Source organism: Streptomyces sp. NPDC101132 (assembly GCF_044759225.1).
In the GTDB taxonomy this organism is placed as follows: Bacteria; Actinomycetota; Actinomycetes; order Streptomycetales; family Streptomycetaceae; genus Streptomyces.
In genome coordinates this window covers 110,314-167,984 of sequence record NZ_JBIVYX010000017.1, presented here as the reverse complement: position 1 = coordinate 167,984, position 57,671 = coordinate 110,314, and the positions used below count along the sequence as shown (strand labels likewise).

At 75.2% G+C, this 57,671-nt stretch carries 43 protein-coding genes and 1 pseudogene (1 of these 44 running past the window's edge); 25 read left to right on the top strand and 19 right to left on the bottom strand.

Going from position 1 to position 57,671, the window contains the following annotated elements; all coding sequences use genetic code 11:
• Positions 1-743 carry the final stretch of a serine/threonine-protein kinase gene (locus ACIQUR_RS31110; protein WP_403671500.1) on the top strand. The gene continues 913 nt to the left of window position 1, outside the view, so only the last 743 of its 1,656 coding nucleotides appear in the window; its start codon lies off the left edge, out of view; the stop codon is at positions 741-743.
• Positions 744-825: 82 nt separating this feature from the next.
• On the opposite strand, the gene ACIQUR_RS31105 is transcribed toward ACIQUR_RS31110, so the two are convergent.
• The gene (locus ACIQUR_RS31105; RefSeq protein ID WP_403671497.1) at positions 826-1,500 is read right to left on the bottom strand and encodes an HAD family hydrolase; all 675 of its coding nucleotides are present in this window, start codon (positions 1,498-1,500) and stop codon (positions 826-828) included.
• A 69-nt stretch (positions 1,501-1,569) separates the two neighbouring features.
• Here ACIQUR_RS31105 and ACIQUR_RS31100 point away from each other — a divergent pair, with 69 nt between their 5' ends.
• Positions 1,570-2,829 carry an MFS transporter gene (locus tag ACIQUR_RS31100; RefSeq protein WP_403671494.1) on the top strand — a complete coding sequence of 420 codons (1,260 nt, stop codon included), beginning with the start codon at positions 1,570-1,572 and terminating at the stop codon, positions 2,827-2,829.
• A gap of 19 nt (positions 2,830-2,848) precedes the next feature.
• On the opposite strand, the gene ACIQUR_RS31095 is transcribed toward ACIQUR_RS31100, so the two are convergent.
• The 3 genes from ACIQUR_RS31095 to ACIQUR_RS31085 form a co-directional block, all read right to left on the bottom strand.
• A complete protein-coding gene (locus ACIQUR_RS31095) occupies positions 2,849-3,379 on the bottom strand; it encodes a DinB family protein (RefSeq protein WP_403671521.1) in 531 nt (176 codons plus the stop codon).
• 178 nt (positions 3,380-3,557) lie between these two features.
• On the bottom strand, positions 3,558-4,388 hold the full coding sequence (locus ACIQUR_RS31090; protein ID WP_403671491.1) for a hypothetical protein: 831 nt from the start codon (positions 4,386-4,388) through the stop codon (positions 3,558-3,560).
• A 152-nt stretch (positions 4,389-4,540) separates the two neighbouring features.
• A complete protein-coding gene (locus ACIQUR_RS31085; protein WP_403671488.1) occupies positions 4,541-8,449 on the bottom strand; it encodes an NB-ARC domain-containing protein in 3,909 nt (1,302 codons plus the stop codon).
• 379 nt (positions 8,450-8,828) lie between these two features.
• On the opposite strand from ACIQUR_RS31085, the gene ACIQUR_RS31080 reads away from it, so the two are divergent.
• A complete protein-coding gene (locus ACIQUR_RS31080; RefSeq protein ID WP_403671485.1) occupies positions 8,829-10,388 on the top strand; it encodes an alpha/beta hydrolase in 1,560 nt (519 codons plus the stop codon).
• A gap of 91 nt (positions 10,389-10,479) precedes the next feature.
• On the opposite strand, the gene ACIQUR_RS31075 is transcribed toward ACIQUR_RS31080, so the two are convergent.
• Positions 10,480-10,989: a cupin domain-containing protein gene (locus ACIQUR_RS31075; RefSeq protein WP_403671483.1), complete on the bottom strand. Its 510-nt coding sequence runs from the start codon at positions 10,987-10,989 to the stop codon at positions 10,480-10,482.
• A gap of 89 nt (positions 10,990-11,078) precedes the next feature.
• On the opposite strand from ACIQUR_RS31075, the gene ACIQUR_RS31070 reads away from it, so the two are divergent.
• Both ACIQUR_RS31070 and ACIQUR_RS31065 read left to right on the top strand, forming a co-directional pair.
• Positions 11,079-11,597 (top strand): MarR family winged helix-turn-helix transcriptional regulator, encoded by a 519-nt coding sequence (locus tag ACIQUR_RS31070; protein WP_403671480.1) that lies wholly within the window; start codon positions 11,079-11,081, stop codon positions 11,595-11,597.
• Positions 11,598-11,812: 215 nt separating this feature from the next.
• The gene (locus tag ACIQUR_RS31065; protein ID WP_403671477.1) at positions 11,813-15,079 is read left to right on the top strand and encodes a TIM-barrel domain-containing protein; all 3,267 of its coding nucleotides are present in this window, start codon (positions 11,813-11,815) and stop codon (positions 15,077-15,079) included.
• 86 nt (positions 15,080-15,165) lie between these two features.
• Here ACIQUR_RS31065 and ACIQUR_RS31060 read toward each other — a convergent pair whose 3' ends face one another.
• Both ACIQUR_RS31060 and ACIQUR_RS31055 read right to left on the bottom strand, forming a co-directional pair.
• Positions 15,166-15,360, bottom strand: a complete 195-nt coding sequence (locus tag ACIQUR_RS31060; protein ID WP_403671474.1) for a ferredoxin — start codon at positions 15,358-15,360, stop codon at positions 15,166-15,168.
• Positions 15,361-15,367: 7 nt separating this feature from the next.
• Entirely contained in the window at positions 15,368-16,585 is a 1,218-nt protein-coding gene (locus tag ACIQUR_RS31055; RefSeq protein WP_403671471.1) for a cytochrome P450, read from the bottom strand.
• A gap of 390 nt (positions 16,586-16,975) precedes the next feature.
• On the opposite strand from ACIQUR_RS31055, the gene helR reads away from it, so the two are divergent.
• The 4 genes and pseudogenes from helR to ACIQUR_RS31035 all read left to right on the top strand — a co-directional run bounded on the left by helR (position 16,976) and on the right by ACIQUR_RS31035 (position 22,574).
• Complete coding sequence (gene helR, locus ACIQUR_RS31050; RefSeq protein WP_403671468.1) at positions 16,976-19,150, top strand: RNA polymerase recycling motor ATPase HelR; 2,175 nt, start codon at positions 16,976-16,978, stop codon at positions 19,148-19,150.
• Positions 19,151-19,623: 473 nt separating this feature from the next.
• Positions 19,624-20,202 carry an RNA polymerase sigma factor gene (locus ACIQUR_RS31045; protein WP_403671465.1) on the top strand — a complete coding sequence of 193 codons (579 nt, stop codon included), beginning with the start codon at positions 19,624-19,626 and terminating at the stop codon, positions 20,200-20,202.
• 908 nt (positions 20,203-21,110) lie between these two features.
• Positions 21,111-21,857: pseudogene (locus ACIQUR_RS31040) on the top strand (IclR family transcriptional regulator C-terminal domain-containing protein); the annotation flags it as partial.
• A gap of 183 nt (positions 21,858-22,040) precedes the next feature.
• A complete protein-coding gene (locus ACIQUR_RS31035; protein ID WP_403671462.1) occupies positions 22,041-22,574 on the top strand; it encodes a hypothetical protein in 534 nt (177 codons plus the stop codon).
• 33 nt (positions 22,575-22,607) lie between these two features.
• Here the strand turns inward: ACIQUR_RS31035 and ACIQUR_RS31030 are convergent, their stop codons facing one another.
• Positions 22,608-23,555, bottom strand: coding sequence for a nucleoside hydrolase (locus tag ACIQUR_RS31030; RefSeq protein WP_403671460.1), 948 nt, complete (start codon positions 23,553-23,555; stop codon positions 22,608-22,610).
• A gap of 131 nt (positions 23,556-23,686) precedes the next feature.
• On the bottom strand, positions 23,687-25,111 hold the full coding sequence (locus ACIQUR_RS31025; RefSeq protein ID WP_403671457.1) for an MFS transporter: 1,425 nt from the start codon (positions 25,109-25,111) through the stop codon (positions 23,687-23,689).
• 105 nt (positions 25,112-25,216) lie between these two features.
• On the opposite strand from ACIQUR_RS31025, the gene ACIQUR_RS31020 reads away from it, so the two are divergent.
• Positions 25,217-26,152 carry a LysR family transcriptional regulator gene (locus ACIQUR_RS31020; RefSeq protein ID WP_403671455.1) on the top strand — a complete coding sequence of 312 codons (936 nt, stop codon included), beginning with the start codon at positions 25,217-25,219 and terminating at the stop codon, positions 26,150-26,152.
• A 77-nt stretch (positions 26,153-26,229) separates the two neighbouring features.
• Here ACIQUR_RS31020 and ACIQUR_RS31015 read toward each other — a convergent pair whose 3' ends face one another.
• Positions 26,230-27,222: an ion transporter gene (locus tag ACIQUR_RS31015; protein ID WP_403671452.1), complete on the bottom strand. Its 993-nt coding sequence runs from the start codon at positions 27,220-27,222 to the stop codon at positions 26,230-26,232.
• Between the two features lie 209 nt (positions 27,223-27,431).
• A complete protein-coding gene (locus ACIQUR_RS31010) occupies positions 27,432-28,478 on the bottom strand; it encodes a M4 family metallopeptidase (RefSeq protein ID WP_403671450.1) in 1,047 nt (348 codons plus the stop codon).
• Positions 28,479-28,668: 190 nt separating this feature from the next.
• Between ACIQUR_RS31010 and ACIQUR_RS31005 the strand changes: the two genes are divergently transcribed.
• Positions 28,669-29,748 carry a dihydrodipicolinate reductase gene (locus ACIQUR_RS31005; RefSeq protein ID WP_403671447.1) on the top strand — a complete coding sequence of 360 codons (1,080 nt, stop codon included), beginning with the start codon at positions 28,669-28,671 and terminating at the stop codon, positions 29,746-29,748.
• Entirely contained in the window at positions 29,745-30,224 is a 480-nt protein-coding gene (locus ACIQUR_RS31000; RefSeq protein WP_403671445.1) for a carboxymuconolactone decarboxylase family protein, read from the top strand. The genes ACIQUR_RS31005 and ACIQUR_RS31000 overlap by 4 nt, the downstream gene beginning before the upstream one ends.
• A 119-nt stretch (positions 30,225-30,343) precedes the next feature.
• On the opposite strand, the gene ACIQUR_RS30995 is transcribed toward ACIQUR_RS31000, so the two are convergent.
• The gene (locus ACIQUR_RS30995; protein WP_403671442.1) at positions 30,344-31,996 is read right to left on the bottom strand and encodes a GMC oxidoreductase; all 1,653 of its coding nucleotides are present in this window, start codon (positions 31,994-31,996) and stop codon (positions 30,344-30,346) included.
• A 582-nt stretch (positions 31,997-32,578) separates the two neighbouring features.
• Here ACIQUR_RS30995 and ACIQUR_RS30990 point away from each other — a divergent pair.
• From ACIQUR_RS30990 to ACIQUR_RS30980, 3 genes are all read left to right on the top strand, one after another.
• Positions 32,579-34,516, top strand: a complete 1,938-nt coding sequence (locus ACIQUR_RS30990) for an RICIN domain-containing protein (protein ID WP_403671440.1) — start codon at positions 32,579-32,581, stop codon at positions 34,514-34,516.
• An 86-nt stretch (positions 34,517-34,602) separates the two neighbouring features.
• Positions 34,603-35,256 (top strand): hypothetical protein, encoded by a 654-nt coding sequence (locus ACIQUR_RS30985; protein ID WP_403671437.1) that lies wholly within the window; start codon positions 34,603-34,605, stop codon positions 35,254-35,256.
• A 270-nt stretch (positions 35,257-35,526) separates the two neighbouring features.
• The gene (locus ACIQUR_RS30980) at positions 35,527-36,207 is read left to right on the top strand and encodes a 1,4-alpha-glucan branching protein (protein WP_403671435.1); all 681 of its coding nucleotides are present in this window, start codon (positions 35,527-35,529) and stop codon (positions 36,205-36,207) included.
• Here ACIQUR_RS30980 and ACIQUR_RS30975 read toward each other — a convergent pair.
• The 3 genes from ACIQUR_RS30975 to ACIQUR_RS30965 form a co-directional block, all read right to left on the bottom strand.
• The gene (locus ACIQUR_RS30975; protein WP_403671432.1) at positions 36,185-37,480 is read right to left on the bottom strand and encodes an MFS transporter; all 1,296 of its coding nucleotides are present in this window, start codon (positions 37,478-37,480) and stop codon (positions 36,185-36,187) included. The two genes, ACIQUR_RS30980 and ACIQUR_RS30975, sit on opposite strands and share 23 nt — an antisense overlap.
• A 249-nt stretch (positions 37,481-37,729) precedes the next feature.
• Positions 37,730-38,554, bottom strand: a complete 825-nt coding sequence (locus ACIQUR_RS30970) for a dienelactone hydrolase family protein (RefSeq protein ID WP_403671429.1) — start codon at positions 38,552-38,554, stop codon at positions 37,730-37,732.
• A gap of 80 nt (positions 38,555-38,634) precedes the next feature.
• The gene (locus ACIQUR_RS30965) at positions 38,635-40,200 is read right to left on the bottom strand and encodes a PQQ-binding-like beta-propeller repeat protein (protein WP_403671426.1); all 1,566 of its coding nucleotides are present in this window, start codon (positions 40,198-40,200) and stop codon (positions 38,635-38,637) included.
• A 228-nt stretch (positions 40,201-40,428) separates the two neighbouring features.
• Between ACIQUR_RS30965 and ACIQUR_RS30960 the strand changes: the two genes are divergently transcribed.
• The 7 genes from ACIQUR_RS30960 (at position 40,429) to ACIQUR_RS30930 (ending at position 46,961) form a co-directional block, all read left to right on the top strand.
• Positions 40,429-40,770: a hypothetical protein gene (locus ACIQUR_RS30960; protein ID WP_403671423.1), complete on the top strand. Its 342-nt coding sequence runs from the start codon at positions 40,429-40,431 to the stop codon at positions 40,768-40,770.
• A gap of 142 nt (positions 40,771-40,912) precedes the next feature.
• Positions 40,913-41,278: an SCO0607 family lipoprotein gene (locus ACIQUR_RS30955; RefSeq protein WP_403671420.1), complete on the top strand. Its 366-nt coding sequence runs from the start codon at positions 40,913-40,915 to the stop codon at positions 41,276-41,278.
• Positions 41,279-41,426: 148 nt separating this feature from the next.
• On the top strand, positions 41,427-42,095 hold the full coding sequence (locus tag ACIQUR_RS30950; protein WP_403671417.1) for a hypothetical protein: 669 nt from the start codon (positions 41,427-41,429) through the stop codon (positions 42,093-42,095).
• Between the two features lie 210 nt (positions 42,096-42,305).
• Entirely contained in the window at positions 42,306-43,280 is a 975-nt protein-coding gene (locus tag ACIQUR_RS30945) for a hypothetical protein (protein ID WP_403671414.1), read from the top strand.
• Between the two features lie 135 nt (positions 43,281-43,415).
• Positions 43,416-43,979, top strand: coding sequence for a toxin-antitoxin system, toxin component (locus ACIQUR_RS30940; protein ID WP_403671411.1), 564 nt, complete (start codon positions 43,416-43,418; stop codon positions 43,977-43,979).
• 97 nt (positions 43,980-44,076) lie between these two features.
• Positions 44,077-45,531, top strand: coding sequence for an NAD(P)/FAD-dependent oxidoreductase (locus tag ACIQUR_RS30935; RefSeq protein ID WP_403671408.1), 1,455 nt, complete (start codon positions 44,077-44,079; stop codon positions 45,529-45,531).
• 11 nt (positions 45,532-45,542) lie between these two features.
• A complete protein-coding gene (locus ACIQUR_RS30930) occupies positions 45,543-46,961 on the top strand; it encodes an MAB_1171c family putative transporter (protein WP_403671405.1) in 1,419 nt (472 codons plus the stop codon).
• Positions 46,962-47,137: 176 nt separating this feature from the next.
• Here ACIQUR_RS30930 and ACIQUR_RS30925 read toward each other — a convergent pair whose 3' ends face one another.
• The gene (locus tag ACIQUR_RS30925; protein ID WP_403671402.1) at positions 47,138-48,403 is read right to left on the bottom strand and encodes a 2,4-dienoyl-CoA reductase; all 1,266 of its coding nucleotides are present in this window, start codon (positions 48,401-48,403) and stop codon (positions 47,138-47,140) included.
• A 458-nt stretch (positions 48,404-48,861) separates the two neighbouring features.
• On the bottom strand, positions 48,862-50,451 hold the full coding sequence (locus ACIQUR_RS30920; RefSeq protein WP_403671399.1) for an IucA/IucC family protein: 1,590 nt from the start codon (positions 50,449-50,451) through the stop codon (positions 48,862-48,864).
• Between the two features lie 11 nt (positions 50,452-50,462).
• On the opposite strand from ACIQUR_RS30920, the gene ACIQUR_RS30915 reads away from it, so the two are divergent.
• Both ACIQUR_RS30915 and ACIQUR_RS30910 read left to right on the top strand, forming a co-directional pair.
• Positions 50,463-52,121, top strand: coding sequence for an IucA/IucC family protein (locus ACIQUR_RS30915; protein ID WP_403671396.1), 1,659 nt, complete (start codon positions 50,463-50,465; stop codon positions 52,119-52,121).
• A gap of 303 nt (positions 52,122-52,424) precedes the next feature.
• Positions 52,425-53,930: a cellulose binding domain-containing protein gene (locus ACIQUR_RS30910; protein WP_403671393.1), complete on the top strand. Its 1,506-nt coding sequence runs from the start codon at positions 52,425-52,427 to the stop codon at positions 53,928-53,930.
• A gap of 186 nt (positions 53,931-54,116) precedes the next feature.
• On the opposite strand, the gene ACIQUR_RS30905 is transcribed toward ACIQUR_RS30910, so the two are convergent.
• Together ACIQUR_RS30905 and ACIQUR_RS30900 are read right to left on the bottom strand one after the other, a co-directional pair.
• Positions 54,117-56,150, bottom strand: a complete 2,034-nt coding sequence (locus ACIQUR_RS30905) for a glycoside hydrolase family 5 protein (protein WP_403671390.1) — start codon at positions 56,148-56,150, stop codon at positions 54,117-54,119.
• A 75-nt stretch (positions 56,151-56,225) separates the two neighbouring features.
• Positions 56,226-57,071 (bottom strand): LysR substrate-binding domain-containing protein, encoded by an 846-nt coding sequence (locus ACIQUR_RS30900; protein WP_403671386.1) that lies wholly within the window; start codon positions 57,069-57,071, stop codon positions 56,226-56,228.
• 58 nt (positions 57,072-57,129) lie between these two features.
• On the opposite strand from ACIQUR_RS30900, the gene ACIQUR_RS30895 reads away from it, so the two are divergent.
• The gene (locus ACIQUR_RS30895) at positions 57,130-57,528 is read left to right on the top strand and encodes a DUF5997 family protein (RefSeq protein WP_403671383.1); all 399 of its coding nucleotides are present in this window, start codon (positions 57,130-57,132) and stop codon (positions 57,526-57,528) included.
• Positions 57,529-57,671 lie beyond the last annotated feature (143 nt).

The following is a 57,671-nucleotide window of genomic DNA, read 5'->3' as shown; positions in this document are numbered from 1 at the left end:
ACGCAGAGCTGCTGCGCCGGTTCGCCCGCGAGGCCGAGGTGCTGGCCATGGTCTCCGGTGCGTACACCGCCCGCGTCCTCGACACCGGAGTGGCCGAGGGCCGCCCCTACCTGGCCATGGAACTCCTCGACGGCCGCCCGCTCGACGCCCGGCTGCGCGAGGAGGGCCCGGTCCGCTCGCCGGAGGCGCTCCGTGCTCTCGCCCTCGCCCTGGCGACGGCCCTCGACGCCGTCCACCGGCGGGGCCTGGTCCACCGGGACCTCAAGCCCGCCAACATCATGCTGACCAGCGCGGGTCCGCGGCTGCTCGACTTCGGCATCGCCGCCCTCGTGGACGGTACGCGGCTGACGCGCACCGGGGCCTCGCCGGGCACGCTCACCTACATGGCGCCGGAACAGTTCGACGGGCCGCCGGCCGGCCCGGCCGCAGACGTGTGGGCCTGGGCCTGCTGCGTGGTGGCCGCCGCGCACGGCGAGAGCCCGTTCGCCGGCACGGGCATCGGAGCGGTGTACCGGCGCATCACCGAGACCGGGCCGGACCCGGCCGCGACCGCCGCGGTCCGCGCCCTCGCACCGGCCCTCGCCGACGTCGTCCAGCGCGCCCTCGACACCGACCCCGCCCGCCGCCCGGCCGACGGAGCGGCGCTCCTCGCCCTGCTCGCCCCCGGACCGGGCCACACCACGCCCGATCCGGGAGCGGTCCGCGAGGAGATCACCCGCGGCTGGCGTACGTTTTCTCCGTGACCGCCGCCGTCGCGGGAGAGGCCGGCGCACCCCGCCCGCGCGGCGTCCGGCCGGACGCTCAGGGCGGCGCCCGGCCCCGGGCTCAGCGGGGCGCGCCGCGCGCGATGAACGCCGCGATGGCGGGTGCGGCTTCGCGCAGCGTGCGGAAGTGCCGGTGGGCGCCGCCCGCCGGCGGCTCGGGGGTGTTGACCGCCCACACCGTCATCCCGGCCCGCAGGCCCGCCGTGATCCCGGACGGCGCGTCCTCGACCACCAGACAGTGCGCGGGCTCGGTGCCCAGCAGCGCCGCCGCCCGCAGGTAGGGCACGGGGGAGGGCTTGCCCTCCTCGACCGCGGCCGCGTCCACCACCAGTCCGGGGGCGGGCAGCCCGGTACGCGCGAACCGCCCGCGCACCCGGTGCTCGTAGTTGGACGTCACCAGCGCCCAGGACCCGGCGGGCAGGGCGCGCAGCAGGCCGGCGGCACCCTCGTACGCCCCGTACTCCCCGGTGCGCACGTCCTCGTCCTCCAGGGCGTGCAGTTCGGCGAGGCACGCCCCCGGGTCCAGGCCGGGCGCGACCTCGGCGAAGGTCTCCAGGGGCCGCGTCCGCAGGGCGGTCCGGTACACGGCGTCCGGGTCCAGTCCGTGGCCGGCGGCCCAGGTGTGCCAGACCCGCCGCTGGTTGGCCAGGGCGTCGACGAGCGTGCCGTCCACGTCGAAGAGCACGTACCGGGCGGGGGCGGTGGGGGCCGGGAGGGGGTGGTGTTCGTCGGACATGACGATGATCATGTCACCGGCGCGGGTGCGGTCCCGGCCGGCCCCGGGCCCGTTGTTAGCCTGCCGTCCATGATCAAGGACAGTGGGACGGGCTGGACGGGCCGGATCGGCCGGCTGGCGGGGGACACCGGGCCGGAGCGCGTGCTGGTCGCCGCCAGTTTCGTGAACCGGGTCGGCAACGGCCTCTTCAACGCGGCGTCGGCCCTCTACTTCACCCTGGTCGTAGGCCTGCCCGCGGTGCAGGTGGGCGCCGCCCTGACCATCGCCGGCCTGATCGGCCTGGGCGCGGGCATACCCGGCGGGCACCTCGCCGACCGGCGGGGCGCCCGCACGGTGATGATGGCGGCCCTCGCCGTCCAGGCGGTGGCGATGGCCGCCCTCGTCCTCGTCGACAGCTGGGCCGCGCTCACGGCCATCGCGACGGTCGACCAGATCGCCGCGGCGGTCGGCGGGGCGGCCTGGGGCGCCCTCGTGGTCCGGGTCGGGGGCGACCGTCCCGCCCTGTTCCGCGCGAAGCTGCGCACCTTCGTCAACCTGGGCGTCATCCTCGGCACGGTGGGTGCCGGGCTGGCACTCGCGGCGGACACCCGCGGCGCCTACGTCGCGCTGGTCCTCGGCAACGCCGCGAGCTTCGCCCTGTGCGGGGCGCTGCTCCTCCTGCTGCCCCGCTATCCGGTGCGGGCGGCGCCGCCGCAGCAGCCGCGCTGGATCGCCTCCAGGGACCGTCCGTACCTCGCCTTCACCGCCCTGTACGGGGCCATGGGACTCCAGTACCCCGTGGTCTCCCTGCTGTTGCCGATCTGGATCTCCGGGCACACCGAGGCGCCGCGCTGGACCGTGGCCGCGCTGTTCGCCGTCAACTCCGGCTTCTGCGTGCTGATGCAGACCAGGATCGGCTCGCGCATCGAAACCCCACAGGAGGGTGGCCGGGCGTTCCGCACCGCGGGGCTGCTCTTCCTCGTCAGCTGCCCGATGATGGCGCTGGCGGCGCACACCCCGGTCTGGGCGGCCGCGGGGCTGGTCCTGGCGGCGGTCTTCGTGCACAGCCTGGGCGAGGTCTGGGAGTCATCGGCGGGCTTCGCCCTGGGCTTCGGCCTGGCCCCCGACCACGCCCAGGGCCAGTACCAGGGCGTCCTCGGCCTCGGTTTCGGCGCGGGCCAGGCGCTCGCGCCCGCGATCCTCACCACGGTGGTCCTCGGCCTCGGCACGGCGGGCTGGCTCCTGCTGGCGGCGTTCTTCGCGGCGCTGGGGGCGGCCGGCCCGGCCCTGGCCCGCTGGGGCGTACGCACCCGGCCGCAGCCGCGGGTCGCCGCGGAGGCGACGGGCTGACCGGTTCGCCGGCCCGCCGCTACTGCCCCACCCGTCCGTCGATCAGCTCCCGCAGGAAGTCGGCGTGGCCGTTGTGGCGCGCGTACTCCTCGATCATGTGCACCAGCACCTCCCGCAGGCTGACCGGCTCGTCGCCGCCCGCGCCCGGCAGGCCCAGGTCCGGGGCCCGCTCGACGAACCGCTCCGCGAAGGCGACCTCGGCCCGCCAGGTCTCCCAGGCCTCCGCGACGGCCGCGGGGTCGGCGGTCACGCCGTCGAACTCCGAGCCCAGCTCGCCGGTCGGCCGGAAGTGCCGCCCCGCGACCTCCTCCCCGGCCATCACCTGCCGGAACCAGAACTGCTCCACCCCGGCCAGGTGACGCACCAGCCCCAGCAGCGACAGGTTCGAGGGCGGCACCGCGCGTCGGGCCAGCGCTTCCGCGTCCAGGCCGGCGCACTTCAGCTCCAGCGTCAGCCGCTGGTCGCGCAGGTACGTGACCAGCACCTGCCGCTCGGTGGCCCCGGGGCCCGCGCCGTCGGTACGCGGGTCGTCCTCGGGCCGCACGAACATGTTGGACCAGGCGAAGTTCCTCTCCCGGGACGGCGGTACGGGGTGTGCGGGGCGTGCTGCGGCTTCGGACATGCCCGGGAGCCTCACCCCGCGCGGGGTGCCGGCGCAACCGGATTTCGGACCGTGCGGGCGACCGACGGGCGCCGGACGGGCGCCCGCGCGGTCCGCCCCGGTCGGTTCAGTCGGCGCACACCGCCAGGGCGGTGACCTGCTGGGTCTCGGCCGTCAGGTTCCTGCTGTGGACGCGCCAGCCGTTGCCCTCGAACGACGAGTGGATGAGCACGGTGGAGGTGCTGTTCCCGCCGCCTCCCTTCACCCGGGAGCCGGCCTGGCACTGGACGACGGAGGTTCCGGTGCCTCCCCACTTCGTGACGTTGCCGGCCCGTCCGACGACGACGTGGTGGGGTGCGGCGGAGCAGACCGTGAAGGGCTCCACGTGGTGCGCGGCTCCGGTGTTGTTGTAGTACCACGCCTCCCAGGTGTGGAGGTTGGGCATCGAGGTCTTCAGCATCACCCCCGGCCCCGATCCGCGGCCGCCGCCGCCCGTGGGCACCTCGCCCGCGGGACACGGCTGCCGGATGATCTTCGTCTCGTCCTTGGCCAGGTCGACACGGGCGCCGAAGACCTGGTGGTGCGGGGCCGACGAGCAGACGACCGTCGCCGCGATCTCCCCGCTGGACAGGGCCTCTTCGCCCCGCCCGGTGATGATCCAGCTCCGGCCCTCGGCGTAGGAGCTGGTCACGGTGAACTGGAACCGGTCGGGGTAGCCGACCAGGCCCCCGCTGGCCGGCACCTGGCCGGCCGGACAGGAGACCGTCGCCCTGCGCAGCGGAGTGGGGATTTCCCACGGGATCGCCACGCGCGCGCCGGTGACGTACGTGAGCGTCTCCGCGGCCGGCGCGGGGGCGACGCGCGCCGGAGCCGCAGCGGGCCGCGGTGTCGCGGCGGCCGTCCCGCCGACGGCGAGCAGTGCGACGGCGGCGAGAAGGAGCGGGCGGGGGAGTCTCATGGCGACCTCTGTCCGTGTGTGTGGGGGGAGAGAGATCCCTGGATATCCCGTGGCTCCGGGCCCCCGGGGAGCCGACCCTCGCCCGTCCGTCGCAGAATCGCTCCGCCCTCACCCGACAGGCCCACTCGGGCCCGGCCCGCCCGCCGTCCCGGTCACCCGGGCTCGAACGCGTAGACGTGCGGGCCCCATTGGCCGACCGCGACGACGGTCCGGCTGTCCGGTGTCCAGTCGCAGCCGGTGAGCGGACCCTCCGTGCGCAGCAGCGCCACCGCCCGGCCGGACACCGCGTCCCAGATGCGCAGCGCGCCGTCGTCGGCGGTGCTCGCGAGCCAGGCCCCGTCGGGGGACGCGGCCAGCGAAAGCACCGCCCCGGTGTGGCCGCACAGCAGATCGCCCGACCCGCCGCGCCTCAGCCGTACGTCCGGTCCGTCGCCGCACGCGAGCCACGACCCGTCGGGCGCGAGGACCAGCGGCCCCGGCCGGTGGCCGAAGCCGCGGTACTCCGTACACCGCCCGGTCTCCCGGTCCCGCACCCGCACCACGCCGTCGGCGTCGGCGGTGGCGTACCGGCTGCCGTCCCGCGCGAAGGCGGCGGCGAACGCCGGCCCGGGGCGCCGGGGCACGTGGGTGCGCACCTCGGTGCTGCGGTCGTACAAGTCGTCCGGTCCGGGGCCGGGTTGGCCGGCCCAGTGGTCGCGCAGGCCGGCCCGGTGGTCGCGCAGGCCGGTACCGGTCCGGAGGTCGAAGAGCCGTACGGTGCCCTGCCGGTCCACCGCCACGAGCCAGTGGCCGTCCCCCGAGAGGGCGCAGGCCGTCACCGGGAGCGCTGGCTGCAGGTAGGCCCCGGCCACCGACACGACCCCGTGGGAGTCCAGCGAGACCGGGGCCCCGTCCGGGGTGACCGCCAGCCAGCGCTCACCGCCGCCGTACCCGGGGTCGTGCGCCGAGCCGCGCCCGTCGAGGGTCCAGACGCGCACCGCGCCGCGGTGCCGGTCGGCGGTGAGGAAGCGCGCGCCGTCCGCCGGCACGGCCACGAGGGCGAGCGGCTCCGGCCGGTCGGCCGCCGGGCGGCCGGCGCGGGGCCGTTCGGTGCCCCGCTGCCGGGGAGCGCCCGGGGCGCCGGCCCGCCGGTCCGGCGCCGCCCGCCCGTCGGCCCGTGCCGGACCGGACGCGCCGGTGACCGGCGCGTCCCAGATCCGCACCGCCCCGTCGCTGCCCGCGCTGGCGAGCCACTCGCCGTCCGGGGCCACGGCCAGGGCGTCCACCTGCCCGGCGTGGGCGCGCAGTTCGGTTCGTACGCCCCCGTCCCGGGTACGCGCCACGGCACCCGCGCCGTCCCGCGTGCCGTCCACCGCCCCCGGTCCGTCGTGCCGCGCCCAGAAGCGGACCGCGCCGTCCTGGCCGCCGGAGGCCAGCCAGCGGCCGTGCGGCCCGGCGGCCAGGGCGAGGACGGGCCCCTCGTGGGCGTCCGGGTGCCGCTCACGGCCGGTGTGGTCGCAGCCCTCGAGCGCCGTCCGTCCGGTCTCCGCTCCCAGGAGCAGCACCGACGGCGCGCCGGCCGTCGGGCCGGAAGCCGCCGGGGCACCCGCCGCCGGTTCCGTCCGCCCGCTCCGGGGCACGACCGCCACCCTGGCCCAGGTGGTGGCGTGGCTCCCGTACCGGGGCCCCACCTCGCTCAGCGTCCCGCCGTCCCACCGCCGGGTCCTGCCCCCCAGGTGCGTGGTGGCCAGCAGGCTCCCGTCGGGCGCGGCCGCGAACCCCACCACGTCCTCGTCCGCCTCCAGGCGGCCCGTGTTCCGCCCGGTCGCGGGGTCCCAGAGCGTCACCACCCGCTGGGCGGCGTCGAGCACGGCCAGCCACACGCCGCCGTTGCTCCGCGGCACCGCCGCGAGGGTCCGTACCGGACCGCCGCCCGGCACCGGCCGCACGCGCCGCACCAGCGGCCCGCCCCGCTCCACGTACCAGAGCAGCACCGCCCCGTGCGCGTCGCCGACCGCCAGCCAGGTGCCGTCCGGGGCCACCGCGAGCGCGGTGAGCGGGTGCCCGTGGTCGCGCCGGTCCAGCTCGCGGCCGCTGCGCGCGTCCCAGCGGCGTACGCTGCCGTCGAGGCCCACCGACGCCAGCCACTCCCCGTCGGGGGACGCGGCCAGGCCCGTCACACCGCCGTCGTGGCCCAGCAGCGTGCGCCGCAGCGCGGGTTCGGGGAGGTCCGGCGGATCCCACCGGTTGCCCAGCCGCGGCCGGGGAACCAGGGGTTCGCGGGCCGCGACCTGCGGACCCCAGTGGGGGAGTGGCGCCAGCCGGCTGTGCAGCACCTGGACCAGCGCCCCGGCCGGCTCCGTCGGTGTCAGGAGGTGGGCGACCCGGGTGATGTCGCGGGCCAGCGCGGCGGCCGACGCGGTGGGGATCCGGTCCAGGTCGGCCCAGGGCGCGGTCGGCCCCCGGCGGAGGAGCCGGGACTCGACCCACCGCAGGTCCCCGGCGAGCGCCTCCGCGCCGGCGGTCCGGCCGGCCCCCAGCAGGTGCTCGACCAGGTGGTCGTGCAGGTAGCCGTCGGGCAGGTCCCACGGGGCGGGGCGCGGCCGGTTCCGCGCACCGCCGGCCGGCTGCGGGACGGCCGCGGTGCCCACCGCCGCGCCGGAGGTCGCGGCCCCGGGGGCGCCGGCGGGCACGCCGTCCGCCTCGGGTCCCGCCGCACCGTCCCGCGCCGTGTCGACCAGCAGCCCGTGCAGCACGCGGAGTTCGGACGCCCCCAGCTCGCTCCGCAGGTAGTCCCGCAGCACGTCGTGGAGGGAGATCCGGCCCCCGCGCTCCGGGTTGAGGGCCACCAGCGACAGGGCCTCCAGCTGCGCGCACAGCGTCCGTGCGGCCTCCTCCTCCAGGCCGTCGGTGGCCGCCCAGAGCCGGGCGACCAGGGGCACGGGCACGGCCTCGTCCTCGGCGAACACGGCGAGTTCGGCCAGGCGCCGGGCGCCGCCCGCCGGCAGCAGGGTCGTCGCCGCCTCCACGGTGGCCCGTACCGCCTGGGCCCGGCGGGCCGGGTCGTCGAGGTCGAGCGGGGTCCCGCGCGGAGCCGCGGGCCCGTCCACCGCGGCCGGCCCGCGGTCGCGCAGGGCCCGCAGCACGGCCCGGGCCACGTCCGCGGGTTCGCCCCCGGTCGCGATCCGGCGGGCGATCAGCCGGTTGGTCAGCCGCAGCAGCAGGGCCCAGCGGCCGGTGGCGTGCAGCAGGCCCGTCACCGTGTCCGGGGGCAGCGGCGGCAGCCCGTGGGTGAGTACGGCACGGGCCTGGGCGGGGGACATCTCGTCCACCCGGACGCGCCGGGTGCCGGGCGGCAGTACGGCCGGCACCCGGGTGGTGACCAGACGGACGCAGGGGGCGCCGCCGAGCAGGAACGGTTCGAGCTGCTCGGGCTCCCACACGTCGTCGAGGACCAGCAGGGTACGCGGCCGCTGGTCGAGCAGCCGGCCCAGGTGGGCGCCGGCCAGGGCCGGGTCGTCGAAGGCGGTGCTGTCGCCGGTGATGAAGCGGGTGACCTCGGCGACCTTCGCGGCCACGGCCGCCCGCCCGCGCACGTCCCGGCCGATGGTCACCGTGTAGACCCGGCCCCGGAAGTGCCGGCGCACCCGGCCGCTGGCGCGGACCACGGTGGCGAGGGTGGTCTTGCCGAAGCCGCCCGCGCCGTCGAGGGAGGTGGTGATGCCGACCGTACGGCGGCCGGCCCGCCCCCGGCCGCCCCCGCGGGGCCGGCGGCAGACCGCCGCGACCGCCCGGGCGCCCTCCCTGCGGTCCACCACCCATGCGGGTACGGCCGGGGGCGCGGGCGGGGGCGGGTCGCCGGCGGGTGCCGCGCCGCCGTCCCCGCGTACCGCCGTCACGACGGCGACGAGGACGGCGAGCAGGGCCAGCGCGCCCACCGAGGGCCAGGAGTGCCGGCGCAGCAGGTCCAGCGGGCCGGGCCAACGGTCGGCGGACGTCGCCGCGTTGGCGGCCAGGGAGGCGAGCACGGCGAGCACCGCGCCCAGGACCGCCAGTGTCGTGGCCTTTCCGGCGCCCCGCATCGCACACCCCCGGGCCGTGTCCTGCTGCCGTGCGGCGGATCACGACAGCGGCGCCGGGAACGTGGGGCGGGCGTGCCGCCTCGGGTCCGCACCGTCGAGGTCACGTGCAGGGCAGACGGAAGGGCCCCGTCCCCGGATGACTGGGGGCGGGGCCTTTCCCACTTCGCTGACCAGCCGGATCAACGAGGCGGGCGAGGCGGGGTCACGGGCGGCGGCGCCGATCCTGCCCGTGCGTCAGGATTCGGCTGGATCGCGGTGGTTGGCCGAAACCGCGCTCCATCGTGAGGAGTACACGGCCCGACCCCTCGGGATGATTCGCGCTGCCCGGTGCATGACACAGGGTGGTCTCGTCCACACATCTCCGAAAGGAACGGCTTTCGTGCGCATGCGACGATTCGCACCGCTGCTCGCCGCGGGCCTCTTCGCGACGACCATCCCCGCGCTCGCCCCCGCGCAGGCCTCGGCCGCCACCACGCCCGAGTACCTCCGGCAGAAGCCCGCCTGGCACCGCTGCGACTCCTCGCAGCCCGCCGCGTACCAGTGCGCGACCGTCAAGGTGCCGCTCGACTACCGGCACCCCGAGGGCCGGAAGATCGACCTGGCCATCTCGCGACTGAAGACCTCCACCCCCGCCAAGCGCCACGGCGTGCTGCTGCTCAACCCCGGCGGCCCCGGCGGCACCGGCCTCGACCTGCCGCTGCTGATGCGGGGCGAACTGCCCGAGAAGGTCGCCGAGAAGTACGACCTCATCGGCTTCGACCCCCGCGGTGTCGGCCTCAGCACCCCGGTCGGCTGCGGCCTGACCGAAGCCGAGCAGAACTGGCTGCGCCCGTACAAGCGCGAGACCTTCGCCGCCGACGTCGCCCGGTCCAAGTCGGTGGCGGCCAAGTGCCGGGCCAAGGCGGGCGACCTGCTGCCCCACATCACCACCCGCAACACCGCCCGCGACATGGACACCATCCGCGTGCTGCTGGGCGAGAAGAAGATCAGCTACCTCGGCTACTCGTACGGCACCTACCTGGGCGCGGTCTACAGCCAGTTGTTCCCGGCCCGCACCGACCGCTTCGTCCTGGACAGCGGCGTGGACCCGGCGCGCGCCTGGCGCGGCATGATCCAGGTCTGGGCCTCGGGCACGGAGCCGGCGTTCACCCGCTGGACCAAGTGGACGGCCCGGCGCAGCACCCAGTACAAGCTGGGCGGCACGCCCGCCGCGGTCCGCAAGACCTTCTACGGGCTGGTCGCCCGCGCCGACCGCACCCCGATCGAGATCGACGGCACGAAGCTGACCGGCGACGACATCCGCTCGGCCCGCGCGGTGTTCTTCAGCGTCAGGGAGGCGGCCGAGTTCGTCTCCGCCCTGAAGCAGGCCGCCGACGGCTCCCGGCAGGTCCGGCTGCCGGCGGGCGTCCTCCCGCAGCAGCGGCCCGCGGCCGACCGTCGCGCCGCGGGCGTGCCGGACGACAACGGCACCGCGTCCTTCTGGAGCGTGCTGTGCGGCGACACGGCCGCCTGGCCGCGCGACCCGGAGCAGTACCGCCGGGACGCCGTCCGCGACAAGGCGCGCTACCCGCTGTACGGCGACTTCGCCTCCAACATCATGCCGTGCGCCTTCTGGAAGAAGCCGCTGGAGGCCGCCACCCCCATGACGGTCAAGGCCCCGGTCCTCACCGTGCAGAACGAGTGGGACTCGCAGACCCCCCTGGCCAGCGGCAAGGGTCTGCACCGCGCCCTCAAGGGCTCCCGCATGATCCTCGCGGAGGGCGGCGTCGGCCACGGCGTCTACCTCTTCGACCGCGCCTCCTGCGCCAACGCGCCGGTCACCTCCTACCTGGTGACGGGCAAGCTCCCGGCGCGCGACCTCACCTGCCGCACGGCCGGTGACGGCGGTGCCCGCGTGGAGGCACCGCTGCCGAAGCCGCAGCCCTTCCCGGCGTTCTAGCCGGTCGCGGCCACCGGCCCTCCCTTCCGGCCGGGCACGCCCACGCGTGCCCGGCCGTCCCGACCCACGCGGCCGCGCGCCCGGCGCCGGTTCAGCCGGCCGGAGTGTCCCGGGCCGCGGCGCGGGCGGCGTGCCAGGCGGTGGAGTCGAGGAAGTGGTTGTCGAAGCGGTCCTGCGCGGCCCGCACGTCCTCGACCGACGCCTCGCCGCGGCCCACCCGCTCCAGCAGCCGGAAGTATTCGAAGCGCTCCACGCCCGGCGCGATCACGATCAGCAGGTCCACCGGCGAGTCCGGCGCCGCGGCGAACGCGTGCGGCAGGTGGGGCGGCACCACCACCAGGTCTCCCGGGCCGGCCGTCACCACCCGTTCGCCCGTCAACACCTGGGCCCGTCCCGAGATGACGAAGAACAGCTCGGACGAGCCCCCGTGGTAGTGCGGGGTGGCACCGTCGGCGCCCCGTTTCAGCGTCACCCGCATCGTGCTCAGCGCGCCCTCGGTGGCGTCCGCGTCCGCCAGCAGGCGGCCGTGCCCGCCGAGCATCCGCACCACCTCCGCCTCGGCGTCGCGTACGACTACGGCAGCAGGTCCGGGCAGCGTCATCGCCGTCCCCCTTCCCTCTTCGGATCCAGGGTGATTCGTTCCCTGATAGTAAGCCCTCTAACTATCAGCTTCCGAATAGACTGGCGTACATGACGCAAAAGGACCAGGTCGACACGATGGTCGGCCAGTGGGAGCGCGAGTGCCCGGGGCTCGGGCTGGACCTGGAGGCCATGGGGATCGCGGCCCGGCTGGGCCGGTTCGTGCTGCTCGCGGAGCGGCGGGTCGAGGCCACCTTCGCCGCGCACGGCCTGCGCAGGGGCGAGTTCGACGTGCTCGCGACCCTGCGCCGGTCCGGCGCCCCGTACGAGTTGATCCCGTCCGCGCTCGCCGACGCCCTGCTGATGACCCGGGCCGGCATCACCAGCCGGATCGACCGGCTGGAATCGGCCGGTCTGGTCCGGCGCCGGGTCGACCCCGAGGACCGCCGGAGCGTGAAGGTGGCCCTGACCCCGGCCGGCCGCGAGCTGACGGAGGCGGTCGTGGCGGCCCACGCCGCGAACGAGGGTGCGCTGCTCGCGCCCCTGGTGGGCGAGGAACGTGCGGTGCTCGACGTCCTGCTGCGCAAGCTGCTGGCCGGAGTGGAGGAAGGGCCGGTCGCCGGTTCCTGAGTCTCCGTCACCGCGTTCACGTCCGCTCGACATGCTTGAAGTTGCGCGTTTCAAAGGCGCTTCGAACAACTTCTTACACAGTGCGGCCCTCGCGCGCTATGTTGCCAGGCGCATGCCAATCGCACGGCCGTGGTGCGGAAGGGCTCGCTCCGCCGTGCCCACGACCGCCGCGCCACGTCTTCCCCCGGCCCCGGACCGCATGAGGAGCTGCCCCCATGGGACTCGGTCAACGCCTGGCACGAAGGGGCCGCCCGCGCCCCGGCACACCCACCCCGCCCGCCCCCCGCCCCCGCTCCACCACCCGGACCCCGTCCGCCACCCGGACCCGGTCCGGCCCCCGCCCCGGCCGCATGCGCCGCGCCCTCGGCACCGCGCTCGCCGCCGCCCTCGCCGCGACGGCCCTGGTCACCGCGGGCCCCGCCGCCCCGGCCGCCGCCGCCTCGGCCGGCAACGCCACCGGGATCACCCAGTCCGGCAACACCTTCACGGTGACCACCTCCAGTGCCGCCAGGGCCCGTGTGGTCGTCGCCCGCGCCGACATCTTCCGCATCTGGCTCTCGCCCGACGGCGCGTTCACCAACGACCCCGCGGGCACCGACCTGGCCGTCACCACCGACTTCGGGTCCGTGGTCACCAGTTCGGCGGACGCCGGCACCTACTACCGCATCAACACCCCCTCCCTCACCATCCGCGTCAACAAGTCGCCGCTGCGCTTCTCCGTCTACCGCGCCGACAACACCACCCCCGTCTGGCAGGAGACCCAGGCCACCACCTGGTCCGGCGGCAAGACCACCCAGTACCTCGCCCAGGGCCCGGACGAGCAGTTCTACGGAACCGGCCTGCGCCTGGGCGAATGGGCGTTGCGCGGCAAGACCGTCCCGGTGGCCGTCGACAACCGCTGGCGCGAGAACAACAACGCCAGCCCCGCGCCCTTCTACATGTCCACCAACGGCTACGGCGTGATGCGCAACACCTGGGCCCCCGGCTCGTACGCCTTCACCGCGCCCGGCGCCTTCACCCACGACGAGACCCGGTTCGACGCCTGGTACTTCACCGGCGACTCCCTCAAGGGCGTCCTCGACGCGTACACCGACGTCAGCGGCAAGCCCTTCATGGCACCGGTCTGGGGCTTCGAACTCGGCAACGCCGACTGCTTCAACGCCTCCAACCCCGACTACCAGGGCGACCACAACCGGCTGCGCCACCAGACCACCCCCGACGTGGTCGGCTACGCCGCCGACGCCCGCGCCGCGGACATGCCCTCGGGCTGGTTCCTGCCCAACGACGGCTACGGCTGCGGCTACACCCAGCCGCTCAAGTCCACCGTCGACGCGCTCAAGGCCAAGGGATTCCAGACCGGCCTGTGGACCTCCACCGGCCTCTCCGGCATCGCCGACGAGGTCGGCACCGCCGGCACCCGGGGCGTCAAGACCGACGTCGCGTGGATCGGCAGCGGCTACAAGTACGCCTTCGACGGCGTGAAGCAGGCCGTGGACGGCATCGAGAAGAACTCCGACGCCCGCCGCTTCGTCTGGACCGTCGACGGCTGGGCCGGCACCCAGCGCAACGCCGTCGTCTGGACCGGCGACACGTACGGCACCTGGGACGACATGCGCTGGCACGTCCCCGCCATCACCGGCGCCGGCCTCTCCGCGCTCAACTACGCGGCCGGCGACGTCGACGGCATCTTCGGCGGCAGCCCCAAGACGTACGTCCGCGACCTCCAGTGGAAGGCCTTCACCCCCGCCTTCATGACCATGTCCGGCTGGGGCGCCACCAACCCGTCCGCCGGCTACCAGGACAAGCAGCCCTGGCGGTTCGCCGAGCCGTACCTGTCCATCAACCGCACGTACCTCCAGCTGAAGATGCGGCTGACGCCGTACCTCTACACGATGAGCCGCACCGCCCACGAGACCGGCGTCCCCAGCACCCGCGCCATGGTCCTGGAGTACCCCGACGACCCGGTCGCCCGCGGCAACCTGACCAGCGGTCAGTTCCTGGCCGGCGACTCCTTCCTCGTCGCGCCCGTGGTCTCCGACACCACCACCCGCGACGGCATCTACCTCCCGGCGGGCACCTGGACCGACTACTGGACCGGGAAGACCTACGCCGGCCCCGGCTGGCTCAACGGCTACAGCGCGCCCCTGGACCGGCTCCCCCTCTTCGTCAAGGGCGGCGCCATCGTCCCCATGTGGCCGAAGATGAACCACGCCGGCGAGAAGCCCGTCTCCACCCTCACCTACGACATCCACCCCCGCGGCGCGTCCGCCTTCACCCTGTACGAGGACGACGGCCTGACCCGCGCCCACCTCACCGGCGCCTACGCCCGCCAGAGGGTGGACGTCACCGCGCCCGCCGCCGGCACCGGTGACGTCACCGTCGCGGTCGGCGCCGCCAACGGCTCGTACGCCGGCAAGCCCGCCTCCCGCGGCTACGAGCTGAGCCTGCACGTCGCGGCCGCCCCCTCGGCCGTCGCCGCCGACGGGTCCGCGCTCCCCGCGCTGGCCTCGAAGAGCGCGTACGACGCGGCGGCCACCGGCTGGTACTTCGACCCCGCCGACCGGGCCGGGATCCTCTGGGTGAAGACCGGCAGCAAGGCGGGCGCCTTCACGGTCACCGCCACCGGCACCCGGATCCCCGCCGCGGACGCGGTTCCCGGCTCGCAGCCGATCCCGAACTCCGGCTGGTCCGTGGCCCACGCCGACAGCCAGGAGACCGCCGCGGAGAACGGAGCGGCCGCCAACGCCGTCGACGGGAACGCCGGCACCCTCTGGCACACCGCCTGGTCCTCAGGGAAGGCCGCCGCCCTGCCGCACGAGATCCAGATCGACCTGGGCGCCCGCTACACCGTCGACGGCCTCGGCTACCTGCCCCGGCAGGACGGCGGGGTGAACGGCCGGATCGGCCAGTACGAGGTCTACGTCTCCGACACGACCTCCGCCTGGGGCACCCCCGTGGCCACCGGCACCTTCGCCGACACCGCCGCGCTGAAGAACGTACCCCTGGCCGCCAAAGCGGGCCGGTACCTCAGGCTCAGGGCCCTCACCGAGGCAGGCGGCCGCGGTCCCTGGACCAGCGCCGCCGAGATCACCGCCACCGGCCGGGCCGTCCCGCTCCCGGCCGACGCCACGCTGGTCAACGCCGCCTCCGGCACCTGCGTCGACCTGCCCCACAGCGCCACCACCCCCGGCACGGAACCCACCCTGTACGGCTGCCACGGCGGCCAGAACCAGCGCTGGACCCTGCACCAGGACGGCCGGCTCACCGGTCTGAGCGGCGTCTGCCTCGACGGGGCCGCCGCCGCCCGGATCACCATCCAGACCTGCGACGGCAGCGCCGGCCAGAGCTGGGCGCTCGGCCCGCAGGGCAGCATCCGCAACGCCGGCCAGTGCCTGGCCGCCTCCGGCTCGGCGGGCGGCAGCAAACTCACCCGCTCGGCCTGTGACAACAGCGCCGCCCAGCGGTGGTCCAGCGGCTCCTGAGCCGCGGGACCCCGCACCACCCCCCACCCGCCGCGCCGCCCCGGACCCCACCCGGGACGGCGCGGCGCCGACTTCCCGCCGGCCGGTCAGGCCTCCCGTACCGCGATCGCCCCCACCGGGCAGGCGCGGGCGGCCTCCCGGACCAGGGGACTCCCGGCACCGTCCTCACGGCCCGGCAGCAGCGCGCTGACCCCCTCGTCGTCCTGGGTGAACACGGCGGGCGCGGTCAGCGCGCACTGGCCGGCGCCGATGCACCGCCCCGAGTCGATCGAAATGTGCATGGGGACCTCACCAGGTCACGGGGAGTTCGAGCATCCCCTGGATCGTGTCGCCGGGCTTGAAGGAGATCTCCTCGGGCGCCACCGCCGGCCGCAGCCCCGGCAGCCGGGCGAAGAGCGTCCCGAGCGCGATCTCCATCTCCGCCCTGGCCAGGTTCTGGCCCAGGCACTGGTGGATGCCGAAGCCGAAGGCCACATGGTGGCGGGCCGGCCGGTGCCAGTCCAGGACATCGGGGTCCGGGTACACGGCCGCGTCGCGGTTGATCACCGAGGTGGCGAAGACCACCCCCTCGTCCGGCCGGATCACCACCCCGCCGACCTCGACCGGCTCCGTCGCCACCCGCAGCATCCCGTCCGCGATGGACAGGAACCGCATCAGCTCCTCCACCGCCCCCGACAACAGCGAGGGGTCGGAGCGCAGTTCTGCCAGCTGCTCCGGGTGCCGCAGCAGCGTGTAGGTACCCAGGGAGATCATGTTGGCGGTGGTCTCGTGCCCGGCGACCAGCAGGATCGCCGCGATCGAGACCAGCTCCTCCACGTCCGTCAGCCCGGTCTCCAGCCGCTCCGCGATCAGCTCGTCCAACAGCCCCTCGCCGGGCGTCACGCGCTTGCGCCCGATCAGCTCCCGCAGGTAGCCGTCGATGCGGTCCCGCGCGTCCTCGACGTCCGCCGGGCCGGCCCCGCGCAGCAGCCGCCGCGACTGCGCCTCGAAGAACTCGTGGTCCTCGTACGGCACTCCGAGCAGCGCGCAGATCACCATCGACGGCACCGGCAGCGCGAACGCCCCCACCAGCTCCGCCTCCCGCGCGCCGCCGGCGGTCATCGCGTCGATCAGCCGGTCCACGGTCTGCCGGATCCGCGGCCGGAGCTCCGCGGTGCGCTTCAGGGTGAAGCTGGGGATGAGCATCCGCCGCTGGGCCTGGTGCTCCGGGTCGTCCACGCCCAGCAGGGCCGCCCGGCGCGTGCGCGCCACCCCGACGAAGCGCGCCGAGGGGACGGGGAAGGCCGCGTTCTGCCGGTCGGACGACAGCCGCCCGTCCGACAGCAGGGCACGGGCCTCGGCGTGCCCGGTGACCACCCACACCGCGCGCCCGTCGTACAGGCTCACCCGCGACAGCGGCGGCCCTTCGGTCAACGGCCGGTAGCCGGTGGGCGGGTGGTAGGGGCAGGTGCGGTCCTGGGGGAAGGCAACGGTCTCAGTCGTCTCGGTGGTCGTCTCGGTCGTCATCGCGCAACCTCGCAAACACGGGTCCGTCTCGCCTGGCCGGCCGCGGAGGATCAGCCCCACGGCCCGGACCCGCCCATTACATGCCTCAGGCACCTATCCCGCCCATGCCACATCCGGCCAAACCGCACGGTTCCCCCGGAAGGCGTACGGGCGCACGGTCGCCCCGCGCGCGGAGGCGGGCGGCGGGCTGACACCGGGAACGGCAAAGGCGAGGAAGGGGTACACCCACTCCTCGCCACCTTCAACTTATAACGCACCGGGGGGCTTGCGGCAAGGCCCCGGGGATCGGTCAGAATCGCGGACCTACCCCCCGAGCCTGCCGAATCTGGAGATTCACGACGTGCGTGTGTTGTTCCGGCTCATGTCCCTGGACCGGCGGTGAGGCCGGCCATGACCTCCTCCCTCACCACGAGCGCGTTCGACCTGCCCGACCGGCTCGCCCACAAGGCGGACCCGGCGCTGACCGAGGCCGACGAACGGCACTTCGCGGCCGTCGCCGACACCCTGCGACAGACCGTCGCCGAACTGTCCGACCGCCTCGCGGCCGAACGCCGCGCACCCGGCGGCGCCGGCCGCGCGGCGATGGACCGGGACGCGGAGATCCACCGCCTGACCGGACGGCTGCGCACCCTGCGCCGCTTCGGCCGCGACCTCTGCCTGGGCCGGATGGTCCCCGCCGACGGCCGGGAGCCCGTGTACGTCGGGCGCCTCGGCCTCACCGACAGCACGGGGCGCAGGCTGCTCGTCGACTGGCGCTCACCCGCGGCCGAACCCTTCTTCGCCGCCACCCACGCCGGCCCGATGGGCCTGGCGAGCCGCCGCAGGTACCGCTGGACCGACGGCCGGATCAGCGACTACTGGGACGAGGTGTTCACCGCCGACGGCCTGGAGGGGCACGCCGCCCTCGACGACCAGTCGGCCTTCATCGCGAGCCTCGGCGGCAGCCGTTCCGCCCGGATGCGCGACGTGCTCGCCACCATCCAGGCCGACCAGGACGCCGTCATCCGCGCCGGCTCCGCCGGCACCCTGGTGGTCGACGGCGGGCCCGGCACCGGCAAGACCGTCGTCGCCCTGCACCGCGCCGCCCACCTCCTCCACTCCGACCCGCGCCTCGGACACCGGCGCGGCGGCCTGCTGTTCGTCGGCCCGCACCAGCCCTACCTCGCCTACGTCGCCGACGTGCTGCCCAGCCTCGGCGAGGAGGGCGTACGGACGTGCACCCTGCGCGACCTCGTCCCCGAGGGCGCCGCCGCGGTGGCCGAGACCGACCCCGAGGTGGCCCGGCTGAAGTCGTCCGCGGACCTGGTGGGCGCCGTGGAGGCCGCCGTACGCCTCTACGAGGAGCCGCCCGCCGCGGGCCTGACCGTGTCCACCCCCTGGTCCGACCTCCGGCTGACCGCCGACGACTGGGCCACCGCCTTCGACGCCGTGGAACCCGGCACCCCGCACAACGAGGCGCGCGACCAGATCCTGGAGGAACTCGTCACGATCCTCACCGAGAAGGACGACAGCGGCGCCGCGCCCCACCTGCTCCGCAGGGCGCTGCTCCAGGACCGGGACCTGACCGCCACCCTGAACCGCGCCTGGCCGCTGCTCGACCCCGGCGAGCTGATCGGGGACCTCTGGTCGGTCCCCGCGTACCTGCGCCGCTGCGCCCCCTGGCTCGGCCCCGAGGAGGTCCGCCGGCTCCAGCGCCCGGACGCACAGGCCTGGACGGTCTCCGACCTGCCGCTCCTCGACGCCGCGCGCCACCGGCTCGGCGACCCGGACGCCTCCGCGCGGGCCCGCCGGCAGCAGGCCGCCGCGGCGGCGGAACGCGCGCGCATGGCCCACGTGATCGACAGCGTGCTCGCGGCCGACGACGACGGCGAGGGCGCGGTGACGATGCTGCGCGGCCGGGACCTCCAGGACACCCTGGTCGACGGCCAGGCGCCGCCCGGCCCCGGACCCGAGCCGCTCACCGGCCCCTTCGCCCACGTCATCGTGGACGAGGCCCAGGAACTGACGGACGCCGAGTGGCAGATGCTGCTGCTCCGCTGCCCCTCCAGGAGCTTCACCGTCGTCGGCGACCGAGCCCAGGCCAGGCACGGCTTCGACGGGACCTGGCGGGACCGGCTCGAACGGGCCGGGCTGGACCGGATCACCGTGTCCTCCCTGAGCATCAACTACCGGACGCCGGAAGAGGTGATGGCGGAGGCGGAGCCGGCGATCCGCGCGGCGCTCCCGGACGCCAACGTGCCGGTCTCCGTGCGCAGCAGCGGCGTCCCGGTGGTCCACGGCCGGGTGGCGGAGCTCCGTACGGTGCTGGACGCCTGGCTCGCCGGGAACGCCGACGGAACCGCCTGCGTCATCGGCGACCCCGCCTTCCCGGAGTCCGACCGGGTGCGCTCGCTGACCCCGTCGCTGGCCAAGGGCCTCGAGTTCGACCTGGTCGTCCTGGTCGACCCGGACGCCTTCGGCGAGGGCGTCGGGGGAGCCGTCGACCGGTACGTCGCGATGACCCGCGCGACCCGGCAGCTCGTCGTCCTGACCCGTACGGCGCACCCGGGCTGTCCTCCCGGGTGATACCGGTGGCCTGGGTCCCGGGGCCGCCCGTGCCGCCCTCGTGCCCTGAACAGGCCCCGCAGGTCCGCCCCCACCCCCACCCGTCCCCCACACGCCCCCGGCGCCGATCGGCGCCGGGGGCGCGGTCGTGTCGGCGGTGTGTCGGGAGCGCTCGGAGCGGGGGCGTACGCGGGCGGAAGGGGGCGCGTACGCGAGCCGGTGCGCCAGCTTCCGAAGAATTGTGAAAGACGCCCCGCACCAACGGCCCCGTTTCCGGTTGGCTAGTACGTGAGAGCAGTACCACTCTCCGGCTGCCGGACCTGGGGGCAGGCACGCCCGGTCACCGCACGCACCACTGGAAGGGACCGCGTCACCGTGGATCTCGTCGAGAACGCAGCGCTCGTGCCGATAACCGTAACCCCGGCCCGTGCGTTCGTCAGTCAGGGAGCCGCCGCGTCGGCCGGCGGTGACAGTGGTCAGCCGTGGGGGTGCGCATGAGCGAAGGCGAGTTCGACCCATCCGGGGACCAGACGGTCTCCAACGAACTGGCGGGAGTCCTGCCCGTGGAGTACACGGCATTCCACTCGCAGCACCACCGCGCCTACCTGCGTTACGCCCACCTCCAGCTCGGCTCCCGCCAGGACGCGGTCGAGGTCGTGGACGACGCGTTCACCTTCCTGCTCAAGGTGTGGCCGCAGGCGCTCAGGGAGTCCAGCCTGCACGGCTTCGCCTGGTCGGTGCTGCGCGAACACGTCGAGCGCCGCCTCGCCGTACTGGACAGAACACCGGCCATGGTCGAGACCGCCTGGTTCGCGGCCCTCCGCCGCTCCAAGCGTCAACGCCTCGAACTCCAGGAAGCCAGACTCGCCTTGTACGCCGCGATCGCAGAACTGCCCGACCGCGACTACGACATCGCCCTCCTCGCCTTCCTCGGGGGCTACCACGAGGACAAGGTCGCCCAGATGATGGGCATCAGCTCGGCGGCGGTCCGTTCCAAGATCCGGGGAGCCCGCCGCACCCTGTCCCGGAAACTCGGGCTCGACTGGGCCGCCGGAGAGGAGAAGGACCAGTGAGCGACACGACACGGGATCTGACGACCGTGCTGTGGGAGGTGACGGTGGCACTCCACGACTCCGAGGTCCTCGCCGAGGAGTACGCCGGCTACGACGAGGACGCCGCCCGGCGCAGGATCGCCCGCCGGGTCGTCGCCGACCGCACCCGCGCCGCCGCGGCCTCCCTCCGCAACGCCGCCACCCGCCGGCTGCCCGGCCGGCGGCGGCCCGCCCCGCCCGACACCCTCGTCCTCGACGCCGCCTGTCACGTCCGGGCCGCCCGCGGACTCGACGCGCTCGCCTGGCACCTGGTGGAGAGCGAGGAGTTCACCGCCCGCGCCCTCGACGCCGGGTCCTGGCCGCACGGCCAGGACTCCGCCCTCCTCTTCGGCTGTCTGCTGCACCTGGCCGGCCGCCTCGAAGGCGCCCAGTTCTGGTTCCAGTACGCCGCCGGGGCCGGCTCCCGGACCGCCGCGCACTGCCTCTACCTGCTCCACCTCTCCCGGGCCGAGGTCAGCACGGCCCGGCACTGGATGAGCCAGACCCGTACGCTCCCCCCGGAGACCGGCCTCCCGGTGCTGCCCGCGCTCCCCGACGGCCTGGAGGACGCGCTGGGCGCCTCCGTCATCTGGACCTCCCCGCCGATCACCACGCAGGACCTCACCTTCCTGCCGCAGGAGCCCGGCCCCGCCCCCTCCGAGCAGCCCCTGCGGGACCGGCACCGGCTGCCCGCCGCACTGCGCCGCGCCATCGCCGGACTCGTCCCCGAGGAGGATCCGGACCTGGGCGAAGTGCTGCTGCCCAGCGCCCAGCTGGCCGTCGCCCTGGCCCGGTACGCCGGGCTGAACCCGGCCCGGCTGACCGAGGACGCGGCAGAGTGGGCGCCCGGGACTCTGCGGGCACCGGGCCTCACCCACGCCGCCCAGCAGGTGCCGGACGCGGGGCCGGCGCCGGCCGCGCTGACCTCCGTACACCGGGCGCTGCGCGTCCTGGAGGTCATCAACCGCTACTCCGGCGGCGTCAACCTCGCCCAGATCGCCCGCCAGACGCAGCTCCCGCAGCTGTCCCTGGCCCAGGCGCTGGCCCAGCTGGTCCGGGCGAAGCTGGCGGTGCCGCTGGGCCACGACGCGTACGCCGCGGGCTCGGCCCTCCGGCTGACCGGCGCGGCCGCCGCGGGCGGCATGGGGCAGCTCCAGGAGACGCTGGCCTGGGTGCGCGACGCGGTGGGCGCGGCGGTGTACGTCAGCCGCTACACCGACGGCGAGGTCGCCATCACCCAGTACGCCGACGGACCCGCCGCGCCGGTGGTGGAGGAGTGGGTGGACTTCCGGGCCGCCGCGCACGCCTCGGCCGTCGGCAAGGCCCTGCTGACCCAGCTCGACTACGACGGCCGGAAGGACCACCTGGCGCGGCACCGCATCGCCCGGCTGACCTCGCACACCATCACCAGCGAGACGGTGCTGTTCCACCAGCTCGACACGCGCCGGCCGAACGATCCGCTGCTCGACCTCCAGGAGTACGCCCTGGGCACCCTGTGCGCGGCCGTCCCCATCACGGCGGGCCCGAACGCGGAATGCGTGGCCCTCTCCCTCCCGGGTACGGACCCGCAACGCCTCCAGCAGGCGGCCCGCACCCTCCAGAGCGAGGCCGCAGCGGTCCTCCTGGCCCTCCTGGTCGCCGGCACCACCCCCACGGCCGTCATCGCGGAGGCGACCCCACCCACCCCCGCCCCCACCCCGGACCCGAGCAGAGGAGGCACCCTCCTCGCCCCGACCGCCTAGGGTGCGCCCGATCCCGCAATCCACCGGCGTCCGGTATTCAGGTGCCGCCAGGCCGGTGGTGGTGCACACTTCTGCGTCGTGGAGATCATCGAGGGTGAGCTGAGGCGGCTTCGGTCCGGTCCGCGGGCCGAGGACGGCGGGCTGCGGCCGTTTCTCGTCCGGGTCCGCTTCGCCGCCCAGGACCCGGCCCAGGTCGTCGCCCGTGCACGTGCCGTGCTGACCGGCGTGGTCGAGCGCGTCGGGGACTGGCCTCCGGAGGAACGGTGGCCGCAGCTGCTGCCGCCATGGTTCGTCCGGCGGTGCGCGCCCGAGCCGGGGCCCGACGAGGCCCTCGACGCCGAGGCATGGCTGCGGCAGTGGCGGGCCATGACGCCGCAGCAGAGGGCGGCCGCCTGCGACGGCCCCTGGACGCTGCGCAACTGGCTCCACTACTTCGACCCGACCGAGGGAGGAGGCTCTCGCGACCGCAGCTGGTGGTGGTGGGACGCCGGTACCGATGGACCGGAAGCCGGGTGGGTGCAAGTGGCCACCGACGGCTGGCCGTTCGGCAGCGGCTCGCTGTCCTGGCTGATCAAGGCCGGCGGCGGCACGGACCTCGACTACGGACCGTGAACCGCACCGCAGGCTTCGGCGGCTTCGGCGGGTCTAGCCGGTTCGGTGGGCGCCCAGGGTGGCGACCGCGTTGATCAGGTGGTTCCAGAAGAGGTCGCGGTTCAGGGTGAGGGCGACGCGGGCGTTCGGGGGGTGGCCCAGGTAGCCGTGGAGGTCCACCACCGTCGCGCCGCGGGTGTACTCGCCCCGGAGCTCCACCGTCACGCCCGCCTCCACGCAGTGCACGATCGCGGGGTCGAGCACCCGGGCCACGGCCACCGGGTCGTGCAGCGGCGGGGCGGTGAAGCCGTACAGCCTGCGGTACGTGCCGGCGAAGTAGGTCATCAGCTCGACGCAGGTGCGGCCGAGTTCCGTGCCCAGGCCCTCCAGCCGGGCCAGCACGTCCGGCGTCGCCAGGGCCTGGTGGGTGACGTTCAGCCCGCACATCGTCACCGGGACCCCGCTGCGGAACACGATGTCCGCGGCCTCCGGGTCCACGTGGACGTTGAACTCGGCGGCCGGCGTGCGGTTGCCGCGCTCCGTCGAGCCGCCCATCAGCACGATCTCCCGGATCCGGCCCCGCACTTCCGGGTGCCGGGTCAGCAGCAGCGCGATGTTGGTCAGCGGTGCCGTCGGCACCAGGGTGACCGGTTCCGGGTGCTCGGTGAGCAGCCGGCGCATCAGCTCCACCGCGTGCTCGGGGACCGCGTCCACGGTGGGTTCGGGGAAGCGGGGCCCGTCCAGGCCGGACTCCCCGTGCACGTCGCCGGCGGTGCGCAGGGGCGCGACGAGCGGCCGGTCGCAGCCCGCCGCGATCGGCACGTCGGTGATCCCGGCGACCGTGCACACCCGGCGGGCGTTGAGCGTGGTCTTCTCCAGCGTCTGGTTGCCCGCGACCGTGGTGATGGCGAGCAGGTCGACCGCCGGGTCCCCGGCCGCCAGCATGATCGCCAGCGCGTCGTCGTGCCCGGGATCGCAGTCGATGATGATCGGTACGCCCACGCCTGCTCGCTCCTCGTCCGCCCGGTCGGGTGCCGCCTCGTCCGTCCTGCCAGTCTGCCGTCCGGGGCCGCCGGCCGGGGCGGGACGGCCGCGTTGGCCGGAAAACCCCGCCCGCCCGGCACGCGTACGGGCTACCGCTGCCGCGCCGGTGCCGCCCCGCCGGGCGCCCGTACCGTGCGCGCCGCGTCGCCCGCCGTCGGGTGGAGGCGGACCGCACCCAGGACCGCCGGCAGGCACAGCGCGCCCAGCAGCAGGAAGGCGACCTGGTACGCGCCACCCGGCGCCGACGCGAGGGCCTGGCCGATCCGCAGCGCGATCACCGCCACCGCCACGCCCAGGCCCGCGGAGAGCTGCTGGGCGGTCGCCGAAAGGGTGTTGGCGTCCCGCAGCCGCTCCCGGCCCACCTCGCTGAACGCCATCGTGGAATAGCCGGTGAGCCCCACCGACCGGGCCGCGCCGCCGGCCAGGACCAGGGCGGCCGTCACCGCGACGGGCGTGGCCGCGGTGAGGAAGGCACAGCCGGCCACGGTCACCGCCAGCGCCGCCGTGGCGGCGATCAGCAGCCGCCGGAAGCCGAACCGGTTCAGCAGGAACGTCGTCGCCGGCTTCACCGCGATGTTGCCGACGAAGACGAACAGCACGACCGCCCCCGAGGCGACCGCGCTCCAGCCGAAGACCTCCTGGAACAGCAGCGGGAGCAGGAAGGGGACGGCGGTGATCACCATCCACACCAGCGAACCGCCCGTCACGGACTCCCGGAACGAGGCCACTTCGAGGGTGCGCAGGTTCACCAGCGGGTGCGGGGCCCGCAGCAGGTGGCGCCCCGCCGCCGCGAGCGCGGCGAACGCCACCGCGGTCACCGCTGCGGTGACCGGCCACCCGCTCCCGTCCTCGGCCACCAGGTGGCCGGCCCAGGTCAGGGCCGCCAGGCCGGTGCAGCACAGCAGTACGCCGACGAGGTCGAGCGGGGGAGCGAGCGGGGGCGCCGAGCCCTGCGGGCCCGAGCCGACGATCCGCCAGGCGGCGGCGAAGGCCACCAGCCCCATGGGGACGTTGATCAGGAACATCCAGTGCCAGCTCGCGTACGTGGTGAGCAGCCCGCCCGCCAGGGGTGCGGCGACCGGCGCGACCAGCCCCGGCCACACCACGTAGGCCATGGCCCTGGGCAGGTCGGACTTCTCCGTCCGGGCCAGTACGAGCAGCCGCCCGACCGGCACCATCATCGCGCCGCCCGCCCCCTGGAGGACGCGCAGGGCGACCAGCGTGCCGAGGTCGGGGGCGGCCGCGCAGGCGGCGGAGGCGAGGGTGAACAGGGCGATCGCCGTGAGCAGCACGCGGCGTGCGCCGAAGCGGACGGCCAGCCAGCCGCTGAGCGGTATGAGCACGGCGAGGGTGACGAGGTAGGCGGTGACGACCAGGCCCACGGCGGCCGGGGTGGTCCCCAGGGCGGCCGCCATGCGCGGGGCCGCGGTCGCGACGATCGTGCCGTCGAGCATCTCCATGAAGAAGCAGCCCGCGACGAGGAGCGCGGTGGCGCGCTGTCGGGAATCCATCATGCAGACCAGGCTCCGGCCGGCCACTGCTGCACACAAGGTCCGATTGGTTCATCAAGAATTGCACCCGGTGCAGCAATGGGAGGCGGGGACTGGCAGAGTGGGACCGTGCGACCACTGCCCGACATGAACCTGCTCCCCGCCCTCGACGCCCTGCTCCGCGCCGGCAGCGTGGCCGGCGCCGCCGCCGAGATGTGCGTCTCGCCCTCCGCGATGAGCCGCACCCTGGCCCGGCTGCGCCGGGTGGCCGGCGACGAGCTCCTCGTACCGTCGGGGCGCGGTCTGGCCCTCACGCCCCGCGCCCGCGAACTCCAGCCGCGGGTCCAGGCCGCCCTCGCCGGGGCGCTCGCCGCGCTGCGGCCGCCGGAGCCGGCCGAACTGAGCGCTGTTGAGAGGGACTTCATCCTCCGCGCCAACGACGCGACCGCCGCCTTCCTCGGCCCCGAACTCGCCGCCCGCGCCGCGCGCGAGGCGCCCGGCATCCGCCTCCGCCTGCTGCCGGAGGGCGACGAGGACCCGGCCGACCTGCGCGGCCGGATCGACCTGGACGTCGGCCAGCTGCCCGAACTGCCGCACGACGTACGCGGCGAGACCCTGGCCCACTACGGCTACCGGGCGGTGACCCGGGCCGACGGGCCGTACGCGGGGGAGCGGCTCACCCCCGAGAGGTTCGCCGCCCTGCCGCAGATCACCGTCACCCGGCGGGGCCGCACCTGGAGCGTGGTCGACGAGCGGCTGGCCGCACTCGGGCTCACCCGGGAGGTGCCGGCCACGGCGCCCACGTACGGCGCCGCCTGCTTCTTCGTCCTGCGCTCCGACGCGCTGGCGCTGGTGCCCGGGCTGTTCGCGGCCGAGGCGGCCCGGGTCATGCCGCTGGCCGTCCTCGACATCCCGCTCGACCTGCCGACGGTCGCCTTCGGCCAGGCCTGGCACGTGCGTTGGGACGCCGACCCCGCCCACCGCTGGCTGCGCTCCACCGTCGCCGCGGTCGTACGGGACCTCGGCGACGGGAGCGGTACGGCGACGGGGGCGGCCACGTCCTGACCCCGGGCCGGGGGCCGCCGCACCGTGGCCCTGCGGCCCTGCGGCCCTGCAACCCCCGGCCCGGCGGGCCCGGTACGTCAGCCCCGCCGGCCCGAGATCTCCAGCGGGCGCTCACCCGCGCCGGACGGCAGGGCCAGGCTCGCCTCCAGGTCGTCCAGCGCCCGGCGGGCCCGCGCGATCCGCTCCCGCACCTCGTCGGCGGAGCCCGGCAACGGCGCCGCCGGCCCGGCCCCCGCGGCGGGAACCCCGCCCGGCACCGCGGTGATCCCGGCCGCCCCGCGTTCCTCCTTGGCCCGTGAGCGGACCCGCTCCTCCTGCCGGGCCTTCTCCTCCTTCTCCAGCTCCCTGGCCTCGTCCATCGAGTTGATCACCACCCCGATCAGCATGTTGACCAGCACGAACGAGGCGAAGAGCACGAACGACGCGTAATAGACCAGGGAGAGCCGGGAAATCGCCAGCCCCGCGTGCACCGCGTCCCCCAGCCCCTCCATCATGGTCAGCAGGAACAGCGTCAGCGCCGCACGCCCCAGGGAGCCGTAGTGCTCCGGGTCGGACCGGGCGAAGCACACCCACCCGACCATCGCGTACACGTAGACCACCAGCGCCCCCACGAACAGGAAGCTGACGGTGCCCGGCAGGCTCCGCCCCACCGCGACCAGCATCACCCGCAGCTGGGGCAGGAACCGCGCGGTCCGCAGCACCCGGGCCAGCCGCAGCAGGCGCAGCGCGGTGGCGTTCTCCTGCGCCGCGGGCACGAAGGCGGAGACCACCACGACCAGGTCGAAGAGGTTCCAGGGATCCCTGAAGAAAGCTTTGGGCCGATCCGCGTGGGCACCGACGCGCAGCAGCATCTCCACCGCGAACACGGCCAGGCACGCGTGCTCGGCGAGCCCCAGCACCTCCCGGTGGGCGACGGCGAAGCCGCGGTACGTCTCCACGCCCAGCAGCGCGGCGTTGGCGAGGATCACCGAGAAGACGACGAACCCGAAGGCCTGATCGTCGGTCACCTTGCGGCACCGGGCCGCGAACCGTGCGCGGCCGGGTCCGCGCGTCGTCACCGGAGGGGTCATCGTGCACCTCGTACTGGTCACCGCTCCGCGCACGCCGGAGGCCCGGGGGCGCGAACCCGTAGGGGGTCCGCGCCACCCGGGCCGAGGGCGTGCGCCTGTCCAGTCCCTCTAACCGCGCACGCCCCCGGATCTCACCGCGCGCCGCCGCAAGATCCCCCGATCGGGGTGCTGCCCGAAAGGCCGCCCTAGGCCCCCGGGACCGGCGGGCCTCAGACCCCCGGGATGGCCCGCGCCCGGAACGCCGCGCGGACCGCGTCCGCCGCACCGGCCCCGTACATCTGCCGGGCCGTCGCGACGGTCTTCAGCGCCGCGTCCGTGAAGCTGGTGTCCGGCGCGAAGCCGAACTGCGCGTTGACGATGATCCGGTCGGCCGTCCGGGCCCCCAGCGCGCCGCGGATGTCGAAGAGCGCGCGCGACCAGATCTCGCCGTCCGCGTGCACCTCGCCCTCCCGGTCCGCGTACGTCTTCTCCGAGTCGGTGCGGCGCAGGCAGTGCGGGGCCGCGCTGTACGAGGCCGAGTCCCAGTCCGCGATGCACGCCAGGTCCGCCTTGAGCGGCCAGCCGTACTTCGCGTCGGCGTACGCGCCGACCGACAGGGCCAGGTAGTCACCGAAGGCCTCGCCGATCGCGCCCGCCTCGGGCGAGGTGCCGAAGCCCGGCACCTGCGCCTCGTGCACGGCGTGACCGTACTCGTGGATGATCACCTCGGCGTCCTCGGCGTCGTCCACGCCGCCCTTGCCGAAGCGGATCTCGTCCTTCTTGTCCGTGAAGAACGAGTTGTCCGCGCCCCACTGGTTGATGCGGACCGGCTGCCGGCGGGCGTTCGCGCCCGGCAGCTCGGTGCCGAAGCCGAGGCTCTGCAGGTACTCCTGGGACTCGTTGACCCAGAAGTACGCCATGACCTGCTCGAACTGGTCGTCCTTGCGGGTGTACGTCGCGGCGTCGGCGAGCCGGGCCGAGGAGCCGGTGTCGGAGCGGACGTAGGCCCACTTGCCGGACAGGCCCCCGCTGCCGTCGAGGTTGCGCAGCGCCGCCAGCGCGTACGCGGACGCGGGCACGGCGGCGTCGGAGTCCTTGCCGTCGGTGAGCGTCTGGTCGCCCGAGGACTGGACCGGGTTGACCATGAACAGCCGGGCCTGCGGGGCGCCGCCGGCGGCGGCGCCGGACACCTGGGCCGACACGGGGCCGGCGGCGGTGAGCAGGGCCGCGGTGGCGGTGGCCGCGGCGACCAGGCCGCGGGGTATGCGGCGAGCCATGAACATCCTCCTGATCGGGGGTGCGAACTACGCGTGCGGCCGCGATCCTCGCCTACGGCCACCCCTCTTGACCAGGCCTGGCGCACCGGAATCCGGACCCCGTGCCCGGTATGGGGGCACTCGCCCCGGCAGCCGAAAATCATCGGTCACGGCACTGGGCTCCTCCGGGGCCCGTCGCTACCCTCCGCGCATGATTCCCACGGTTGTCTGGGGCACGGGCAACGTCGGCCGCGCGGCCATCCGCGCCGTCGACGCCCACCCCGCACTGGAACTCACCGCCGTCCTCGTCCACGACCCCGCCAAGACCGGCCGCGACGCGGGCCGGCTCGCCGGACTCGACCGCGACCTCGGCGTCGCGGCCACCGACGACATCGACGCGGTGCTGGCCGCCGGACCCCGGGCCGTGGTGTACGCGGCCTCCGGCGACCTGCGCCCCGACGAGGCCCTCGCCGACATCGCCCGGGCCCTGCGCACCGGTGCCGTCGTCGTCACCCCGGCGCTCTACCCCCTCTACGACCACCGCAGCGCGCCGCCGGAGTTCCGCGACCCGGTGCTGGAGGCCGTCAAGGAGGGCGGCGGTTCCCTCTTCGTCTCCGGGGTGGACCCCGGCTGGGGCAACGACGTGCTGCCGCTGCTGATCAGCGGGCTCGGCACCACCCTCGACGCCGTCCGCTGCCAGGAGATCTTCGACTACTCCACGTACGACCAGCCGGACTCGGTGCGGCTTCTGGTCGGCATGGGCCAGCCCATGGACTACGACCCCCCGATGCTGCTGCCGTCGGTGCCCACCATGGTGTGGGGCGGCCAGATACGCCTGATGGCCCGTGCCCTCGGCGTCGAACTGGACGAGATCCGCGAGACGCTGGACCGCCGCGCGCTGGACACCACGATCACCACGCGCACCATGGGCGAGTTCGAGGCCGGCACCCAGGGTGCCGTCCGCTTCGAGGTGCAGGGCATCGTCGGGGGCGAGCCGCGGATCGTCATCGAGCACGTCACCCGCATCCACCCCTCGTGCGCGCCCGACTGGCCCACTCCGCCCGACGGCTGCGGGGCGCACCGCGTGATCATCGAGGGCCGCCCCCGGATCGAGGTCACCGTCGAGGCCGCGGACGAGGGGGAGAACCGCTCCGCGGGCGGCAACGCCACCGCGGTGGGGCGGCTGGTCAACGCCATCGACTGGCTCGTCGAGGCCGGACCGGGCCTGTACGACGCGCTGGACGTCCCCCTCCGGCCCGCGGCCGGCCGACTCGGAAGGAAGCAGCCGTGATCATCGACGTGCCGGAAGGCAAGCACCCGATCGAGTACGTGTGGGGGGACATGGTCCCCGAGATCGGCATGGCCGCCTCCAACTTCTCCCTCTCCGTGTACGCCCACACCACGCTGGGGCTGCGCGAGTTCGAGGCCGCGCGGCTGCGGATCGCCCAGATCAACGGGTGCGGCTTCTGCCTGGACTGGCGCACCGACCGCGACGGCGAGAAGGTCGAGGAGGAGTTCGCCGACGCGGTGGGGGAGTGGCGCACCACGGAGGCCTTCGACGACCGCACCCGGATGGCGGCCGAGTACGCGGAGCGGTACGCGCTCGACCACCACGGCCTCGACGAGGAGTTCTGGGAGCGGATGACGGCGCTGTACAGCCAGGCCGAGATCGTGGAGCTGACCATGAGCATCGGCTCGTGGCTGGCGTTCGGGCGGCTCAACCGCGTCCTGGGGCTCGACACCGTGTGCGTACTGCCCACGCACTGAGCGGCCACGGCCACGGCCACGGCCATGGCGGCGGCCACGCGCCGTGCCGGGGCCACGCCCACGGGGCCCGGTTCCGGCACTGTGCCGGAACCGGGCCCCGTGGCGGCCTGCCGGGCCGGTCAGAGGTCGTCGGCGATGATCCGCTCGATGTTCCGTTCGGCGAGCGCGGTGATGGTGACGAACGGGTTGACGCTGGTGTTGCCGGGGATCAGCGCGCCGTCGATCACGTACAGGCCCGGGTGGCCGTGCAGCCGCCCGTAGTTGTCGGTGGCCTTGCCGAGGACGGCGCCGCCGAGCGGGTGGTAGGTGAGGTGGTCGCCCCAGATCTTGTTGGTGCCGAAGAGGTCGGTCCGGTAGATCGTCCCCTCCTTCGAGTTGATCTTGTCGAAGATGGTCTTCGCCGCGTTGATCGACGGCTGCTTCCAGGCCGTCTGCCAGCTCAGGTCCACCCGCCCGGTCGCCGCGTTCCAGCTGAACTCGGCGCGGTTCGGGTTCTTGGTGATGGACAGGTAGAAGGAGGCGTACGTCTCGATGCCCGTCGGCAACGGCGCCACCTCGGCGAAGGCACCGCCCGCGGCCCAGTTGTCGATGCCGCCCGTGGGCATGGACGCCTGCAGCTTGCCGGTGGCGTCCCACATGTGGTTGGCGCGGCCGCACATCACGTTGCCGTTGTCGCCCCAGCCCTTGCCGATCTCGCCGTTGAGACCGGGCAGCGCCCCGGTCGCCTTCAGCCTGACCAGGAGCTTGCTGGTGCCCACGCTGCCCGCCGCGAAGAACACCCGGTCGGCGGTGACGGACTTGGTGGCGGTGGTGTCGCCACTGGTGTTGATCTGGTCGATGGCCACCGTGTAGCCGCCGCCGGCCGCGGGGCTGACCGAGGTCACCCTGTGGAGCGGGGAGATGGTGACCCGGCCGGTGGCGCGGGCCTGGGCGAGGTAGGTCTTCTGGAGCGACTTCTTGCCGTGGTTGTTGCCGTAGAGGACCTCGCCCGCGAGGGCGGACTTGGGGACGGCTCCGGCGGCCTCCTGCTTCATGTAGTCGAAGTCGTAGACGTTGGGCACGAAGACGAAGGGGAAGCCCGAGCGCTGGGCGTGCTTGCGGCCCACCCGGGCGTACTGGTAGCAGGCGGCGCTGTCGAACCAGGCCGGATCGATGTGGTTGACCCCGAGGCCGGAGTTGGCGCGCGGGTAGTAGACGTCGTACATCTCCGCGGCGTCGACCGTGGGGAGGATGGCGCCGAAGTTCTCGCGCTTGGGCGTGACGGCCATGCCGCCGTTCACCAGCGAGCCGCCGCCGACGCCGCGGCCCTGGTAGACGGTGATGCCCGCGAACTCCTCGGCGTCCAGGATGCCGGTGTACCGCGGCACGTCCTTGTCGAGCGGGAAGCCGAGGAAGTTGCTCAGCGGCTGCTTGGTGCGGGTCCGCAGCCAGTACGAACGCTGGTCGGGCTGGGTCGTGTTGGCGAAGACGTTGCCGTCGGAGCCCGGGGTGTCCCAGGCCATGCCCATTTCGATCATGTGGACGTCGACCCCGGCCTGGGCCAGGCGCAGCGCGGCGACCGAGCCGCCGTAACCCGTCCCGATGATCAGTACGGGGACATGGGCCCCCGGGTCGATGACGGCGGCGCCGACGGCGGTGGGGATCGCCGCGGTGCTCGCCGCGGAGGCACGGCCCGACAGGGCCGCGACTCCAAAAATAGAACCTGTTCCAGCAATGAATCCACGGCGGGAGAGGCCGCTGGAACCGTTGACGCGCATGGGGGAATCGCTCATGTGGGGGTTCCTCACTCTCTGGCGGAGTGGGAACAGGTTCTACTGCTGGGCATGAATTAAGTCACTACATACCCGTTGGTAACTTTTGTCCGTACCTGACACGGATCGGTGGCAGCGTCCGGCCGCTCCGCGCGGCGGTCGCCGGCGCCCGGCGGCGGCCGGTGATCACCGCTGCGTAGTCGCGGAAATTCACGAGGTGAGCAAAAGGTGAATCTTTTACTGAATTCCCGTCAACAGACCTTCACCGACTATCTCGATCAGATAACGACATCCTTAAAAAGGCCTGGACCAATCGAGTGCGACGCGCGTAACTGCCCATTTTTTAAAGCAATTTGACGGTTCATCAAATCCAACCAGCAGGTAACGGATTGGATTCACGGCGGGCTTTCCCGTTTGTCCGAATTCACTGCGGAGAACCTCTGGCAGGCTTCCCGGCACCCAGTTCCCTGACCCCGGATTGAGGTGCTCATGTCTACGCATCGGAAACTGAAACAGCGTCAGAAAAGCCGCCATCAGCGGAAGCCGCGCCGGCTCATATTCGCGACGCTCGCCACGGCCGCAGCGGGGGTGATGGCGGCCGGCATGTTCTACGGGAACGTCCTCGAAGGGGCGCAGGCCGAACCGCTCGCACCGCGCGCCGGAGCCGTCGCCCCCGCGGGCCCGGCCGGCGCGCCGGCCCGCGACGCGGAGCCCGCGCCGCTCAAGGCCGTCCCCGCCGACCAGCCCGCCAAGGGCCTGGTCTTCGACGGCCTGGCCGCCGCCCCCAAGGGCGACCGCTGCGCCGGTGTCTACCGCACGGACGCCGGCCACTGCACCCACGGGCCCGACGCGCCGCCCAAGGGCGTCGACATCAAGAAGCAGGTGCCCCCGGCGGTCAAGACGGCCGCCGTCGCGGCCGACCCGACCCGCCCCGGCTCCCCGGCCAAGGCCGGCGGGCGTCCTCAGGACGCGCCCGCCACCGCCGACGCCCAGTCCGCGAGCCGCAGCGCCGCCTCCGCGCCCGCCCCCGCCGCCGGCCAGCGCGCCGTGGCCGCCGGCCCGGCCGGACAGACCGTGCAGTGCGACGGCGACGGCAGCACGGGCAACCGCGTCCAGGTCGTCTACGTCCACGGACCCGGCCGCGACCGCTACTCCCAGTACCTCGCGTCCTTCCGCAAGTGGGCCGCCGACGCCGATCTCATCTACTCGGCCAGCGCCCAGGAGACCGGCGGCGTCCGGCACATCCGCTACGTCACCGCCGCGGACTGCACGCCGACCGTCCTCAACATCGAGCTGCCGGACTCCGCGCTCTCCGAATTCAGCGCCACCAACCGCGCGCTGGCCGGCAAGGGCCTCGACCGCCGCGACCGCAAGTACATGATCTTCGCGGACACCCAGGTCTACTGCGGCATCGGCACGTTCAACGGCGACGAGCGGCCCGGCCAGAACAACCTGAGCAACTTCGGCCCCTCCTACGGCCGTACGGACTCCGGCTGCTGGGGCGGCCACACCGCCGCCCACGAACTCGGCCACAACCTCGGCGCGGTGAACAACAGCGCCCCCAACACCAGCCGCGGCGCGCACTGCACCGACGAGTACGACGTCATGTGCTACTCGGACACGCCGTACTACCCGCAGATGCGCTACGTCTGCAACAACCAGGCCAAGGAGAACATCCTCGACTGCAACCACGACGACTACTTCCACACCAGCCCCCGCGCGGGCAGCTACCTCGCCACCCACTGGAACATCGCCGACAACCAGTTCCTGATGCGCGGCAAGGGCGGCGGTGGCGGCGGCACCGACCCGAAGCCGGACCCGACGCCCACCCCGACCCCGACCACGCGTCCCGGCACCGGCCCCGACGTCAAGGTCGGCCAGATCCGCTCCGACGCCGCGGTGGCCAGCTGGCCCCAGGTCTCCGGCGCCGCCTGGTACCAGGTGCTGCTCAACGGCCGTCACCTGACCTGGGTGCAGGGCACCGCCGTCCGCGTCTACAACCTGCGCCCCGACACCGCGTACACCGTCGCCGTCTCGGTCCGTGACACGGCCGGCCGCGACAGCGGCCCCGGCAGGACCACCTCCTTCCGCACCGCGAAGGCCGGCGGCGCGGGCACCGCGCCCGGCGCCCGCTACCTGCTGGGCAACGGCAGCACCGGCATGACCGCCGAGATCTGGGGCGGCCGCACCGCCGACGGCACGGTCCTGGTCGGCTCCGCCGCCACCGGATACGCGCAGCAGCAGTGGCACTTCGACGACGCGGGCAACGGCCTCGTCCGGATCCGCTCCGCCGCCTCCGGCAAGTGCCTCCAGACCGGGGGCGCCCCCTCCGCCGGCATGTGGACCGCCCAGCAGCCCTGCCGCGCCGTCACCGCCCAGCAGTGGAAGGTCTCCGCCCGCGGCAGCGCGGTCACCGTCACCGACCGCTCCGGCGCCTACGCGCTGACCGTCGGCAGCCGCCCGTACTACGGCGCCTGGCTGCTCGAACTCCAGCCGAAGGACGGCCGCGCCGCCCAGCTCTGGACGCTGACCAGGGCCTGATCCACAGGCCCGTCGCGGGCGGCCGTTCGGGGGGACGGCCGCCCGCCCCCACCCCTCATGTCCCGTCTCCCCCGGAGAGCACCGCCATGCCCGTACGAAGAACCGCACGTTCAGCCGCCCGAAGAACCGCCCGGTCCGCCGTCCTCGTCCCCCTCGCCGCCACCGCGACCGCCGTGGTCATCGGCCTCCCCGGCCTGGCCCGGGCGCACGGCGACACCCTGAAGGTCGAGGTCACCGGCAACCGCGAGGGCCGGGTGACGGCCGTCATCACCTGGGAGAACGACAACGACCCGCTCGACGAGCCGGTCGCCGGCACCGTCAACGCGGTGAGCGCCGACGGCGCCCGCCTCCAGGGACCCTGGCGGCTGGTCGCCGACCCCGGCACCCCGAACGGCTGGACCACCAAGGAGGCGCTGCCCTCCGGCACCTGGAAGGTCTCCGTCGACGCCGCCTTCCCCGGCCTCGGCCACGCCGAACGCAGCCTGACGGTCAACCCCGCCGGCACCGGAGCCTCCGCCCCGCCGGCCACCCGGGGGCCGGGTGCCGAACCCGTCGCCACCACCGCCCCCGTCGCCGCGCCGCCCGCGAAGGGACGGCCCGTCACCTCGGAAGCCCGGCGGACCGGCCGTACGTCGGCCACCTGGTGGACCGCGGCCGGCGTCGTCGTCGCCGCTGCCGCCGGCGCCGCGGTGGGCGTCCTGGTACGCCGCGCCCGCGCCCGGCGCGCCGGCCGCGCGTAACGCCGGACCGGCACGGTGACGCCGGACCACCGCGCGTGACGGGCGGCACGACAGCCGCCCAGGCCGCGCGCAGCGCTGGACCGGCACCGCCCGGCGGGCCCGCCGCACCCGGCACGGGAACCCGCCCCCGCCACCCCGTGCGCCCGACACCCCTGGGCGCACCGGGGGCGGCGGCGCGGCCCCGAAGGCCGCCGCTCGTGGGGGAGTTCGGCGCGGATGCGAAGCTGGGGGCGACCGGCTCCATCCACGACGACGGAGGAGGACGCGGCCATGGCCGTCATCCACCACACGACCCTCACGCCGACCAAGCTCGAACTGGTCGCCGCCTGGCTGCCCTCCCGCCCCTGGTACCGCGGCGGCACGAGCGGCCCCGAGCTGTCCAAGGCGGGCGGCTTCCGGCTGGACGACCCCGAGGGCGAGGTGGGCATCGAGTTCATGGTGGTCACCGACGCCCCCGCCGACGCCCCCGCCGACGCCCCCGCCGACGCCCCGGCCGGCGAGCCGGCCGCGTACCTGGTCCCGCTCACCTACCGCGGGGCCCCGCTGGACGGCGCGGAGGACGCCCTCGTCGGCACCATGGAGCACGGGGTGCTCGGCAGGCGCTGGGCGTACGACGGCTGCCACGACCCGGTGCTGGTCGGCCGGCTGCTCGCGCTGCTGGAGGGCCGCACGGAGGCCCAGGCGCAGAGCGACAGCGACACCCCCGACCGCGACGTCACCCGCGCCCTCACCGGTGGCCCCGTCGCCGGCCCCGCCACGGCCACCGACACCGACGGGGGCACCGTCCTGACCCTCGCGACGGGCGCCACCCTGCACCTGAACCGCGTCCTCACCCCCGCCGGCGACCTCCCGCCGACCGCGACGGGCCACGTCTCGGGCGTCTACCGCCCGACCCCCGTCACCACCGCCGCCACGGTCTTCGCGGTGCTCATCCCCGCCCCGGCGAGCTGACGCCCGCCCGGCGTCGTGTCGCGCGCAGGTGGCGGGCCAGGGCCGTGGAGGCGAGGATGGTGACCAGGGCGCAGACGGGCCACCAGCCCCAGCGCGCGTACAGCTGGGTGCCGAGCCAGGAGCCCGCGCTGCCGCCGACGTAACCACAGGTCATGTAGGCCGTGTTGAGGCGGCCGCGGGCGTCGGCGCGGAGCGCGTAGATGCGGACCTGGTTGGCGACCATGCCCGCCTGGAGGCCCACGTCGAGCAGCAGCGTGCCCACGACGAGGGCCGCCAGCCCCACCGCTCCGCCCCTGGCGCCCAGGGCCAGCACCGGGCCGGTGGCGGCCACCGCCAGCAGGCAGACGAGGTTGACCGCGTCGGGACCCCGCCGGTCCACCAGCCGGCCGGCCACCGGGGTGCAGGCCATGGTGGCCGCGTTGACCAGGGCCAGCGCCCCCACCGCCGGGGCGCCCAGCCCGTACGCCGGGCCGGTGAGCAGCAGCGCGACGGAGGTCCACACGGCGGTGAACCCGCTGAACACCGCCGTGTGGTACCAGCAGGACCGGCGCAGTCCGGGCTCCGTGCGCAGCAGCCGCAGCGGCTCGGCCAGCAGTGCCGGGTAGCGCTGCCGGGAGGGCGGCACGGTGGCGGGCAGGGCGCGGACGAGCAGCACCGCGACGGTCAGCGACAGGGCCGCGGCCAGCAGGTACGGTGCCCGCCACCCGAACCACTCGCCCAGCCAGCCGCCGCAGGCGCGCGAGATCAGCATGCCGCCGAGCGAGCCGCTGAGCATCGTCCCGGTCACCCGCCCCCGCTGGTCCTCCGGCACCAGGCCGACGGCCAGCGGGCCGATCACCGGGGCGACCACGGTCGCGGTGCCGGCGAGCGCGCTCGCCCCCACCAGCGCCGGCAGCCCGGGCGCCGCCCCCGCGGCGAGCAGGCCCAGGCCGGTGACGCCGAGCAGGGTGACGATCAGCGTGCGGTGCGGGATCCGGTCGCCGAGGGGGACGAGCAGGAAGATGCCGGCCGCGTAGCCGAACTGGCAGGCCGTCACGGCGAGGGTCGCCGACTCGGGCGTGACGCCGAGCCCCGTGGCGATCAGCGGGCTGATCGCCTGCGGGAAGTACACGTTGCCCACGGCCACCCCGCAGGCGAGCGCGAGCAGCGCGAGCACGACCCGGCCCGCCACGGGGGCCGCGCGGGCCGGGACCGCCCGGCCCGGCGCGCCGGCGGCAGGTACGGGGGCGGCCGGGGCCCGGTCGCTCGTGTGCTCGTCGTCCGTCGTCCTCATGGACCGAAGTCCACGGCACGGCGCGCGGTCTGCCAATCGAATTACCGTGCCGGGGCGGCCGGGTGGCCGGTAGCACCGGCGGTACGCGCCAAGGCCCGCGGCCCCCTCGGGGACCGCGGGCCCTCGCCGTGCGCGCGCCGGGGGGGCGGGGGAGGGCGGGGGCAGCAGGGCAGGCGGCCCCCGGGTCTCCGGCGGCGGGCCCCCGGTCTCCGGCGGCGGCGGGCCCCGCGCGGCCGGGCCCGGCGGAGGTCACGCGGCCGGCAGCAGCCGGCTCCTCAGGTGGTCGAGCACCTGGTCCAGGGCGGCCCGGGTCGGCTCGCCGGGCCGGTCGACCAGGTGCTCGGTGAGCACCGAGTGCGGCGGCAGCACGCCCTGGGGATTGGCGTGCCGCGGATCCAGCTCCACCGCGACGAAGCCCTCGCCCAGCTCCCGCCTGAGGTACGCGAACCGGTCGCCCGGCACGAACCGGTCACCGCGGAACCGCAGGCCGAGCACGCGCAGCCCGTCCCGCTCGCAGCGGTCCCGCACCACCGCCAGCTCCTCGGCCGAGATGTCGATGCCGCCGGCCTGTCTCCGGGTCCACGGCACGGGCAGCGAGGGCTGCGAGAGCACCGGGGCGAGCAGCCGGTCGTCCGTGGCCATGGCCAGCGCGAACCCGCCGGTGAAGCACATGCCCACCGCGCCGACGCCCGGCCCGCCGCACCGCCCGTGCTCGTGCGCCGCCAGCGCCCGCAGCCAGGCCACGGCGGGCGAGGAGCGGCCGGTGGCCAGCACCGTGAACTCCCGGCTGACGCACACCGAGGCGAGGGACGAGGCGGCGTACGCGAAGCCGGCCAGCCGGCCGTGGGCGTCCGGGTGCGGGTCGCGGCCGGGTCTGCCGAAGAGCACGGGCAGCACCGCCGTACAGCCGAGCGCGGCGACGCGTTCGGCGAACGCGAGCACCTTCGGCGTGATGCCGGGGATCTCCGCCATCACGATCACGGCCGGTCCTGAGCCGTGCCGCAGGACCTCGTGGGTGGTGCCGTCGTGGGTGAACTCCTCGCGCGTGAAGCCCTTGAGGTCGTGGTCGGCCACCGGGTACCGCCTTTCGTCTTCCGGGAGGGACGGGGAAGTCGGGCTGGTTCGGGAAGGGACGGTACCGGCAGGGAGCGGGCCTAGTCGCCGAAGGACAGCATGCGGATCACCTGCTGCCGGTCGTCGCCGTCCATCAGGGAGTCGGTCACGAAGACGCGGCCGGCGGCGTACGCCACGTTTCCCCCGAGCATCTCCTGCTCCGGGGCCCGCGCCGAGGACGTGTGCCGCATCAGCACGGTGACCTTCGTGGGGCCGGGGCCGAGCCGCAGGGTCCGCCCCGGCTGCTGCGAGGTGGCGCCCACGTACGCGACGAGCGTGCCGCCCTCGGCCTTCAGCGGCAGGAACGGACGGTACGCCTCCACCTTCCGCCCCCACGCGAACTTCCCGGTGGCCAGGCTGAAGGCCCCCAGCCGCCCTTCCGTGGACGCGTACAGCATGCCGCCGCCGACCAGCGGCCCCCGGCAGTTCTGCACGCCCTCCCCGGAGTCCCCCTCGTCGCACGGGTCGAGCCCCCGGTCGCCGGGGTCGATCACCGTGCGCCGGCGGCCGGCGGAGTCGAGCACCACGGCCGTCCACTTCCCGATGTCCGTCCGGTCCTGCGCGACGACCACGACCGGGTCGACGGAGAGGACCTTCCACAGCTTCTGCCCGGTCGGCAGCCGGAAGCGCCACTTCACCTTCCCGGTGCGGGGGTCGAGCTCCTTGATCTGGTCCTGCGGGGTCTTCCCGGTGATCCCGCAGTGGTCGACCTGGAGCAGGCGGACGCCGCCGGCCACGTCGTCGGGGTAACAGCCGCCCGGGTTCTCCTTCCGCGACACGAACAGGGGCGCGCCGTCGCTCACCCGGTAGGCGTCGGCGGACATGAACCGGCCGACCATGAGGGTGTCCCCGCTGATCGCGAGGTGCACGGTCAGGAGGCTGTCCGAGGAGTCCTCCGAGGTGAGCTTCCTGGTCCAGCCGGGCTTCCCGGTCTTCAGGTCGATCATCATCAGGTGGTCGCAGCGGCGGCCCGGGCCGCCGGCGGTGCCGCCCCCGTTGCTGTAGGCGACGACCACCTTCCCGTCGGGCGTGGTGCCGACCGGGGTGTCGCAGACCGGGGCGGGCAGCCTCAGGCCCCACGCCTTGGTGCCGTCGGCCGTCCTCAGGGCGGTCACCTCGGTGTACGCGGCCTGGACCACGGTGTCACCGGCGAACCACAGGTCGTACAGGTGGGTGTTGTCCGGTACGTCGAGGTCGTTGGCGAACGCCCAGGCGCGGGCCTCGCCGGCCGCCCGGCCGATGTTGATGTCGGCGCCCAGGCCGGGCGCCGCGCCGCCGGAGGACGGTGAGGGGGCCTGCGGCCCGGCGGGCGGCCGGGCCGCGACGGTGGGTCCGGCGGTCCGGTCCGCGCCGCCGCCCCGCTTCCCGGAGCCGCCGCCGAGGCCGGCGTACAGCCCCGCGCCCAGGAGCACCAGCGCGAGGGCGGCGGCGCCGGCGAGGACCGCGGTCCGGCGCCGGGAGGGGCAGGCCGAGGCCAGCGGGGGCGGGTCCTGCGGCTGCCAGGAGGGGCCGCCCCAGGGTCCGGCGCTCCGCGCGTACGGGTTGTCCCCGGCACCGTCCGCGCCCGGCGGCGGTGCCTTCGGTGGCTCGTACCAGGGCTGGTCCATCGGTTCCCCCCTCGTGTGACGGCCCGGAGCGGGCGGTGGCCCGGTCCGGTGAGCGGCCCCAGTGTTCCAGCGGCAGCGGCCCGGAGGCCGCCCCACCGCCACTTCCGGCCACCGGACGGCTGTCACCGGACAGCGGCCGGCACCGGTCACGGGGTTTCCGCACGGTGCCAACCGCAAATAAGGCTCAACTCCGTTGGCCCGGGCGATCATGGTGCGTAGCCTCGCCGCATGACGAACACCTGGCACGTCCTCGTCGAGGAGACCCGCACTCTCGAACGGTGGCTGGACCACCGGCAGATCGAGACCGAGCACTGGAGCCTCGCGGTGAGCGAGCCGGTGGCAGGTCCGGAGACGGCGGCGGACCGGGCCCGGGAGCTGGCCGGCGCGTACCTGCCCGACTGGATGGCGCGGCCGGACCGCCCCGGCGACCGTCCGCGCCGCCGGGCGTACCTCACCGCCGGCGGCAGCTGGCTGGTCACCCTCGCCCACGAGAAGGGCCGCCGCGACTACTGCCACCTGCGGATCACGCCGGCGCAGATGATGCTGGACGAGGCGGAGACGCGCGGGTAGGGGCGCAGGGCGGAGGCCGGACCTCCGCCGCTCCGCCCTGGTGCGCACGTGGGTACCGGGACGGAAGTGAGTACCGGTACTCATGGCGGAAGTCCCGGCGCCGGCCCGAGACTTGCCGCACCGACGAGAAAGGTCACCGATCATGCTGCAGAACCGAGGAGCGCGCGGGTCCGCCGACGCGACCGGCGCCGTCCGCGCCTCCCGCCAGTCGCTCACCTACCTCGCCGTCGCCGGCCTGGTGACGGCGCTGTTCGCCACCGGCTGCGGCACGGGCGCGGACCGGGTCTGCGGCGGCGGCCGGTACCCGGTGAAGGCGGTGGGCAACACCACCGGCCAGGACTGCGTGCCGGACGGCGAGGAGCCGCCCGCGGGCTACGTCCGCTACCCCGAGGGGAAGGTGCCGGAGCACGTCGGCGACAAGTGGGACGACTACTGGAGCAAGGTCGTGGTGGACGAGAAGGGCAACATCGTCTCCGGCGGGACGGACGGCACCGGCGGCCAGGGCTGATGCCCCGGGGCGGACCCGGCGCCCCCGCGCCGGGCCTCCGGCACACCGGCGCGGCCGTACGGATGGCGGGGCGAGCCGGGGGCAACCGCCCCGCGCGGGACCGGCGGCCGGGGCCGGCGCTGTCACAGGGGCCCGCCACACTGGCCCCATGGAGACGAACGAGGGGCGCGACGGGCACGTCGACCCGCACGCACTGCTGGGGCTGACGGACTGGGACGCGGTGGAGAACTGCTTCTCCGACGTGGCCCCGCCGACCGAGGACATACTGCTGCGGCTGCTGGCCGACGACCCCCGGGAGCAGGGCCACGCCCTCCGGGAGCTCATGGAAGCCGTCTGGCACGGGAACGTCGTCTCCAGCGCCGCCGCTCCCGCCGCCCGGTACGTCGCGGCCGTCCTCGGCGACCCCAGGACCCTCGCGCTCGTCAAGGACCGGGTGCCCGTGGAGGAGGCCGAGGAGGGCGAGCAGACCCCGTACCCGCTCCGCGCCGGCCTGCTCAACTGGCTGGGGGACGTGGTCCAGGACGCCGCAGCACAGCAGCACGCCCCGTACGGCGAACAGGAGGACGTCGACGCACTGCTGGCCCTGGCGCCGGAGCTGCACGACGCGGTCCTGCCCTTCCTGGACGACCGGTCCCGCGACGTCCGCGAGGCCGCCCAGGGCCTGCTCCTCCCGCTGCTCGCGCTGCCGGCCCTGGCCGAGCGGACACCGGCCCACCGGGTGCTCGTACGCCACCTCGCCCTGACCGACGGCCACCACAAGTGGCGGGCGATCGACACCCTCGCCTACTGGGGCGAGGACCTGTCCAGGCTGCTCTAGCCGCGCCTCTTCGGGCTGCTGCCGGGCTGTTGCCGGGAGGGCCCGGTGGCGGGTGCGCGGGGGCGGGCCGGCGCCGGCGGCGTCTCAAGTTTCGTGGGGTGACCTCAAGAAGGTTTACGGCAGGCCTGGTTCGGCAGGCCCCCTCCCGTTAGGCTTCTCGCAGCTCAACCCCGTTGCCCCACCCCCACCCGACCCACAGGAGAGCAGCCGGTGCGCCAAGCCCTGCCGCCCCTGGGGGAACTCTGGGACACCGTGGCCACGCTCGCCGCGGAGCAGGGCGAGGACCCCGGCGAGGTGCTGGGGGCCGCCCGGCTGTCCGCCCTCACCGGCATACCCGCCGGCCGCGTCGAAGCCGTACGCGACGGCCGGGACACCGGGCTCCCCCTCGACCGGCAGGTCCGCGAGCGCTTCACGGAACTCCGCCACAGCAGGAGGCGCCCGGACGGCGCCCGCCACAGCCTCGACGCCATCGCCCGCCACTTCGCCGCCCGCGGCGCCTCCCTCGGGGCGCTCAACGGCGGCTCCGGACTGCCCGGGCTCCGGCACGCCGAGGGCATCCAGTCCTTCTTCGGGGTCTACGCCGGCTTCCTCGTGGCCGACGACCGCAGCGCCGTGGAACACGCCCTCGCCGCCTCCGGCATCGTGCCGCCCTGCACCCCGGCCGAGATCGGCCGGATCGGCCACCTCACCGGCATCGCCCCGGCCGGCGTCGCCCGTGCCCTCGCCGGCGAAGGCGGCGGCCTGCCCCTGCCCCGCCGCGTCCGCACCCGGTTCCGGCTGCTGCGCGCCACCCGGCCCGGGCCCGACGGGGAGCCGTACTCCCTCAGGGAGATCGCCGCCTCCTTCTCCGCCACCGCCCAGTCCCTGAGCAAGCTCAACGTGGACGAGGACGACAGCCTGCCCAGCCTCGCGGTCGCCGCGGGCATCCAGCGCTTCTTCGGCGTCGACGGCGGCTTCCTCCTCGCCGACGCACCCACCGCCCTGCGCCGCGCCCTGAACCACGTGGCCGCCGGGCTGCGCCGCACCGCGGCCCGGGCGGCCGAGGACCCGCTGGAGAAGCTCAAGCGCGACTACGAGCTGCTGCACATCGCCATGCGGGCCAGCAACCTCTCGCCCCGCGGCCGCCGGGACCTCGCGGCCCACCTCAAGAACCTGCTGGCCAGTGAGGGGATCACCGATGAGTAGCCGGGCACACGGCCGGTTAGCGGCCGGGGCGGGGGAGCGCGCGCCGGGAGGGCCCGCGCGCCCGAAGGCCCGTGGGACGTTGCGGTTGTTCCGGACGTGCGGACTCCGGAAGGACGGGACGGGGGGAGGCACCCGATGAGGGTCACGCGCGAGATGCGCGCACTGCGCAGGCGGCTGCTCGCCGACACCCGGCTGCCCCGCCCCGCCGACGCCGGCACCATCATCGCCGGCCTGTGCGAGGCCTTCGCACGGCGCCGCGGCGGGCGCCCCGTCGACCACCGCTTCAGCCGCTTCCCCGTCGCCACCGCCAGCGGCCTCTGGCTCCAGCTCGCCGACCGCGACCTGATCGTCATAGAGGAACGCACCCGGCCGGGACACCAGTTGGTCATCGCCTGCCACGAGTTGTGGCACATCCTCGAAGGCACCTGCAACAGCCACGGCCCCGGCCTCTCCGTGGCCGCCCGGCTGGCCGGCAGCGACGCCGACCTCGGCGCCCTGCTCGGCACGGAACAGGGCCTGCGCGCCGTCGTCCAGCAGGCCGCCGCCCGCGCCGGACACGACAACCCGGCGGAGGACCGGGCCGAAACGTTCGGCCTCTTCATGGCCAGACACCTCACCTGCCTCCTCCCCGCACCCGAGGAGGAGCAGGTGCCGCCCGCCATCGAGCGGATCCGCACCTCACTCGGCGGGGGGCACTGACGGTGCCCGCCGACCGCCCGCCGACCTTACGCTCCGCCGAACCCCCGTCCCCCACACCCGTCCCCGAACTCGGCGCAGCGAAAGAGAGCCCCGCACGATGAACAGCACCACAGCGACCCCGCACGCCGTCGTGATCGGCGGCAGCATGGCCGGACTGCTCGCCGCGGCCGTCCTGGCCGCCCACGCCACGGTGACCGTCATCGACGCGGACGAACTCCCCGACCGCCCCGCGCCCCGCCGCGGCCTCCCGCAGGCCCGCCACGTCCACGTCATGTGGTCCGCGGGCGCCCGGGCCGTCGAGCGGATCCTGCCCGGCGTCACCGACGCCTGGACGGCGGCCGGCGCGCTCCGCCGCAGCCTGCCCACCGACCTGGTCACGATGACCGCCCAGGGCTGGATACCCCGGTTCGGCGAGCACCAGTTCAACATCTCCTGCAGCCGCGACCTCCTCGACTGGGTGGTCCGCACCCGCGTCACCGCCCTCGACGGCGTCACCCTGCTGCGGCGCAGCACCGTACGCGCGCTGGAAGGCTCCCGCCGCGCGGTCACCGGCGTCCGCGTCGACACCCCGGACGAGCAGGACGTACGCCTGCCCGCCGACGTCGTCGTCGACGCCAGCGGCCGCGGCTCCCGCGCCCTGCGCTGGCTGGCCGACCTCGGCGTGCGCGGCGTCCGCCAGGCCGAGGTCGACTCCGGGCTCGTCTACGCGACCCGCCTCTACCAGGCCCCGCCCGGCGCCCACGAGACCGGCTTCCCCATCGTCAACGTCCAGTCCGACCCCCGCGTGCCGGTGCCCGGCCGGACCGCCACCATCGTGCCCATCGAGGACGGCATCTGGCAGGCCACGCTCTCCGGCACCCGCGGCGGCCAGCCCACCGCCGACCCCGACGCCTTCGTGCCGTTCGCCAAGAGCCTGCGCGACCCCGTCGTCGGCGACATCCTCGAACGCCAGACCCCGCTCGCCCGCACCGCCCGCGACGGCGGCCGGACCGCCGCCGAGGTCGCCGTCACCCAGGGCAACGCCAACCGGCGCAGCTACTTCGAGAAGGCGGAGCTGCCGGCCGGCTTCTTCGCCGTCGGCGACTCCGTCGCCACGTACAACCCGCTGTACGGCCAGGGCATGACCGTCGCAGCCCAGGGACTCCTCGCCGTCCGGGAGATCCTGCGCAGCAGACCCGTGACCGACCCCGAGTTCACCCGCCAGGCACAGCGCGCCATCGCCGGGCCCGCGACCGTCGCCTGGGAGCTGGCCACCTCGCAGGACATCCTCTACCCGGGCGCCACCGGCATGCGGCCGCGGCCCGGCTCCGGGCTCCTCAACTGGTACGTCGACCGGCTCATGACCGGCGCCACCCACCAGGAGGAACTCACCGCCGCCTTCCTGCGCGTCATCACCATGACCGAGTCCCCGGCCGACTGGGTCCGCCCGCGCACCCTGGCCCGCGTGCTGCGCCCCGCCGGCACCCCCGCCCACACCAGTGCCCCGCTCACGGCCGCCGAGCGCTCCGTCGCCGGCCTGGCCGCCGGCGAGTCGGCGAGCAGCCCCCGATGAGGTGCCCCTAGGTGGACAGCGGCATCCTGCTCTACGCCCCGGGCGCGCTGCTCACGCTCGCCCTGCTCGTCAAGGCGCCGGCCCTGCGGCGGGACTGGCACCGGCCGATGATGCGCGCCGTGTGCGTGCTGCTCGTGGTCGGCTGCCTGGTGCTGTTCCTCGCCGCGCCGCCCACCATCGTGGCCGTCAACCGGCTCACCGGGATCCCCAACTGCGCCGCGCCGCTGGTCTACGGGGTGCTCACCGCCTTCTCCGGCTCCTGCATCGTGCTGGTCCTGCACTGGAGCGGGACGGACCCGGCCGCCATCAGACGCGGCACGCGCCTGACCGTGGCGGCGACCGCGGCGGTGACGGTGCTGATCGTCGCCGCGTTCGCCGCCGGGGACGCGGAGGTCGAGCGGGTGCGCGACCTGGACACGTACTACGCGAACACCCCGTACGTCCGCGAGATGATCGTCCTGTACCTGCTGGCCCACTCGGCCGGCAGCGCCACGCTGACCGTGCTGTCGTGGAAGTGGCTGCGGCGGGTACGGCCGGCCATGCGCTCGCTCCGCGGCGGGCTGGCCCTGCTGGCACTGGGCGGGCTCCTCGACCTCGGCTACCTCGCGGCCAAGTGGGCCGCGGTGGGCGCGCGTTGGGCCGGACGGGACTGGGACGCGCTCTCGACGGACCTCGCCCCGCCGCTGGCCTCGGGCGCGGCGGTGCTGGTCGGCGCGGGGTTCCTCGTACCGCTGGTGGGGGCGTCGTCGGCCTGGCGGGACTACAGCCAGTACCGCGCGCTGCGGCCGCTGTGCAAGGCGCTGGGCGGACCGGCCGGCCCAGGGGCGGCCACGGTGCCGCTGAAGTGGTGGTCGCCGGTGGGCATCCGGCTGATCCACCGCGAGTCGGTCATCAACGACGCCATCCTGGCCCTGACCCCGTACTGCGAGGCGCCGGTCCGGGCCCGCGCCCTGCACGCCGCCCTCGCCCAGGGCCTGGCCCCCGCGGACGCCGCGACGGTGGCGGACGCGGCCATGCTGGCCGCGGCGGCGGCCCGCCGATGCGGGCCGCCGCCGGTCCGGGGCACGCCTGCGCCGGGCGCGGCCCGGGACAGGTACGGCCCCGACGCGGCCCGGGACACGTCCGGCCCGGGCGCGGCCCGGGATACGTACGGCCCGGGCGCGGCCCGGGACACGTCCGGCCGGGGCGCGGTCCGGGACACGTCCGGCCGGGGCGCGGCCTCGGATACGTACGGCTCCGGCGCCGCCCCGTCGGCCGCGCGCGGTGACGCAGCGGCCCCCGGGCCGGACGGCCGCCAGGAGCCCGGTCCCGGCGTCGAGGCGCGGCTCGGCTCGCGTCCGCTGGCCGCCCTCGCCGCCGAGTTCCGCCGCTCCCCGGTGGTCGCCGCCGCCCGCCGGGAGGCGTCCCGCGCGTCCGGCCCCTCCGCCTGAACCCCGGAGCGGGGCCCAGGCCGTGTCCTGCCCGACGCCGGTCTGGCGTCCCGGGTGCCGGTTGCCGGCGTGATGGCCCGCAGCGCCCGACGTGGCTCCCGCGCACGGTGCCCACGGGGCGGGCTTTCCGTGCCGTCAACCGGTGGCGCGGGCGGGCACCGGCGGCTGCCGGCCCGCTAGCCCTTCGCCGTGCCGGCCGGCCGGCCGGACAGCCAGGCGCCGTAGCGGCGGACCAGGCGGCGGTGCCCGGCCAGGTCGCGTACGAGCGTCAGCCCGGCGGAGACGGTGCGGCGCGGGCGGCGGCCCTCGGCCAGCCGGTGCAGGTGGCGGCGTACCACCGCCAGGTGCGTGGCCGCCCGCCACGACGTGTCCCGCACCGGCAGCCGCAGCCCCTCCACCCGCGCGGTGGCGTCCTCCCCGGCGGCCCACCGCTTCGGCAGGTCGGGGGAGAGCGCGAGCACGCCCGCCATTCCGGCCACCGCCACCCCCTTGGCCAGGACGCCCTCGGCCACCTCGCGCCGGGCGATACCGCCGGTGAGCATCAGCGGCACCGGGGGAGCCGCCGCCAGGAGTTCCTCGGCGAAGGGCAGGAACCGCGCCTCGCGCGCCAGCGGCCGCCGGTCGGCGGCACCGTCCGCGACGGTGGCCACCGGACTCTCGACGCTGCCGCCCGACAGCTCCAGCAGGTCGATGTCCAGCTCCCCGAGCAGCCCCAGCAGCGCCGCGACGTCCTCGGTGCCGAAGCCCCCGCGCTGGAAGTCCGAGGAATTGATCTTGACGCCGATGTCGAAGCCCGGCGCCACGCGCGCCCGCACGGCCCGGATCACCTCGGCCAGCAGCCGTGCCCGCCCCTCCGGCGAGCCGCCCCACCGGTCGGTCCGACGGTTGACCAGCGGGGAGAGGAACTGGCTGAGGAGGTAGCCGTGGGCGGCGTGGATCTGTACGCCGTCGAAGCCCGCGGCCTCGGCCCGCGCGGCCGTCCGCGCGAACCGGTCCACGGTCTCCTCGATCTCCCCGGCCGTCATCTCCTTGGGCGGGGCGAAGCGGTGGCTCAGCTTCCCGAGGTCAACCGGCACCTCGGACGGCCCCCAGGACACCCCCGGCATGTCCGAACCGACCTGCCGCCCGGGGTGGTTGATCTGCATCCACACCCGGGCGCCGCCCGCCCGCGCGGCGTCCGCCCAGCGGCGGAAGGGCTCCAGGGGCGAGTCGTCCTCCAGGACGATGGTGCCCGGCGAGGTCAGTGCCCGCCGGTCGATCATGACGTTGCCGGTGATCAGCAGTCCGGCGCCGCCCTCGGCCCACCGGCGGTAGAGCCGCTCGATCCGGGCGTCCGGCAGCTGTCCGGGCCCCGCGAGGCACTCCTCCATGGCCGCCTTGCAGAGGCGGTTGGCGAGCATGCTGCCGTTGGGCAGTCTCAGCGGCGAAAAGAGGTCGTCCAAGTCGATGTCCCCCACTCACGTTCACCTGATGGCGAGAAGGCTGGCGCGAATGCTTCCCCAAGCACCCGCGCGCGGCGACACAACATACCCCCCGGTGGTGAACGCCACGCCGGTCCTGCGGCGGCATTTCCGCCTCCCCGCGCAGCAGTTCCGCCGCGCCGCCGCAGCCGTCCGGGGCGTCTCCGGCCGGGAGGACCAGCGTGCGGCCGTGCGTGAACGCGTCGTCGGCGTACGCGCACCCCTCCCGGTCCGCGGGGCCGTGGAAGGACCACCGCCCGGTGATCGCTGCCGGACGGTCTCCCGTGGCCATGCCGAGCAGCGCTTTGTCCAGACCGGAACCGGACATGGTCCGGTCCGCGGCGAACCCCGTGCCGGCTGCCCCTGTGTGCGGGGAGCAGCGCGAGGGCTCGCCACGCCTGCCGTCCCGACCTCGTCCGCGGCCGCGCCGAGACCGGGATTCAGCCCCCCGCCAGGGGGTTCGGCAGGCCCGTCCACTGGTCGCCCCCCGCTTCGCTGAGCCGCATCAGGGTCAGGGCCTTCACCGGCAGCGGTTCGGAGGTGAGCGCGTGCAGGTCGTCCCCGCAGGGCATGGCGGCGGTGCCGGCCGCCAGCAGCGTGCCCAGCGTCTCCGTGTCCCCGGCGAGGGGGCCCAGCGCCCCCGACAGCAGGCCGCCGAACAGCTTGCGCCGCAGCGCGACCGGGTCGTCCGTCTGCTGGCGGGCGGTGAGCGGCGGCAGCGGGATGCCGTGCCGGGCCAGCCGGGCCGGGCTGATCCGGATGTCCGCCAGGTCGCGGTAGACCAGCCGGGCCGGCCGCCCGGCCGCGTCCACCACCAGCAGCAGGTTCTGCCCGTGCGCCTCCAGGGCCACCCCAAGGCCCAGCAGCCGCAGACCCACCTCCAGCACCAGCCCGGCGAACGCCTCCCGCCAGGCACGGCGCTCGCCCGCCGGCACCGTGCCGGCGACGAACTCCGCCAGACAGGCCACCGGCACCACCCGTTCCCCGGCACCCCGGTCCGCGTACACGTCGGGCGCCTCCCGCAGCACCGCGGCCAGGTCCGGCGCCGGCGCCCCCACCGCCGCCACGGTGCGCGTGACGTGCAGCCGGCCCTCCAGGCGCGCCGCCATCGCCTCCACGAACTCCGACAGCACCGCCGCGTTCTCCACCGAGTACGCCGAGATGTCCCGCACGGACGAGGTCAGCCGCGTGCTCAGCGCCGTCTTCACGTGCAGCGCCGTCCCGGCCCCCGCCACCTCCCCGGCCGCCTCCAGCGTGCGCAGCGACAGCAGCGGCCGCGCCGCCAGCAGCGGGCCCCGCACGGGCTCCTTCAGCACGTGCGCCGCCTGCCACGGGTGTACGGGCACCAGCACCCGCTCACCGTCGCGCAGCCCCCGCGGCCACCGCCCGACCAGCACCGGCTCCGTCACCGGAACCAGCGGCAGCCCCACCACCTGCCGGTGCTCGGGCGCGTACGCCAGCTGCTCCGCGGCGGTGAACCCGGGGCGCGAACGGCAGCCGGGATGGTACGGATGACCGTCCGTCACCCGCTGCTCCCACTCCCACGCGGCCCCCGGCGCGCCGTCCGACCCACCGTCAGCCGTGCCGTCCGCGCCGGCCGTGCGCGAGAGGGCCAGGGAGGCCACGCTCCCGTCCAGCTCCGCCGCGAAGTCCTCGCCCCGCGGCACCCCGAGGGCCCGCAGCAGCAGCGCCGGATGGTCGTACGGGACCCCCTCCAGCTCGACCGGTCCGGCGAGCGGAGCCGTCGCCCAGGGGTCGCGGGGCGGGCCGCTCAGCCGCCGTCCGTCCACCAGCCGCAGCACCACCGCACCGCCCGCGGCACCCCGCCCGGCGACCCACGGCAGCGGGTCGTGGACCAGCCCCCGCCACAGCCGGGACAGCACCGCCGCCCTGGCCCCGGGAAGCGCGTCGGCGTACGGCCCGAGCAAGTCGGGCCGCACCTCGCGGAGTTCCGCGGCGAGGGATCGCTCGGCGGCGGTCTTGATCACGTGTTGCCCTCCTGGAACGCATGGAGCTGCGACGTTACACATACTGAACGGTGATGAACGCGATCCCCGACACCACCGTGCGGACGGCCGAAACCCTGGCCCTCGCCCCCCTCCTCACCTGTCTGCTGCGCGAGCTGGCCGAGCCGGCCGGCCCCGCCGAGCCGTGCCACCCCGAGCGGGCCGCCGAAGCCGCGGACGGGCACGGCCGCCGGGTCTACCGGCTCCGCCCGAGCGGGAGCCTGCTGCGGGTGCGCGGCCCCCACCGTCCGGGCGAACCCGCGCTGTGGAACGGCCGGGACTGGACGCCGCTGGACCACGCGGGGGTGGTCGCCCTCGCGGAGGGGGAGATGCGGAAGGCCACCGGCCGGGACAACGGCACGCTCGGCGCCGAGATGGCCGACAGCCGCGAGGTGGTGGCCGCGATCCTGGCCGCCCGGGACCCCGCCCGCGCTCCCGAGGACCTCTGGATCCGGTCCGAGCAGTCCCTGATCGGCGGGCACCCCTGCCATCCGGCGCCCAAGGCGCGCGGCGGCGGGCCGGCCGCCGGCTGGCTCCCGTACGCCCCCGAGGCGTACGCCCGATTCCCCCTGGCCCTGCTCGGGGTCCGCGAGGACGCCCTGGTCGACGAGGGCGACACGGCCGCCCTGGACGCGCTCGGCGAGGCCCCGCCCGGCTACCGGCTGCTGCCGGCCCACCCCTGGCAGCTGGAGCTCGTACGGGAACTGCCGGAACTGCGCGCGGCCTTCGCCGACGGACGGCTCGTCCGCCTCGGCACGACCGACCGGACCGCCTGGCCCACGGCCTCCCTGCGCACGGTGTACCTGCCGGGTGGGCCGTCCGGTGACCTCTCCCTCAAGTTCAGCCTGGACGTGAGGATCACCAACGACATCCGGCGGCTCTGGCGGCACGACCTGCTCAGGGTGCTGGAGCTGGACCGGGAGGTGGCCGACGCCTTCGCCGCGCTGGCGAGCCCCGCCGCCTGGATGCGCGACCGCGGGTACCGCACGGTCGACGGCCTCCTCTTCGAACCCTGCGCCGTGCTGCTCAGGGACGGTCTGGAACAGCACCTCCCGCCGGGCACCGAGGCCGTCCTCCCCGCGGCGGTGGCGGAGGGCTTCGACGGCAACCCGCTCGACCGCGCCGCCGATCCGGGGGCCTGGTGGGCGGCGTACCTGCGGGCCGTCGTACCGCCGGTGCTGGAGGTCTTCGAACGGCACGGGCTGGTCCTGGAGTGCCACCTCCAGAACACGCTCGTCGCGGTGGACCGCCTCGGAACGCCCGTACGGGCGGTGTTCCGGGACCCGGAGGGCGTGAAGCGGGTGTCCGAGGTGGGCCGGGCCGCGGGCTGGGAGCGGCTGGTGTACTGCCTGCTGGTCAACCACCTCGCCGAGGTCGCGGGCGCCGTCGCCGAGCGCTTCCCCGCGGTCGCGTACGGGCTGTGGCCGGCGGTACGGGCCGAACTGGAGCGGTACGCCGCCCGCCGCCCGCTCCCCGAGATCGCCGCCCTGCTCGCCTCACCCACCCTCCCGGGCAAGGCGAACCTGCTGCTCCGCTGGACGGACGCGGACGGCGCCGACTCCCGCTACCTCCCGCTGCGCAACCCGCTCCCGGACCCGGGCGCCCCGACCTGGCTGGACCACGCCGCCGCCGCGGCCCCGGACGGGCCCCCGTCCCGACCCGGCACGCCCCCGACGAGCCGGCGCCCCCACTGACGGAGGCCCCCGCGCCCGTCCCCGTCCCCGTCCGGGTCTCGGTCCCCGCGCCCGTCCCCGTCCGGGTCTCGTCCCCCGGCCCCGTGCCGCCACCCTCCACCCGCCGGAGGCGTTGCGCTGGGTGATCGGGTGGCGGCGGCGTGCCGTCGGAGGTTTAACGCCGATCGATGCGTTCCTTAAGGGGGCCTCAAGATCTCAACGGCCGCCCTACTGCTGGGTATTTGTCGGTTTCGCGGGCGCTAGCGTGCTGCTCGTTCCCCCCTCGGGACCCCCTCCCCTCCCGATCAGACAGGCAGGTACCCCATGGCCGGCAACTCTCACCGCCGCAAGGCGAGCGGCAAGGCGAAGGCGGCGGCGGCCCTGGCCGTCGTGGCGGCGGTCGGCGGCACCGCCGTCGTGCTCGGCGGCACCGCCCAGGCGGCGTCCGTCGGCGCCGCGTTCACCCGTACCAGCGGCTGGGAGACCGGGTACACCGGCCAGTACGTGGTGACCAACCACGGCAGCTCCGCGCTCACCTCCTGGACCCTGGAGTTCGACCTCCCCGCCGGCACCTCCCTGGCCTCCCTCTGGAACGCGGAGAAGGCCGTCAGCGGCCGCCACGTCACCGTCACCCCGCCCGCCTGGGACCGTGACGGGCTCGCGCCGGGCGAGTCCGTCACGGTCGGCTTCGTCGCGAACGCGACCGCCGGCGCCGGCGCCCCCGCCAACCCCACCGGCTGTCTGATCGACGGTCGGAAGTGCTCGGCCGACGGCGGCACCACACCGCGCCCCAGCGGCCGCCCCACCACGGCCCCCACCGCCACCGCCAAGCCCACGGGCAAGCCCACCCCCACCCCCACCAAGCCCACGGCGCAGCCCACCGCCACCCCCACGGTCAAGCCGACCCCCACGGCGACCCGGCCCACCACCGGTCCCGCCTCCACCGGCTTCGCCCCGTACGTCGACACCTCCCTCTACCCCGCCTACGACCTCCTCGACACGGTCACCGCCACCGGCGTGAAGGAGTTCAACCTGGCCTTCATCACCTCCGGCGGTGGCTGCTCGCCCCTCTGGGGCGGGGTCACCTCCCTCGCCGACGACCGGGTCGCCTCCCAGATCCCGGCGCTGCGCGCCAAGGGCGGTGACGTCCGCGTGTCGTTCGGCGGCGCGGCCGGCTCCGAACTGGGCCTCGTCTGCAACTCCGCCGACGCCCTTGCCGCCGCGTACGGCAAGGTCGTGGACACGTACAAGCTCACCAGGGTGGACTTCGACATCGAGGGCGCCGCCCTGCCGGACACTGCCGCCAACACCCGCCGCGCCAAGGCGATCGCCGCTCTCCAGCGCCAGCACCCCGGCCTGGACGTCTCGTTCACGCTCCCCGTGATGCCCGAGGGCCTCACCCAGCCCGGCATCGACCTGCTCGCCGACGCCAAGCGCAACGGCGTCGCGATATCCGCCGTCAACATCATGGCGATGGACTACGGGCCGGCCTACAGCGGCGACATGGGCGGGTACGCGATCCAGGCGGCCACCGCCACCCAGGCCCAGGTGAAGAGCGTGCTCGGCCTCTCCGACGCGGCCGCGTGGAAGACGGTGGCCGTCACGCCCATGATCGGCGTGAACGACGTCGTCACCGAGGTGTTCACCGTGGACGACGCCACCCAGCTGGCCGGCTTCGCCCGCTCGAAGGGCCTGGCCTGGCTGGCGATGTGGTCCGGGGCCCGCGACCGGCAGTGCCCCGGCGGCGCCAAGAACCAGGCCGACGCCACCTGCTCGTCCATCCTCCAGGCGCCGCTCGCCTTCACCCGGGCTTTCGCGGCCCGCGGGTAGCCGGAGCCCGGAGCCCGGAGCCCGGAGCCTGGCACCCGAGCCCCGGAAGCCGGAAGCCGGAAGCCGGAAGCCGGAAGCCGGAAGCCGGAACCCGGCGCCTGGCGCCCGGCCCGCGAGCAGCCGCGGGCCCGGGCTCCGGGAGGCGCGCGCGGCGCTCGCCGCCGGCGGGGGCCGCTCCCGCAGGGACTACGCGGTCACCCGCCGGCACAGCAGCGCGTCCGGCCCGCCCCGGCTGCCGACCCGCGTGGTGAACGCGATGCCCGCCGCGTACTCGTCCGCCGCGCACTGCCCCTTGTACTGGCCGGACGCGAACTCCCCGCCCGGTGCCCCGGCCGGCCGGTTGTCGCCCCGGTCGAACCAGACCGTACGCCCGGCCGTCCCCAGCGCCTGCCGGGCCGGCGCGCACAGCGCGGACGACACCCGCTCGCCGCGCCGCGCGTACCCGATCAGGAACTGCCCCGCCGGGCACTGGAACTTGGTGTACCCCGAGGCCCAGTCGCCCCCCGCCGGCACGTACCGCTCGTCCCACACCACCGTCTGCGCCGTGCCCGCCGCCCGCAGGTCCCCGGCCGTCACGTCCGAGCACAGGCCCCGGCCGCCCGCGTGGCCCAGGCCCAGCAGGCGCTGGCCGTCCGGGCAGGCCGCCTTGCGGGCCCCGGAGTCCCAGTCGCCCTGCGACCGCACCCGGAGCGACTGCACGAAGTCCCGGTGGTCGGTGGTGAGCATCTGCCAGCGGGCCTCCGGCGCGACCGTCCCCGTCCGGGTGGGGGCGGTCCGCAGCCGGTCCCACGCCGCCGCCCGCCAGTCGCCCGGGTCGAGCAGACCGGACCGGGCGCCGGAACGCCCGTACCGGAGCAGCGCCCAGTCGTCGTGACCCGCCCAGCCCACCAGCGGCCAGTACGCGAAGTCGGCGTCGGCGCGCACCAGTTCCTCGGTGAAGGCGCCGAACCACGCCCGCGGCCGCTCGCCCGTCTCGCCGGAGCCGATCCCGAACTCGCTCACCCACACGGGGGCGGTGAAGTGCCTGCCGGTCTCGGCGGACACGAAGAAGGCCTGGTCGTACAGCACCTGGCGGAGCTCGGCGGGGCTCAGGTCCTGGTAGCGGGGGTCGTGCGTCTCGCCGAGGCCGGTGGCGCCGCTGTGGTTCGGGCCGGTGTAGCCGTAGAAGTGCGCCGAGTAGACCAGCTTCCCGGAGACCACCAGGGTGTGGGACAGGGTCCGGGCCGGCGTGAGGGTGGGGCGGCCGTGCGGGAAGCCGTCGACCGGGATGCCGGTCCAGTTGATGCCCTCGATCACGATGAGCAGGCCGGGGTTGGCCTCGGTGAGGATCCGGTCGGCGGCCTCCTGCGCCGCCGCCTGCCAGTCGTGCCCGTCGCCCCAGCCCCAGTTCGGGTCGTCCCAGACGTCCCGGCGCACCTCATTGTACAGGTCGGCGCCCACCACCAGCGGGTCGGACCGGTAGCGGCGCGCCATGAAGACCCAGTCGTCGGCCCACTGGGCGGTGCTCTGGCCGCTGTTCCAGCGCTCGTTGCCGTCCACTCCGCAGCACCAACGGGTGGTGCGGGTGTGGTTGTTGAGAATCACCGCGAAGCCGTCCGCGGTCAGCGCGCCGACCACCGCGTCGTACACCTGGAGCGGGGTCCGGCCGCGCAGCTGCGGGTTGGCCGCCACCGCGGAGTCCGGCACCGGGGCGGTGGTGTGGATCATCTCGTTGGAGAACGGCAGCCGGATGCTGTTGAGGCCCAGCCGGTGGAAGTCGGCGAGCAGGTCCGCGACCGGCACCCGGTCGAGCCCGAGCGGGATGCCGTGTGCGTCCTGCCCCGCGTGGTGGTTCGCCGGGTCGGCGATGTCGCCCGAGCCGGTCCAGGAGCCCTGGGCGCCGTCCCAGTTGGCGGCGCGCAGCCGGAACCTCCGGCCGTCGGCGTCCACGATGTACCGGCCCCGGGTGGACAGCGGCGGCCGCCAGTCCGCGGCGCTGGCGGTGGCGACGGCGGCGGCCGTGGGGGTGCCCGCGGGGGTGCCTGTCGGGGTGCCCCCGGCGGTGGCTTTGGTGGTGCCTCCGGCGGTGGCCGCCGTACCTGCCGCGGAGGCGACGACCGTACGCACCTCGCCGGATGCCGCACCCGCCTCCGGGGCCGCCCCCGTCGCCGCCGGCGCCGCGGCGAGGCCGCCCGCCACCAGGGCCGTGACCGCCCCCGCCGTACCCAGAAGAACCCGCATGCCACCCCGCCGTCCAGGTCGTCCGACATTCGAACGGCGCCAAATTACCGGCGAGTTGGTAGGAAGACCAGAGGTTCAGGAGCGGCGTCGGGGCTTCCCGCGCTTCGCGCCCGCGGCACCCTTGCCCGCGCCTCCGGAAGCCCGGCCGCCCCGGGCACCGCCCGAGCCGGAACCGCCCCGCCCACCGCCCGAGCCGCCCCGCGCGCCCTTGGCGGCCGAGGCGCCGCCGGACCCCTTCCGGCCGTCCCCGCCCGCCCCGGGCCGCTTCCGGTCCTGGCGGCCGGCGTCCGCCGCCCCGCCGCCGGACGGCTGCCGGCCCCGGGAGCTGTTCACCGTCCGGCCGCGCACGATCCCGATGAAGTCCTCGACCAGGTCCGTGGTCTTCTCCTCCGGCCACGACAGCGCCACCTGCGACTGGGGCACGTCGGTGACCGTCCGGTACGTCAGGTCCCGGCGGTGGTGCAGCCGGGCCAGGGACTGCGGCACGACCAGTACGCCCACCCCGGCGGCCACCAGCTCGATGGCGTCGCCCGTGGTGGCCGGACGCTCGATCGCGGGCCTGCCGGGCGGCTGCTCCCAGTCCAGGGTGTCGTCGAGCGGGTGGAAGACGATCTCGTCGGCCAGGTCGGCCGGGGTGACCTCCTCGGCCGCGGCGACCAGGTGGTCCTTGGGGACGACCACGACGGTGGTCTCCGTGTAGAGGGGGATCGCGCTGAGGAACGTACGGTCCACCGGCAGCCGGACGAAGGCCGCGTCCGCGTCACCGCGGCGCAGCGCGTCCTGCGCCTCCGCGGCGGGCACCGCCACCAGCTCCAGCGGGACGTCCGGCAGCCGCTCGCGCCAGATCCGCACCCACTTGGCGGGTGTCACGCCCGGTACATAAGCGAGCCGGAAGGAAGGGGATGTATCCGAGCCTGTCACCGGGCCAGGTTACCGGGCGTGGTCGGAGCCCGCGCACGCGCTCGATATCCTTGGTCCCATGAGTTCGCACCAGAGCACCCAGTCCATGAAGCCCGCCACCGCGGCGAAGAAGCTGGGTGTGTACCTCGACGCCACCCCCGCAGAGTTCCGGGAGGGTGTCGTCACGCGCGACGAGCTGAGCGCGCTCCAGGCCGAGCCGCCGGCCTGGCTGGTCGAGCTGCGCGCCAACGGCCCGCACCCGCGCCCGGTGGTCGCGGCCAAGCTGGGCGTCTCCATCTCGGGCCTGGCCCGCGGCGGGGTCACCGACGCGCTCACCACGGAGCAGATCGAGGCGATCAAGCAGGAGAACCCGGAGTGGCTGCAGAAGGAGCGCGCCACCCAGGCCGAGGTCCGCAAGGAGACCGTGCGCGTGAAGAAGCTGCACGCGGAGCGTGAGGCGCGCCGCCAGGAGTCCTGACCTTCCCCCCTCCACACCCTCCGCCGTGGGGGGGGGGGGGGGCCCCCCGCCCGCCCCCCCCCCCCCCGCGCCGCCCGGGGGCCCCCCCGCCCCGGGCCCCGCCCGCGGGCCCGGCCCCGCGGCCCGCCCCCGCCCCCCCCCCC

What these genes read in the sequence shown, in the direction of transcription:
- ACIQUR_RS31095 (WP_403671521.1), bottom strand. Translation starts at nt 3,379, where the DNA reads ATGTTCGTGCGGCCCGAGGACGACCCGCGTACCGACGGCGCGGGCCCC.
- ACIQUR_RS31055 (WP_403671471.1), bottom strand. Translation starts at nt 16,585, where the DNA reads ATGACGACCGAGACGACCACCGAGACGACTGAGACCGTTGCCTTCCCC.
- ACIQUR_RS30920 (WP_403671399.1), bottom strand. Translation starts at nt 50,451, where the DNA reads ATGTGTAACGTCGCAGCTCCATGCGTTCCAGGAGGGCAACACGTGATC.
- ACIQUR_RS31010 (WP_403671450.1), bottom strand. Translation starts at nt 28,478, where the DNA reads ATGGCTCGCCGCATACCCCGCGGCCTGGTCGCCGCGGCCACCGCCACC.
- ACIQUR_RS30955 (WP_403671420.1), top strand. Translation starts at nt 40,913, where the DNA reads ATGCTGCAGAACCGAGGAGCGCGCGGGTCCGCCGACGCGACCGGCGCC.
- ACIQUR_RS30990 (WP_403671440.1), top strand. Translation starts at nt 32,579, where the DNA reads ATGTTCTACGGGAACGTCCTCGAAGGGGCGCAGGCCGAACCGCTCGCA.
- ACIQUR_RS30985 (WP_403671437.1), top strand. Translation starts at nt 34,603, where the DNA reads ATGCCCGTACGAAGAACCGCACGTTCAGCCGCCCGAAGAACCGCCCGG.
- ACIQUR_RS30910 (WP_403671393.1), top strand. Translation starts at nt 52,425, where the DNA reads ATGGCCGGCAACTCTCACCGCCGCAAGGCGAGCGGCAAGGCGAAGGCG.
- ACIQUR_RS30960 (WP_403671423.1), top strand. Translation starts at nt 40,429, where the DNA reads ATGACGAACACCTGGCACGTCCTCGTCGAGGAGACCCGCACTCTCGAA.
- ACIQUR_RS30905 (WP_403671390.1), bottom strand. Translation starts at nt 56,150, where the DNA reads ATGCGGGTTCTTCTGGGTACGGCGGGGGCGGTCACGGCCCTGGTGGCG.
- ACIQUR_RS31075 (WP_403671483.1), bottom strand. Translation starts at nt 10,989, where the DNA reads ATGACGCTGCCCGGACCTGCTGCCGTAGTCGTACGCGACGCCGAGGCG.
- ACIQUR_RS30935 (WP_403671408.1), top strand. Translation starts at nt 44,077, where the DNA reads ATGAACAGCACCACAGCGACCCCGCACGCCGTCGTGATCGGCGGCAGC.
- ACIQUR_RS31025 (WP_403671457.1), bottom strand. Translation starts at nt 25,111, where the DNA reads ATGATGGATTCCCGACAGCGCGCCACCGCGCTCCTCGTCGCGGGCTGC.
- ACIQUR_RS31065 (WP_403671477.1), top strand. Translation starts at nt 11,813, where the DNA reads ATGGGACTCGGTCAACGCCTGGCACGAAGGGGCCGCCCGCGCCCCGGC.
- ACIQUR_RS30915 (WP_403671396.1), top strand. Translation starts at nt 50,463, where the DNA reads ATGAACGCGATCCCCGACACCACCGTGCGGACGGCCGAAACCCTGGCC.
- ACIQUR_RS31060 (WP_403671474.1), bottom strand. Translation starts at nt 15,360, where the DNA reads ATGCACATTTCGATCGACTCGGGGCGGTGCATCGGCGCCGGCCAGTGC.
- ACIQUR_RS31045 (WP_403671465.1), top strand. Translation starts at nt 19,624, where the DNA reads ATGAGCGAAGGCGAGTTCGACCCATCCGGGGACCAGACGGTCTCCAAC.
- ACIQUR_RS30950 (WP_403671417.1), top strand. Translation starts at nt 41,427, where the DNA reads ATGGAGACGAACGAGGGGCGCGACGGGCACGTCGACCCGCACGCACTG.
- ACIQUR_RS31085 (WP_403671488.1), bottom strand. Translation starts at nt 8,449, where the DNA reads ATGCGGGGCGCCGGAAAGGCCACGACACTGGCGGTCCTGGGCGCGGTG.
- ACIQUR_RS31070 (WP_403671480.1), top strand. Translation starts at nt 11,079, where the DNA reads ATGACGCAAAAGGACCAGGTCGACACGATGGTCGGCCAGTGGGAGCGC.
- ACIQUR_RS30895 (WP_403671383.1), top strand. Translation starts at nt 57,130, where the DNA reads ATGAGTTCGCACCAGAGCACCCAGTCCATGAAGCCCGCCACCGCGGCG.
- ACIQUR_RS30995 (WP_403671442.1), bottom strand. Translation starts at nt 31,996, where the DNA reads ATGAGCGATTCCCCCATGCGCGTCAACGGTTCCAGCGGCCTCTCCCGC.
- ACIQUR_RS31015 (WP_403671452.1), bottom strand. Translation starts at nt 27,222, where the DNA reads ATGACCCCTCCGGTGACGACGCGCGGACCCGGCCGCGCACGGTTCGCG.
- ACIQUR_RS31005 (WP_403671447.1), top strand. Translation starts at nt 28,669, where the DNA reads ATGATTCCCACGGTTGTCTGGGGCACGGGCAACGTCGGCCGCGCGGCC.
- helR (WP_403671468.1), top strand. Translation starts at nt 16,976, where the DNA reads ATGACCTCCTCCCTCACCACGAGCGCGTTCGACCTGCCCGACCGGCTC.
- ACIQUR_RS30975 (WP_403671432.1), bottom strand. Translation starts at nt 37,480, where the DNA reads ATGAGGACGACGGACGACGAGCACACGAGCGACCGGGCCCCGGCCGCC.
- ACIQUR_RS30980 (WP_403671435.1), top strand. Translation starts at nt 35,527, where the DNA reads ATGGCCGTCATCCACCACACGACCCTCACGCCGACCAAGCTCGAACTG.
- ACIQUR_RS31105 (WP_403671497.1), bottom strand. Translation starts at nt 1,500, where the DNA reads ATGTCCGACGAACACCACCCCCTCCCGGCCCCCACCGCCCCCGCCCGG.
- ACIQUR_RS30940 (WP_403671411.1), top strand. Translation starts at nt 43,416, where the DNA reads ATGAGGGTCACGCGCGAGATGCGCGCACTGCGCAGGCGGCTGCTCGCC.
- ACIQUR_RS31090 (WP_403671491.1), bottom strand. Translation starts at nt 4,388, where the DNA reads ATGAGACTCCCCCGCCCGCTCCTTCTCGCCGCCGTCGCACTGCTCGCC.
- ACIQUR_RS31100 (WP_403671494.1), top strand. Translation starts at nt 1,570, where the DNA reads ATGATCAAGGACAGTGGGACGGGCTGGACGGGCCGGATCGGCCGGCTG.
- ACIQUR_RS30965 (WP_403671426.1), bottom strand. Translation starts at nt 40,200, where the DNA reads ATGGACCAGCCCTGGTACGAGCCACCGAAGGCACCGCCGCCGGGCGCG.